A 55829-nucleotide genomic window follows, 5' to 3' on the forward strand; every position below is an offset into this window, starting at 1 on the left:
CAAAAAATAACCCCGAACTAACTTGTAGTCCGAGGTCATAAAAGCGGTCTAAGTCTGAGTTAACAATGCACTGGCATAAACAGTTTCCGTTCCCACTGTTCCCACAATAAACATTCCCACACTGGGGTCAGCAGGAGCATCAACATAATAGATTTTAGGATTGGTGACTTGTTTAAACGCTGCATACAGTTGTACATAATATTCAACTGATTCTGCTTCTGCTGCTAACGTTTCCAAACTTGCAGTTCCCGCATCCAGTAATTCGCCTTGATCGTTCAATGCCTCAATCGCATTTAAAGCCAAGGGTTTAAATACTTCGTCTAAGGTCTTTTGAACAACCGTTCTGGTTTCCAATAACTCTTTAGTGGGAGCAACCCCAGCATTTTTGGTACGCAGTGACCTATCCAAAGACAGGATTTTTTCATTATCTACAACAGCCTTAGTTGTGCTGATTTTCAAAGGAGAATCACTTTCAGATTGCCCCCAGAAATTATAGTCTTTGATAACGCCTCTGATATGAGAAGCAGCTTTACTCGCAGTTAAAAACATTGCAAATCCTCGTCATTTCAACTTTGGGTATTTTAACTAAAAATGAGAAACTTAACAGGGAATTTTAAGTTGTTAAAACTAATTTTCCTCAGACATTTTCCAGATAAATACTGGATATAAACGTTAATATTTTTATGAGAATCAATATTTAATTAGACTTAGTTCTCAATAAAAATCATAATGTTACAAATGTTAAATTTAATGTAGATATCAATAACAAATTATGTTATTTTGATCCTGTGAATAACAAATTATGCTATAGTTAAACAGTGGGAGTTACCCCACCATAATGCTATTTACTTTGCCAGTCGTCGAGTGCTTGATTCAATTTCTTAGCCAAAGATTCCGCTTTTCTCTTAGGCAAACAAAATCTGATGGTAATATAAACAAATGAATTATGATAAATCACATCATAACTTTTACCTGAACAACCAAGAACCGCCGAAAATCTGTCTTTAGAACATTCACTAATTCGTTGATGGTGTCCATTATCAAGAAATGCTAATTGCACCGCAACTAAACCCGGATTTCTCACCAAAATCCTCAAACCCTTATAAAATCTGGATTCTAGGTTTTCACACTGCATCAAGAATTAACCCGGTGAAAATGCCCGAAACCGTTTCTCTATAAGGATTAGATAGATTGCGATCGCATTGTTTGTGAGAAATGCGGGTAAAGCCATTTCTTTCATCAATATTCCCCAGGTAACATCAACACACCCTGAACAAGAAAAAGTTTGATTTCGGGTAAGGGAAAATCAGTAAACTCAATATCCTGTCTGATATATGGCGTAATTTCTGGATCTGGTGTATCTCCCCAACAAGTTACAACCGCTTGATGATGAGGTTTGGGTTTGATAAATTCATGACTGTCACCAACAACCAATAACTGTTGTGGCTCGCAATTATAAATGCTCCGGCTTGCAACAAGACATTTTCCGGCTCACATTATTTGCAACTGAAATGTTGGTTCGGCTCAAATTATCTGCAATTAGGCTCAGATTATTTGCAACCAGTTTGCAATCATTACTCTCCGGCTCACATTAATTGCAAATAAGCTAGAAGTTATTAGCTGCAATAATTAGGGACAATGCGCTCCAGCAGGTGCATTTTGTCAATCCAAAATTTCTGTTGCGAGTTTTAGTTGATCATTTGATAGGACTGGGGAGGTGAAATGCCCATTTTACCCTCAATTCTCTTTTAAGACTCGCAACGGAAAGAATATTCTGTGGCCAGTTTTCTGTTACGAGTTCAGTTGCAGTTAATGTGAGTCGAGATTTATGATTGCAAGCCCATTTGCATTTAATTTGAGTCTAGTTGCAATTAATATGAGCCGGAACACAATCTTAATTGCAATTAATCTGAGCCAGAAAATTTCTTGTTTGCGAGCCGGAGGGTTTATGATTGCAAGCCGCAACAAATAACCATAACTGAAAATCCTTGAGCATTTGATCAGCTAATAGTTTCTTGGTTTGATGACTGGCAATCACATCAATTAACCAATAACACTGGGCTTCCTGTGCTAAGTATTGAATACCGTCGGTGTGGCGAATACTTAACAAATGTCGGTAATAATTATCAGTGCTGGTAAAATGCTTGAGAGATTGCTGTAATTCTTCTGGGGAAATCATAGTAAAGATTCAAAACAACAACCCCTCAAAGCGATAGCATTAATTATTAGGAAAAGCCCCCATTTATTATCTAATTGCTACAGCAACTTTGCCATTTGTTGAACTATGTTGTGATTGTAAATTACTGATAGTAGTATTAGCTTCTTCTAAGTGAGTTTGCAATTGTGCTAACTTTTTACCAAGTTCATTATTTTTCACAATCAAATCATTACGTTCTTGATACAAACTCTCCAACTTAGTACGAACCTCTTCACTATCAGCTAATTGTTGTTTATTAAGATTTATATATGCTTCTTTAAGCTCGTTGCGCTGCCGTTCACATTCAGCCTTATGAAAATTAAGCTCAAGTTGTAAACTGGGAAAATCTATAAGTTGTTGTTTTAACAATTCATTCTCGGTAACTAGATATCTGAGTTTGTCACCGGAAATAGAGGAATCGGCGTTTTGGTAAGCGAGTTTATAAACAGCGATCGCCCATTGGTTCATAGCAGTCAAATAATCCCCTGGAATATCGGACACATCAAGTACCCCGTCATCAACAAATTCAAGAAGTCCCGAAATCAGTCCTTTTTCGTTTCTTTTAAGATCCATGTTCTCAGTCCGCCACTGACGTAATAAATCGCAAACCGTGTCAGAACTACCACCAATACCGTAAATATATTTTAAAGCTGATTGTACGCTACGGATAACAATACCGACCTGATTCTTTTTCAACACGGCACAAGCGATATCAACCATTGATTTAGTAATACTATTGTACTGCTTAATTTCAATATCAAATCCGGTGAGGTCGAGTTCCTGAAATGTTGTTGGTAGTTTCATAGCGCACCTGCTTACATCTATATAAAGTATGTAAGGGTAACCTTACATTGTCAAGATTAAGAATCATCCTCATGAGGAAAAGCAAGTGCAAGTTCAGTCAATGTGCATTCCAGGATTTCGATAACTGCTAAAACCTCTGCTGGGGAGAATTTGGGGACTGCATGACCATTTACCCAGGCACTCACAGCCTGTCGTGAAAGTTTACGCCCGGAAATGTTACTCCAGGCATTTTCTACCAGTTCCACAAACTTTTCTTGAGTTAAACTTCGTCGCTCTAAAAGTTTTATAAACTTGGTTCTTTTTGCCATGCTATTGCAGTAAAGCCAGCCTTGAAAGTAAAGTTGACTTTACGTAATTATATTCATATACTTACAATATCAAAAAATCTATAGTTAAAATATAAAATATCTATACAGGAAAACTAAGACTCAGTATTTTTACTAAGAAATATAGTCAATAAATTATTGAATATGGCACAAAACAGGATGGTAACACACTGGTATTGGTAAAGACTATAGTTAGAAACTATAGGTAAAAACTAAGACTTTCTGATGATATCGGCAATGGCTAAGACAATATCTGATAACTGTTCTGTAGAAGCAGACTGAATGTTATAGAAATTGGTAACGTTTACGTGGGATTGTCCAAATGTTACTTGTAATCCACCATCAGCCAACAACCGCTTTACTAAAGTTGCTTTGACCTCTGGACTCACATCAGAAGCAAGCTGCTCTAAGAGAGTAGATTTTTCCTGATACTCCAGTTTATCAACTAAATTTTTGATGATATTGCTAATGGCTGTGTCATCTAATTGATGGCATTGATTAAGTATTTGCTTCAAAATATCTTCAGTCACCCTGACACTCTCTACTTTTCTGTTGTTGACCTGCATAAATTTGTTGACACTTGAATATTCTAGCCTTTTCTTCTAGGAATATCCTATCAACACTATCGCTTAATCAATGTTTACAGTTTTAAATTAGCAAATATTGGTACTATTATGCACTTTAGTCATCATAGAAATTTTCGAGTTAATCCTTAGACTTAACATTATTGATAGTATTTGCACTTAGTTCTTGACAAGTCTTAGCAGATGTGAAATTTACGGTTTCTAAAGATTAAGGTTCTAGTATTTTGATGCGGAAATAATACAAGAATACTACAAATTACTGAATGTTAGCACTATCTACGACAAAGGACTGGATAATTGTGTTTATATTCGGTTTTAAGCGCAAACCTTTTGGTCAGATGAGCGTAGTGATAATGCCAAAGCTTGCATGATATCTGCTCTGTCCTCTTTGTCTAAAAACGGAATCAATTGCGCTATTTGCCGTCCGTTCAGATATTTCACCATTTCTTCGGGGTGAACTTCGGTTTTTATCCCCAGTTTAGTCAGTGCTTCTTTGCGAATATCCTCATCTAAACAATCCAAAATGCTGAAATAGTAACCGGCATATAAATCTTCCTGAAGTCCATTCATTAAGCGACTTAAAGAACTGCTGCTAAAACCAGACATTTTAGATATGTTGATTGCCGTTTCTCCTCTGGTGATCGCTTTGTTTAATGCGTCAATTAAAATTTCTCTGTGATTCATATTGCGTTATAGGTATTTTAAGATTATATTTAGTTTATAGCAAATTAGATAGTTACTGCCAATAGTACCACAACAGTATCAAACTCTTTTCGCTCTAGCGTCTAACTTAGGAATTTCCATAAGTTACACACCAATAATTTTAATCTAATTACCTTTAGTTTGCAATGGGGGGTAGTCAATTTCTAAACAAATGGATCAGGTTTCTTAGTTTACGCCACTGCTTTAGCTTTTTCTTTGTTTTGCGCTGTTAAAGAATGGGCGATCGCTTCCAACACTCTAGCTTTTTCCTCTGGAGGCGAGCTTGCCGCAATTGCTGCTAAGTCAAAGCTCACCACTCCTAACTTACCCAAAGTGGCTGATTTGATGTGTTCAGGTAGTGAATGAACCAGCTTAAAGAAATCTCCAGACCTTATATCTTCTCTTTCTCTACTTAACAACCGTGAAATCATACTATTGTTCACACCGGATGCACGAGAGAGTTTGGCATTAGTCATTCCTTCACTCATTGCCTGTTCGATAGCTTGAATTAATATTTCTTTAGGTTCTATCATTGTTATTTATCAGGATGATAGTATACTCTTGTTATATAGCAAATGGTAATTTTTTTGCAAGGGGGGTAAACAGAAGTTCAAATGTAAAAAAAGACCTTAACCACGGAAATGGCTAAGGCAAACTTTAAAAAAATAAAATTTCTTAACCTAATTATGACTCATAATCAGAAATTTTTCCACTGTCTCCAGTCCAAACTAGGAGATTGTTGGACTTTAGCATCAATAAAACCGGATTTACTAGATTTTTTCACCAATGTTTTTCTACAGTCCACCGCATTGAAAGTATTATTAACAGTGCTTTTCAAGCGTTTAGAGTCTGACTGTAGTGATAGCTTACGTGGCATAGCCATACTCACCAAAATTTTTCAACCAGAAGCAATAACCAGTTATTTACTCTCAATTACTTTGGGGGTGCATTAGCCATGAAAACTAAAACTCGCACTGTTCGTTATCCACAACCTATCGAGGAATCAAGAATGCAAGGTTATTTCATGATTTCTAAGCGTGACGCTGCTTTGGTCATTACCAACAAGTTAACTGGTAATCAATGCCGTCTTTGGCTTTATTTGATGCTTATTGACCCGTTTGCTGATTATACGACCGATGGTGAAATCAAATATCATGATCTCCCTTCTATTCCAGAAATCGCTGTGGCTATAGGTAGTTCAGTAGAAGCCGTTGAAAAGGATTTCAGAAAACTTCGTAGTCTAGGGCTTTATGAATACCGCACCGTAGTCATTCAGGGTCATAACACCACCGCTGCTAATGCTAGATCTGAGGCCGATAGGTTAAAATCTCCCTCTAAATCTAAGCCGAAACCTAGTCAGGATAATCGTTCGGCTTATTTAAGCCCCGAAGAAGATTATTTAAGCCCCGAAAAAGATTATTTAAGCCCCGAAGGAGCTAATTTAAGCCCCGAAAAAGATTATTTAAACCCCGAAGGAGCTAATTTAAGCCCCAATCAAGAGTTAGAACCCTTGCCAAATCAGGATTCCACCGCTCCTCAGACTAATCAAACTAATCAAACTTACCAAAACTTTCTCTCAGACTTATCAGATAGCGAGAGAGAGGATTTTGAAAAGTTTGGTTTAGATAAAGCCAATAGATTACCTAACGTTCCAACATTGCCCCAAAGATGGATTGAAGTGCATTTTGAGGAATTGCGATCGCAATGGGAGAAGTCCCAAGGTAAAGTTTCCACCACGCAGGCCACGAAATGGGAGAACCACCCACAACGAGAAGAGTGGCTAAACAAAATTCGCACTATGGGGTATGTAGCTTTCTACTTTGAAGACAAAGCAGAAGAAAAAGAACGTCGCAGCTTTTATAAGTGGGCTGACTCTAATAATTTGATTTGGATAAATGAGTTATGAATCTTAGTGATTTACCGCAATTTGAACGGATGCCTTTACAAGCACCTCAGTCACAGGATGAAAAAGAAATTTTTTACCCTCAATGGACTTGTTTTTGTTGCCAAGACTACGGAGTAATAAATCGCAACTTAGCTCGAAAAATAATACCTAACTACAACAGTTCAGAAGATAAATGGCCAGTCTGCCAAAACCCAAACTGCCATGCTTTTGAGCAAAAATTTGGAGCTAATATAGGCAGTGAAAATTTTGATATGCGATTTTCTTCACTGGTTTGTCAAAAGTTGGATTTAATCGAGCGTCAGAACTGGCATAACACAGTACAACGTCAAGTTGATATCCGCGCCTTAACTAAAACAATGGCAATGCCCGGAGTCCCTGACCGCACAGACAATGACAACCGGGAAGCACAGCAGCGCAAAAAAGAAGCTGAAAACTTTGATTGGGAAGCAGCTTCAACAGCGTATTTAGGGAGTGAGTAAAATGACAACTCATGTACTAACTACCCCCTGGGATTACCGTCAGTCCTGGGAAAACGGTTCATGCTCTTACGACGGTCATATAATCCACTGGGAACACCGCACCATTTCCGTCACGGACTACATCAAACAAAGATATCTCAGTCCCCTCTGGTATCTAAACCAACTTATTAAACATTGGGAATTGTTGGGAGCAATAGCATTATTCCTAAGCGATGGTACAGCAGCTTCCACAACAGAACTAAGTCAAGCTCTCAAGACTGAAATATCAGTTATCAATCAAGCAGTGGAATTAGGCTTTTCAATGGGGTGGTTTGATGTCGGTGACAAAATTAGTTTGATTTTCTTAGAGGAAAAATGCGACAACTTGATTTATGCTCCGGCGTTGGTGCAGGTTTTGGGATTGCTGGACTCCGCGCAAGTTGGCAACTCATGGGAGTCTGTGAAATTGACGACTACTGTGCAAACATTCTTGCCAAAAGATTCCCCGGTGTCCACAATTACGGAGATGTGCGGAATTTACCAGTTCAAGACATCAGAGGAATTGACGTTATTACAGCTTCAGCACCCTGTCAGCCCTTCTCCATCAACGGTAAACGACTGGGAGCAAGGGATGAACGAGACTGTTTCCCCGCAGTGCTGGAAACTATTGCCAGAATCCAGCCCAAATTCTTCTGTATCGAAAACGTTACCGGACTACTTACCTGCCCCAACTACCCAGGACAACCATCAGGGTCATATTTTAGAGGTGCGATCGCAACCATTAACAGCTACGGGTACGATGCGGAATGGATTTGTGTATGTTCAGGACACTTTGCCGCCCCCTTCCTTAGAGAACGATTACTTTTGGTTGGAGTCTCCCGGTGCATTAAGCTCAACTGGACAATCACGACCCCCTGGCCAAACCAAGTTAGAAGCACAGTTGAAAAAGCTGGGGTTATTGCCCAAAGGCGAAGTGCTAAACCCGGTTATCCTCAGCGAATGGTACGATATCCCGCCGAGTTGGCTAGACCCCTGGGAGTCCCGTCCGGCAACGGCACTATTAGAAAGCAAAGACAGGCAGCAGGAAATCTTCTTGATCCCAGAGTTGCCGCCATCGGAGTTAATAGAGTTCAATACCTTGCAACTATCGCCGGGGTCAATAACTACTGAGAAATTCTTAGAGGAAAACGTAGATACGGAGGAATTAGGTAAGGAAACTCTAACTACTGAGAAATTCTTAGAGAAAAACTTAGATACGGAGGAATTAAGTAAGGAAACCCTGACTACTGAGAAATTCTTAGAGAAAAACTTAGATACGGAGGAATTAGGTAAGGAAACTCTAACTACTGAGAAATTCTTAGAGAAAAACTTAAATACTGAAATAACCCATGCCTGTGGTTGTTTGTACCAGTATCTTGAAAATAAGAAATTAAAGAATGGTTCAATAGTTAGTTACCCTCGTGTAGAAGGTGAACGCGATAAGCACAATTATCTACATTGGCGTTGGGGATACAATTGGAAGGAGAAAATTGATGGTCAATGGAAAAACCGCTCTTTGGGAGTTGCCACAAAAATAGTTACCGCAGTTGCAAATATGATCCACAACGGTAACAATGTACAAAATATCAGGGAGTTTATAACACTCAGTAAAAACTCTAAGAAAACTCATAAATAATAAATTTTCTCTAAGAATTTTCTTGGGTAATTCTACAACAAGAACCTAGTAAATTTAGTAACTAGGATTTCTTAATTTTCTGATGCGTATTAAATAATATAAAATGATTAAAGCAAATAATTTTTAGATGTGGGATTAATTATCCTCAACTAAACTACTGAGAAATTCTTAGAGAAAAACTTAAATACTGAGAAAATCCCTGTCTATTGTTGTTGCCCATAAAAAAAACTTCCAAGCAAATACCTGGAAGTTCTGAATCTTAAACATTTACTGTTTGCTTTACTGGCATCTGTCGTTCTGACATTGGTTGAAGTGCTGCATTAATAGGTACATACTTACAATAACAAATCACAATCATATCAAATCCCATACCGGAAATATCAGGAGTATAGGTTTCAACACTGGTTACTTCCCAATCACTTAAACGATGATGGGTTTTGGCTTCTGGATATTCGGCATCAACAAACGAATATTTAGCTAGAGAAGCCCAAGCCGCTTCTAAATGGGTTTTGGCTTCTGGATATTCGGCATCAACAAACTGCTCAACTTTAATAAATTCTGGGGGACGATAACCAACTTCGGGTAGTGGTGTATCTGAACAATCATAGTGTTCACCTAGAGTTTTGGTTAAAGAACCCGTGTGAGCATATTTTCTGTCTTGCCAACCTGGTTGACGTTTATCAGCGCGAAACACAATCCATCTACGCATCATCACAACATTCCTCATCGGCTGCGGCATGACGTGATTTATTTTGCTCCTGGGGTTTTGGCATATTCTCTTTTATTCAACTTTCTTGTTAGGATTATTTTTGATTGTTTCAGCGATCGCCTCCCATATATCTTTGATTTCATCTTTACTATTGAGATTAAATTGATAGACAGTGTTGGCGTGGACTTGAGAATTTCCCATTGTTACAGAGCAACCATTATCGTCTTTGATAGGAAATAATTTCTTTACCAACTTAGCTTTTTCATCTATCGTCAAATGTTCAGTAGCAATTTCCAAAAATTCTAACTTTTCTTCAGCGCTTAACTTATCGTAATGATTTCTGTCCATTGGAATTCCCTGGTAATAACTGCTATAATTATCCTATATTTTATTTAAAATATCAATAAATTTAAAAGTAGTTATGTAAAGGAGTGGATTTAATTGATAGAAATTATTTATGGTCGTACTACACCATAACAAATAGAGCAAATTTTACAGGAATTAAAGTTTTATAGAAGTTTTGGGATGACTAACTTAATTACTTTACAAACAATATTTATTAAAGATGATGTTTCTATCAGGTTAAATAAGTTAGACAATCACTTAAAACAAATTCAGTGTTTATTACTGGATTCTAATAATAATGATGTTGTCAAAAGTTTAATTAGAGAAACTATGTATTTTATTGAATGGATAGCCCCTGATATAGAATTTAACTATGCTTTTGAGTTAGCTAATTTAGCACGATTCCTAACACGCTGGTTGTTTAGTTTAGAAGTTTGGAATAACATAGAAGCACGAAATAAAATTATTGATTAACTTGGTACTTGGAATGACCGGGTTTTGCAAATGTCACAATTACTTGTTGTATAACATTATGACTCAACCATATTTTTTTAGGCTCGGTGCAAGGAAAACCAAATTTATTGATCCTACAAAATCTTCTGCAACTATGCCCCGTGCTTTTTACTGTTAAAATTTTTGTTGTAAGTATTTTGAGAGTTTCAACTTTCCCTACACAAGCAGCATCAATCCAATGAGTTTTAGGCAATCCTAAACGAGTTCTATTAAACTTAGTTAAACCTCCTGAACCTGTTGTTATAGGTAATCCAGTTTCTTTTAACTTATTAAATTAAAGCCCATCTCGTTGAATTTACAGCAGACGCATCTTTTAGTGGACGCTTGGCTTGGGATAAAATTTGCTTCAACAACTCAGGCTTTTTTACTAAAAACTTCTCAATATCTTGAGTACCTTTTTTGATATTGCATTTCTCACAAGCTAGACACAAATTAGAAATTCTATTAGTTCCTCCTGCAATTTGGGACATGATGTAAAGTTTTGTAAATTTAATTTTAAAAACTCTTGATTTACCGTTGTTTCAGCCTCCATCTGAACTTGACACTTCAAATAAAAACATTCCCTAAAAGGGTCATTTATGGGCAAGTTTGGGAGACTAAATAGCCTGAAGAGTTGATTTTAGTGTCCAAAAAAGGAATATCCTTTCACCATTTTTGGGCAAGTTAGTAAATCACTAAATCAGTTTTTGCAATATTTCTTTACATCATGTCCCATTGAGAGGGTATCCCGACTGTACCCCAAGAATACTGGGAAAAACACCACCAGAAATATGGAAAGAGCTACTGGGAGAAAAACTCTTGGAAGTATAAAATCGCTCAAAACCAAAGTTGGAAATGTCCTATCTGTGGTGAACCTTTATTCAATGGAGAGGAATTAAACACCCATCACATAGTTCCCGTTGCTCAAGGTGGACAAGACGGCATTGAAAACCTACAGCACTTGCATCATGCTTGTCACAAACAGGAACATTCTAAAACCAAGTCAACTTGCTTGAAGTAAGGCTTGAGCCGTGTAAGTGCGAAAGTCTTATGCACGGTTTTTAGGGGAGGGAAGAGCGGTGACGCTCGAACCTTACCCGACTACTCCCCCTCGACCTAACTTTACCCCTATTTGGCACGCTTATAGCCATTGCTAAGATTAGGGAACTCCTATCCTGGAAAGGCTTTGTTGATTTTGGTATAGCCTAATTTATGGCATTTGACCCAGTAGTGCAGCGTATTGACCAAAAAACGTAAATACCAAGTACCTACCAGATTGGGAAGTCTGCCAAATTATAGCCTAGAAAAATCTCGAAATCGGGGCCAATAAGTCAATTTTAGTTTCATCTCCTTGATAACTAACTTACTGTTAGTTATTATTAAATTAATAATTAACAGTAAGTTAGCAATAGAGATAAAGATAGCTATGTCTGTACAGCCTGTAATCTTTGATACTCCATTTACATATCAAACATCTCCTTACTGGTATTGCTATTACCCCTTTGATATCGTGGCACGCGCCGAGCGTATCAGGTGCAGCCACTTTATCCAATCCACAGGAGTAAATCTCCACATAGATGTGTACGAACGTTCGGAACCAAATGCCCCAGTATTCATTTTTAACCACGGTGGTGGTGGCTATTCTGGTTTGTTTGTGAGCCTAGCCCTAGCTTTCTACGACTTAGGTTACACCGTGTTGCTTCCTGACCAAAAGGGACAAGGGCGTACTAGCATCGAAAAAGTCAAAGGTGACTTTACTTTAGACGAGGCAGCCCAAAATATTGCAGATGTAGCGCAATGGGCAAGGCATCGTTATGCTGGTCCTATTTTTATGGGCGGTGGCAGTCTAGGAAGTGGTATTACCTATCATGCCATTACCAAAGGAGCCCCTGTAGAAGCTATAGCAACTCTGCAACTTTACGATTTTGGTGACCCCAAAACAGCTTTATACCTTTCAAGATTTAATGTATTAGCAGGTATTCCAGGTGTACCTTGGATCATTCAGTTTTTCATTGGGTTGTTGGAGAAACTATTTCCAAAACTGCGAATTCCTTACCGTCCAATTGCTCGCTGGCATAATATGCTTGATGAGCGAGATCTTAGTACTGGCTTCTTCAAAAAGTGGTCTAATGACCCGTATACTTTAAAAAGTCTCACTGTCCATGCTTTGGCTAGCCTCTTCAACTCTCCTGCAAAACAGTCAATGGAATACAATCAGATTCCTTTTTTGGTTATCAATACTATGCGGGATAAAATGATTTCGCCCGAAGTCACAATTCAAAGTTATGAGCGTTTGGCCGGACCCAAAAAGTATGTGGAACTAGACTGGGGACATTTTTCACTTTGTCCAGAATTTTTGCAAGATTTTGTGACTCTTGCGGATAGCTGGTTCCGCCAGTACATGCCAGCCAATTACCACACATAGCTTGAAGGAAGCCTTACTCATGGGGCGTAAAACTAATAGCCGAGAACAAATTCTTGCCGCTGCCCGAACTGTCTTAGCTGAGAAGGGGTACGAAGCCACATCTATTTCTGAAATTGTTGCGCGAGCCGGAGTTACTCAAGCAGCTTTTTACTTGTATTTTCCGTCTAAGTCTTCCTTGATTACTACTCTTACAGAAGAAATGTTTGGGAAAGTACAAGCTTCTCTTACTCAAGTTACTCAAGGATTAACCGAACTAGACGCTATTTTAGAAGCGAGTGTAATAGCTATTTTTCCAATCATTGAGCAATACAGCGATATTATGCCTTTAATTCACAGTGGTGCTGCGTTGATTGAAACGGTAGATAGAAGAGAAAATTTATTTGCTCCTTTTAAAAATTGGATGTACAACTTGCTCAATCAAGCGATCGCTAATGGGCAAGTTTCTCCTGGTTTAAATTCTATGCTTGCTGCTAATTACGTAGTGCATCTATTAGAGCGGGCAGGAGAGGATGCCTTCATTTATCAAAAGGATATTCCTTTAGAAATCCACATTTCTTCAGTTCTTTGCTTCATTCAACAAGCATTAGGAACACCTAAGGGTAGAATTAATATTTAAAAGAACAGTTCACAAAGAAACTTCCCGCCATAATTTTGCTAAATAAGGAGGCTTAACGGGTGACAAGGTGGTTAAACAGCTTGTTTCATAGTTCTCAATTTAGTTGCTTTGGTATTAACGATTGTCTAATCCAATATTTTATCAACGGAAACCATAATAATTTTATGCAGAGTTTACCTATTCCTAAAAATTTTTGTAGATTACGTTTTCTGCTTTCATATTTAATTGGTTGGGGAAGCAAGCTGGCCAATTTTGACAGTTTTACTTGGCGACGAGCTTGTATCAATAACAACAATATCTTTGGTGTCAAATACTGCTGTTCACTCAAATGCTTTCGGAAAATTGTTTGGTATGATAGTGGTAACATTTTTTTGTTTTGAGGGCTTCCTTGCGCCTATTTTTTTACCCCCGTATTTTCTCAAATTATTGCCACATCTCATCTTCAACCGCCTTGTCACCCGTTAAGATGAGGAGGTGGATTACACAAGCTAAAGCGCATACTAAATTTTTTGCTTCTAAAAAAGGCAAAGCTATGCCATATTAAAATCGTATCGAAGACCTAAACATAGTTTTTGTTTATATTAATGCTACTAACTCTTCAGATAAGTGACCATCTTCCATTTTAATAATGCGGTCAGCAATATCAAGAATACGATTATCATGCGTAACAATAAGAATAGAGCAACCTTGGTGTTTGGCTAGTTTTTGCATGAGTTCGACAACAGCACGACCGCTATATTTATCTAAAGATGCTGTAGGCTCATCAGCTAAAACTAACTTAGGTTGTGAAGCTAAGGCACGTGCAATAGCAACTCTTTGTTTTTGTCCTCCTGAAAGATTTTCAGGATAAGAATCAATTCGCTCACCTAAACCAACATCTGTTAGCATTTTCACAGAACGTTCACGAATTTCCTTACGGCTTAGGTTATCGTGTAGTTCTAGTGACATTTCCACATTTTGTTTTGCTGTAAGAAATCTCAGCAAGTTATGAGATTGAAAAATATAGCCAATATAGCGACGTGTTTGCATCAATTTTTGTTCGCTAGATCCCAAAAGCTCTTGACCAAGAACTTTCAAACTTCCAGTTTGGACAGATCTTAGACCACCAATTAATGTCAATAATGTTGTTTTTCCAGAGCCAGATGGGCCTTCCATAATAGTTATTTCACCAGGATAAACTTTAAAATTAATATTAAATAAAATCTGTTTATTCAGATCACCTTGTCCAAAAAAATGCTCTAAGTTTTCTATCTCAATAATTGGCTTGTTATTCATAATGATTTTGCTAAATTTTAAAAATTAAAATACATCTGCTGGATCTGCATCTTTTAGCTTACGCACTGCAATAACGCCAGAAATAAAGCACATTAACACTGTCAATATTAATATGTTTACTCCTCTATTTACTGTCATAAATATCGGTAAAAATGATTCTGCTCTAGTTAAGTCGTATAGCAATAAACTAATAATATATCCAGGGAGATAACCAAAGAATGCCAAAATTAAAGCTTCTTGAAAAACAAGACTCAATAAATATTTATGCGAATAACCCATTGCTTTTAATGTTGCATATTCGCTGAGATGCTCGGCAACATCTGCATATAAAATTTGATAAACAATAACCGCACCAACAGTAAACCCCATAATAACACCCAAACCAAAAATTACCCCAATTGGGCTGCTTTCAGCCCAATATTTAGTCTCTAAGTCTACAAATTCTTGTTTGGTCATAACTTTCACATCTTTTTGAGGTAAATTTTTTCTTAAAACTTCAAGAAGTTTTTGGATATTATAACCGAGTTTAACATTAATTAATCCTACGTCTATTTGTTGAGGAGAGCGATTTTTAACAATCCGAAGAAAATTTAAATCACTAGTAATTAAATTAGCATCAGCTGCAAAAGACGGGCCCATAGTAAATAAGCCAGCTAAATTAATTCTGCGATCATTAACTTCAGTATATACAGATTCACCTTTTTCTAGCTTCTTTTTCATAAAATTAGTACCCCATTCAGGACGTGAGGTAATATCAAATAAAACTGTATCTGGTTGTTTTAAGTGATCTAAATGTTCTTCAACTCCTTGTAAATGTAAAATAGGTTTATTTGGGTCAAAAGCATAAGTTAATATGGGATAAGACTGAGCAGTATTAGGGTTCTTCCATGCTAAAACATCAACATACGTCGAATTAACTGATTCAACTCCCTCATAGTTCAAAGTATCGTACAATAACGGTCTAGGAAAACTTTCCATATAGTAAATACCAATTGTTTGAGAACTCAGCATCACAATATCGGCTTCCAGATTTCTATGAAAAATTGTATTGCAATCATACAAGCCATCTTGAAATCCCAACTGCATAAACATGAGAATATCTGCAAAAGCAATGCCAATTAAAGCAACAATGAAGCGAGTTTTAACTCTAGTGAGTTGTAACCAAGCCAAAGGCGTATTCCGTCGAAACATATTCAAAATCTATTTATGGTGAATAAATTTTTCTAAAAAATATTATACCCCATCCATCTTGAAAACTTGAGTTTTCGCCATAGAAAAAACTATCGGTTTCAACATAGACGGGGTGACGGGGTTTAGCTTTGAATAAATCTTCATTTTTGTCAAGATTTTCTTCAGATATGAATTGATACTTTTACCTGTAAATTAGTCAAATCTGTAACTTTTTGACTATCTTCCGGGTTAATTTTAATCTTAACTTCCATGACTCTGACATCTACATTAGCTGCAGGATCAGTATCAAGAATATTTCTTTTACCAATTTTTAAGCCAACATTTTCTACTGCTCCTTGTAATTCTCCTGTGAAACCCCCGTATTCGCTACTGATAGTTGCTTTTTGTCCTATGCGAACTTTGCCTATATTAGTTTCGTATACTTCAGCCACCGCATACATCTGATTAGTTTGTCCTAATTCAACAACCCCATCAGAATCAACTGCTTCACCAGGATAAGTATGTAATTTTAGAATTTTACCTTCTTTAAAAGTCCGGACGTAGGCTAAATCAAGTTCTTGTTGTGCTTTTTTTGCTGCTGCTATTGCGCTTTCAACCTCAGTTTGAGCGACTTTAACATCTTCTGGACGCACTTTTTGAATGCGTTTTAAGGTAGCTTTAGCTTCTAAAATTTGCTGCACTAAGCTTTCTAGGCTTTTACTTCTACTTGCTTGTGTCTCGTTGATTTGCTCCTGTAAAGTTTCTATAACCTGATTTTTAGCCGCTTCCGCTTCTTTAAAACGCTCGTTTGATGTTTTACTGGCTAAACATTTAGTATCAAGAGTCGATGCTGGTACTGCACCTTGTTGAAACAATGTTTCATAACGTTGGCACTCTATTACGGCATTATTTAATTCTGCTTTTAAGCTCAAAAGTTTAGCTTGTTGAACATCTTGCTCTCTGAGCAATTTAGTTCTTAAACCAGCCATCTTAGCTTTTTGAACTTTGCCTTCTTGAAACAACTCTATTTCTAAACGAGCAACAATTGCTTTTTGAGATGTAATTTCTCCTTCCTCAGATCCAGATTTCACTAGATCTAAACGAGCCTGAGCAACTGCAACTTCTTTTTGAGACTGTTTGAATTGAGCATCTAAGCGATCGCGACGATCTAAAATAGCAATAATTTGTCCAGCTTTTACCCAGTCTCCTTCTTTGATTAAAAGTTGTTTAACTCTAGCTCCTTCTAATGTATTAGGAGCAGATATATTAATTACTTCTCCCTCAGGCTCTAGTCTTCCTAATGCTGTAATAGCTTTTGGTTCGGCAGATGTAACTAAAGGCTTTTCTTTAACAGTTTTAGTATTTAAGAAATAGTATATGGGAATCGTAATTGCTATACTTGATCCCACAACTATCAGGGTAATAAACTTCCACTTGGGAAGTTTAGATAAAATACTGACTTGCGTTTGGAGTTTTTGCATTTTAATTTACTACTATAAAATTTTCTAAAATTTTAACTAAATTTATTATTTTTCTTCATGAGGTGGAAGAGTTTTTAAATAAATATCAACTGGATCTTGACGACGTAATTGTAATACAAAATCGGGGAAACCTACTCCTTTGTAATCTATGTCTAAATTATTCGCTGATTCTAAGCAATTCTTTACTTTTGGTAGTTGATACCAAGGTGCCGCTGGAAATAAATGATGTTCTATATGTAAATTAAAGTTGTAACAAAACAAAACTGCAAGAATAGGATTTATCTCACTGGTTCGGCTGATAGAATCTTGTTTGTGCAGTGGAATTGGTTTAGGATGATGGATAGATAAGTATGGAAAAAGTCCAACATGCTGAGAAAAATTCATATTCTCAAACCAAACGGCATAAATCAACAACATTGGAGTAAATATGATTAGATATTTAACTACTCCCAAATAGCCAATCACAAGAATATGGGGAAGTATAATTGCAATCAATGAGACAAATCCAGCCTTAGCATTGGTATAGCTCTTTTCCTTATACTCGTTCAAAGGATATAACCAAAAAACTTGAAAAATTAATTTAAAAAATGAAATTGGAAACCAGGTTTTCCAAATAATACGAAATAAGTTATGGGTCAATTTGGAATTTTCTCTCAATTTAAGAAGAATAGCCTGTGTTGGATCTTTATCTACTACACCAACCCACTTATGATGTTGATAATGTATATTTCTCCAGCAAATATAAGGAATAATGCATAAAGGACTAATTAATGTACCTGCAATAGTATTCATGAATTTATAAGAAAATAAAGCTTTATGTCCACATTCATGAAGAATTACAAAAAAACGAAAAAGTGATAGTCCTAAAAACATTTCTAAAATCCAGTATGAAAAGGAAAAGTAAGAAGTTTTTAACAAAAGAGCCAAGCCAATTGCAAAACAAGCTATTTCTGCTAATATTGTAAGAGTTCCGTAAAAGTTATTTACCCTCAAAGAACCACTTTTAGCTAATTTTTTAGCGATTAATACATAGTCTTCTTTTAACATAATTACCTCCAATCTCAATCTTTTTACTTGCTTTGTTTGATTTAAAACCTGAAAATATGAAACTTTGCAATTTTTAATATTTGCATAAGCATTTTTTTAAATTTTTATGCCGTTTATTAAATATTGAGACTATGATCATTTTTCCAACAGTTTTATCTATTAAATTACCAAATCCTAAACTAAACTCTATTTGATCTGTATAAATAGTTTGGTTTCCAACAGGTTCAAAAAAATGATAATGATTAAAGTATTTATATGGAAATCCTACTTTCATAATATCAGCAAATAACTCATTTTCTTCGTAAGCTGTTATCTCAGTTTTCCAATACATCCAGGTAAAGAAAAACCGAAATTTAAATTCAATAATTGAACCTATATTCCATTCCTCATGTTTATTAATCCAACGAACTTGATGTGGAAAATGTTTTTCAAAGCCGTAAGGTGATGCACAAAAGCCAAAGACTTTTTCCACAGGTGCATCAATGTTAGTTGTTTTTTTGTACTCCATTTTAATTGTATCTTATTGGGTAAATATTATATTTGAATTTGATAAGCTAAAACTAATTTAGATAGAACCTAAGTTTGTCAGCTAAATTATGGATGTGGGATTCGCTCAATATTGAGTAATGGTTGCCTGTAAGGCTATGAACCTCTATAGCAGAAAACTGCTGCCATCCTAATAATTTATCTTGTTTAAACTCTGAAAACCTTTTTAACAAAAAATCTTGGGTTGGAGACATAGATTCGCTTGCTCGTAGAAGAACAATTCGATTTGGATAAACTTTGGGAGCATACTTGAAGAAGGCTTGAATGTTTGCTTGATAAACTTGCAAAATTTGTTTAATTTGCTCCAAATTGGTATCTGGGGAGATAATTGCGGCTTGTTTTGCTTCTTCTAAGATGTAATTAATTTGTGTTTCAGGTTCTAGCTGTTGTAATTTTGCCTCACAGATGGGTATTGTTTTACCGAAGTTCCCGCCTAAATCTTTTGCAAGTAACACAGCAATCATTACATCATCTATTTCTGACTGCAGCAATTGAACTATAGGTGCTTGAGTATCTATTAAAGCGAGTAAGGCTACTTGTTCGCCCCACGAGTGCAATTTTTGTGCCATCTCAAATGCTACTATGCCACCAAAAGACCAACCGCCCAGGTAGTAAGGTCCCTCAGGTTGGACGCTACGGATAGCTTCTAAATAATCTGCTGCCATCTCTTCGATGGTCATACGAGGTTTTTGTTTCCCTATAAGACCTCGTGCTTGCAATCCGTAGAAAGGTTGTTCGTTACCTAGATAGTGTGCCAGGCTAGCGTAACATAAAACGTTACCACCAATTGGATGAACGCAGAAAAAAGGTGGCTTTGAACCTTTAGTTTGTATTTTGACTAAGGGAGACCACTGTTGAGTTTCTTCTTGTTGACGGAGAATACTTGCTAATCCCTCAATAGTTGCTCCTTGAAAAAGTATGGAAAGAGGTAGGTTCTTACCAAATTTATCTTGAACATGAGCCATCAACCGTACAGCTAGCAGAGAATGACCGCCAATTTCAAAGAAATTATCTTGCACACCCACAGGATGAACCTGTAAAATTTCCTCCCAAATTTGTACTAGTTGCATTTCTAAAAAATCGCGGGGTGGAACAAAATTCTTACCCTTGTTAAAAGTGGACATATCTGGAACAGGAAGAGCATTGTGATCTACTTTGCCATTAGAAGTGATTGGCATTTTGTCCAAGATCACAAACGCCGATGGCATCATAAAGTATGGTAATACTTCTGTTAGGTGATTCCGTAGTTCTGTAACGCTAATGCCAGAAGTTGTAGGTACGATATAGGCTAAAATTTCTAAATCATCTGTCGAACGTAGTTTTTTGGCAACAACAGCGGCTTCACTAACACTAGCAAGCTTGAGCAAGTGATTTTGGATCTCACCTAATTCCACCCTAAAACCACGTATTTTAACTTGATGATCCATCCTACCTAAATGTATCATCTCGCCATTTGGTAAGAGTTTTGCTAAGTCTCCCGAACGATAAATGAGTTCTTGGGGTTTATAAGGGTTTTGAACAAACCTTGTTGCTGTTAGTTCATCTCTGTTGAGATATCCGCGACTAACTCCATCTCCACCAACACATATTTCTCCTGGTACACCCACAGGAAGCAAGCGTAACTGAGAATCCATAATATATGTTGTAGTGGTAGGGATAGGAATACCAATGTTACAAACGTTTTCCTCTATTTCTCGTTCAGTAATTTCTTTAAAGGTGACATGTACTGTAGTTTCTGTAATTCCGTACATGTTAATCAGTTTGATATTGGGATAGGCTTGTTTCCAAGCTTTAAGTTGAATAGGATGGAGTGCTTCACCACCAAAGATGATGTATCGTAATGCAATATCTACTTGTGGTTGTTTGAGGATTTCTTGCATCAAGTTATAAAAGAAAGTTGGTGTTTGATTTAAAACAGTCACTTTTTCACGGATAATTAGTTCTAAAAAACCAGCAGGATCTCTAGTTAGTTCTTGAGGAACAACAATTAATTTACCACCATACAGCAATGCACCATACATTTCCCAAACGGAGAAGTCAAAGCCATAATAATGGAACATTGTCCAAACATCGCCGTCAGCGAAAGTAAATTGCAACTCATCATTTACCAAAAGTCGAACCACATTTCGATGTTCTAACAAAGCTCCTTTTGGTTTACCAGTAGAACCGGAAGTGTAGATACAGTAAGCTAAATTGCTGGGGGTAGCTTTGCTAATAGGGGGATGAGATGGTTGTGCAGCAATGCTTTCATTATCAGTATCTAAGCATATCGAAGATGTAATTTGCGTTGGTAAGCGTTTAATTGAAGCTTGAGTGGCGATCGCATGGGTGACTTGAGAATCTTCAACCATGAAAGAAAGCCGCTCTTGAGGATAATTAGGATCTATTGGAAGGTAAGCACCACCCGCTTTGAGAACACCTAATATCGCCACAACAGTATCTAATGACCTGTTGAGGCAAAGAGCAACCAAAGTATCTGTTTCTACCCCTTGTTTTTGAAGGTAATGTGCCAGTTGGTTAGCGCGAGTTTCCAGTTCCTGATAAGTTAGATATTGATTTTCATAAACTACTGCTATATTATTTGGAGTTTTGCTTGCTTGTTCCTCAAATAATTGATGAATAGTTTTATCTTCAGGATAAGAAGCTTGTGTCAAGTTCCAACTAATTAGTTGCTGATATACTTCTGCTTCACTTAAAACAGTTATATCATGAATTTTTTGTTGAGGATTAGCAACTATTTGTTTGAGAAGTATCTCAAAGTGACGAAACATTTGTTCAATAGTCCCAACATCGAACAAGTCACTGTTGTATTCCCAGTATCCTTGTAATCCTGACTCTGTTTCTTCCATAGACAGAGTTAAGTCAAACATTGCTGCATCCCTATCCAAATTCAAGGAAGATATACTCAAGCCTGGTAGATTTAACTTACCTATTGGGGTGTTTTGCAAAACAAAACAAACCTGAAACAGAGGATTATAACTTTGGTTTCTTTCAGGGCAGAGTTTTTCAACTAACTTTCCAAATGGTAGGTCTTTGTGAGCAAAAGCATCTAAAGCAACCTTTTTGACCCGTTCCAGCATCTCTTGGATTGTAGGATTGTCCAATAAATTCCCACGCATTACCAAAGTGTTGACAAAAAAACCAATTAGTAAATTTAGATCGCTGATATTACGGTTAGCAATTGGTGAACCAACTAGAATATCTTTTTGACCGCTACAGTAAGAGAGCAAAATCATAAAAGCAGTCAACAAGGTCATGTACAATGTAGCTGCTGTTTGTTGACTTAGCTGTTTTAACTCCTGAGTTAATTTTTTATCAAGTTGAAAGTATAGGAGAGAACCGTGAAAAGTATGTGCTGAAGGGCGGGGTCTATCTGTAGGCAAAATCAGCAAATTTGGCGCACCTGCTAACTGTTTCTGCCAATAGTTATATTGTTCTTCTAATAATTCATTAGTTAACCACTGACGTTGCCAGTAAGCGTAATCAGCATATTGCAGTGCTAGTTTTGGCAATGGAGAGGGTTGCCCAGCTATAAAAGCTTTGTAGAGAGTGGCTAGCTCTTGAATAATAATTCCCATTGACCAAACATCTGAAATGATGTGGTGTATTGTTAGTAATAAAATATAAGACTCAGAACCTAATTTTAGTAATTTAAACCTTACTAAAGGTGCAGTTGTCAGGTCAAATGATTGTTGTGCTTCTTGATTGGCCAAGTATTGCACTTTTAATAACTGTTCTTTTTCAGGTAATACTTGCAAGTCTATCACTGACAAAAGTACGGTTACGTCGGTGTTAATTACCTGTATAGCAGAACCATTTATCATTCTAAAGCTAGTACGGAGAATTTCGTGACGCTTTACAATTTCAGCTATACATTTTTCTAAAACAACTAAATTAAGATTTCCGACAATTTTACGAGCGGCTGAGATGTTGTAAGTTGAACTTTTAGCTGCTAGTTGATCTAAAAACCATAGTCCTTCTTGATTAAAAGTTAGAGGGATTTCTTTATCCCTTGGAACAGTGGGAATAGAAATTGAAGAAGCAAGTTTGATTTGATTGTGTTGATTTAATGATGCGAGCAGAACTGCTTTATGTTCATTGATGGATTCACGAATTTCTGGTGTTAGTGCTTCTTTAGCAGCGCGAAGATGAAGTTTTTCACCTTCAGCCCACAACTTAATACCACGTTCTGATAATTCAAATAAAAGTTCATTTAGGTTCATAAAACAATTTCCTCTATATCTTCAGCAAAGCTATCAGTTGCAGAGATTGATGCGTTAATAGTCGTGAAAGTAAATTGTATGAGCAATAAATCTGCTAGTTGCTCAATAGTAATTCCCTCAATGAATCTTTCGATTGCTACATCTACTTCTAATTCCTTAACAAAGCGATTTTTTAATTCCATAGCAGTTAAGGAATCCAGTCCTAGTTCATTTAAAGCCTGTGTAGGCTTTAAATGATGTAATGAGTCAAAACCAAGAACTTTGCTTAAATGCTTTTCTATATAATCTATTAACACTGTATAACGCTCTTTAAGAGGAGTAATTTCTAACCTTTGTCTAATACTGAGATTATGGGGTTGTTTCTCCAGCAATACATTTACTGTTTTGTCATTCACAGACTTGCCACTAGTATGATGCTGATATTTTTCTACTAAAGTTTGTAACAACTGTGGCACTAACTCTATCTGTTCTGGTAAAAACTTACCCGTATCTTCTAAAATTTGTACTATTTGCTGAGTATCAACTTGATGGATGTAGTTAGCGATCGCGTTTAGTTGTTTTCCGTTTCCATTGTTCTCATTAGTATGGCAGCCATTTTTAGTTTCCCCAATCCAATAGCGTTGACGCTGGAAAGGATAAGTGGGTAAAGCCAACTTTTGGCGGCGATAATCTCGGTCAAGTTCTAACCAGTTTACCAGCACTCCTTGGGCATATAACTGTCCCAAACTAATCAACATTTGTTGCCAATCTTGGCTGCGAGGATTTAAACTCGGCAACCATATTCCAGTATCTTCTGGTAAACATTGACGACCCATTCCTAGCAAAATAGGTTTAGCCCCTATTTCCACAAATACTTTATAGCCTTGTTGATAAAGCGTATTCATACCAGAGGCAAATTTAACTGGTTGTCGTGCATGACGAACCCAGTATTGAGGAGTGGTGATATCATTACTAGCCACTTCTCCAGTCACATTAGAAATTATGGGAATACAAGGTTTGTTATATTTGATTTCTGACGCAATACTTTCAAACTCCCCTAACATCGGTTCCATTAAAGGTGAGTGGAAAGCATGAGATACTTGCAATGGTTTAGTCTTCACTCCTTGGGCTTGAAGGATTTTGCAAACAGCAGCAATAGCTTGAGAATCACCAGAAATTACGATACTTTGAGGACCATTAATAGCAGCAATAGCGACTGCTTCACCAGAGGACTCAATTACTTTTTGGACGTGGTTCTCGGATGCTAAGACAGCCATCATTTTACCGTTGCTTGGTAAAGCCTGCATTAATCGTCCTCTGGTGGCAATTAACATCAAAGCATTTTCCAAGCTAAAGACTCCTGCAACAGTAGCAGCAACATACTCGCCGATACTGTGACCCATGACGGCATCTGGTTCAATGCCCCAAGATTTCCATAATTGAGCTAGGGCATATTCAATTGCAAAGATGGCGGGTTGAGTGTAAGCCGTTTCATCAATTAATGAAATTTCTCCTGGTTCTGGATACAAGATATTCAGTAAGGAGTTGTTTAGATAAAGACTTAAAATTGCATCGCATTGCTCAAGAGCTTTGCGAAAGGTAGGCTGGGTTTCGTAGAGTTCTCGACCCATATTACCCACATTCCGCACCCTAAACTTTCACAGATCAAAAAAGCCAGCCAAGTAGTACATAATAACTAAAGACAACTCAAAGATTAAGATACTTAATGAGAAGAAGTAGCATTAGAAAGGGCATGGTGTGAGAAAGTGAAACTTGGTAACAAAAGAAAAAAATGAATTGATAACCAAATAAGAAATAATTGATGACAACAGAAATATTAGAGGCAACTGTTGTGAAATTAAAACCGCAAGAAATAGAAATTCAGAACATAGACCATCTAGGGATAGTAGCAGGAATAATAGATTCAATAGGAATAGTAGAAATAATAAATGAATTAATAGGAATCGAAAAAGACGAAAAAGTAAATGCAGGTCAAGTAGTAAAAGCCATGATCATAAACGGGTTAGGATTTGTATCCAAACCGTTATATATGTTTCCCAAATATTTTGAAACAATCGCCTGTGAACATCTAATAGGAGCAGGAGTAAAACCAGAATATCTCAACGACGATAAACTGGGGAGAGTCATGGATAAACTATTTATAAAAGGATTGGATACAATATTTTTTATCATCGCAGTAAAAGCAGCCAAAAAATTTGGAGTATCACTATCAACATCACACCTAGACTCATCATCAATGCACGTGCATGGGCAGTATAACACTAGCTTACCAGAAGTAATATTTGAGAATCAAAAAGTAGGAGATAACCAAGAATTAGAGGAATTAGCAGTAAAATCACCAAAAGAAATTACAATTACCTACGGTTATTCCCGTGACCACAGACCAGACTTAAAACAGTTCATTATAGAAATGATATGTTCAGGGGATGGAGACATCCCAATATTTTTAAAACTAGCATCAGGAAACCAAACAGATTCATCATGCTTTGGTCAAATAGCAGTAGAATATCAAAAACAATTAGAAGTTAATAGTCTCATTGTTGCTGACTCAGCATTATATACAGAATCAAACCTAAAAATGATGTCAGATTTACAGTGGTTATGTCGAGTACCATTAACCATAAAAGCAGCAAAATCATTAATATCAACAATACCAGAATCAGAATTTATTGATAGTACAATACCAGGATATAAATTAGCATCAAAAACCGAAAATTATGCCGAAATAGAACAAAGATGGCTAGTGGTACAAAGTCAAGAGAGAAGAGAATCAGACCTGCGTAAACTCACCCAAAAAATTATCAAAGCAGAATCAAAAGCTGTGCAAGATTTGAAAAAATTATCACAAGAAGAATTTGCTTGTGAAGCAGATGCTATCAAAGCATTATCAAAATTATCAAAACAATTCAAATATCACCAAATTAACGTAAGTATTGTTACTCAAATCAAATCTAAGACAAAAGATTCTCCACAAGAAATATGTTACCAAATATCAGCTACAGTCTCCCAGGATGAAAGTAAAATTAATACAGAATTGCTGAGTGCGGGACGTTTTATTATTGCGACGAATGTTTTAGATTCAAAAGAACTTAGCGATGATTCCATGCTCAGTGAATATAAAGCCCAGCAGTCATGTGAAAGAGGGTTTGGTTTTCTTAAAGACCCATTATTTTTTGCAGACAGTATTTTCCTCAAAAGTCCTGAAAGAATAGAGTCTTTGGGAATGATTATGGGTTTATGTCTATTGGTTTATACTTTGGCTCAACGACAAATTAGAAATGCTCTGAAAGAGTCTAAATCAACAATTAAAAATCAATTAGGTAAAGCAACTAACCGCCCTACTTTACGCTGGATTTTTCAATGCTTTCAATGTATTCATTTGGTGACAATCAATCAGGAAGAATATATTTCTAATTGGAATCAGGACAGAGATTTTATCTTGCGTCTTTTACCAGATGATTGTTTACGTTACTATCAATTAGTCACCTAATTATTATCTCTATCAATTTAATTTTTCTGAGTGAAGATGAGCTAATCTCTTTGATTTATAGCTCCATTTTACTATGTCTATAATTTCATTTTTATCCTGTAAATATTAGTCTATTTTATGATTTTTCCCTTGAATATCTTCTTTTATTTATATGTTGACCTCTCCAGGTGGTGTTCATTCTTATTGCTCCTTATTGAGAATGGGTTTTGATGCCATTTTTGGTGATTTACTGTTTCTCAAATGCCTTTTTTCACTGTATATGTCTGTTTTTATGCTAACTTTGATTTTTCATCTCCGTAATTTCCCTCTGGAACAGTTTGGGGTGCGGAATGTGGGATATTAGCATACTGTGAACCTTGCCCTGTAAACAAAAATGCGATTTTTGGGCGTTTTTTGCTAGTCAGTTGACCTTTCACTAATCCTAAAGTATTTTGTTTCGCGGCAAAAGCTTGCAATTGCATTAGTAACTGTTCAGTTGATTTAGCTACTAATGCAAGGCGGTAATCAAAATGCGAGCGCCCTGTATTAGCTGTAAAGCAGATATCTGCAATTGCTGCTGTAGAATTACTTTCAATAAACTTCTCATAACTTTGTGCTAAATCTTGTAATCCTTGCTCTGTTGTTGCTGATAATGACAAAATATGCAGTGGACGCTCATTGGAATCCCAACTTTTAACCTGCGTGGCTTGTTTGGGTGCTTCCTCTAAAATTAAATGCACATTTGTTCCACTCATCCCGAAGGAACTAACTCCAGCTAAACGCTTGCCTGTTTTTGAATCCCAAGGAGTTAATTCTGTAGGGACTACAATTGGGAGCTTTGCCCACGGAATATAAGGATTGGGATTTTTAAAATGGAGATGAGGCGGTATTTGCTGATGCTGTAGAGAAAGAACCACTTTGATCAAACTAGCTATCCCTGCTGCTGGCTCCAGATGTCCAAAATTGGTCTTAACCGAACCAATCTTAAGAGGTTCATCCTCTGAGCGACCTTGAGCTAACACCTTATTTAAAGCTAATACCTCAATTGGATCTCCTAATGGGGTTCCTGTTCCGTGGGCTTCTACATATTGAATTTGACTTGGCTCCACTTTGGCATTTTCTAAAGCTTGGCGAATTAAAGATTCTTGAGCAGAACCATTGGGGGCTGTCAGTCCATTACTTTTACCATCATGGTTGACTGCGGAGCCTTTAATTAAAGCCAATATCTGATCTCCATCGGCTACAGCATCAGATAGGCGTTTTAGAACAACAATTCCACAACCTTCTCCCCTGGTATAACCATCAGCAGCAGCATCAAAAGTTTTGCAACGACCATCTGTCGATAAGGCTTTCAACTTACAGAAAGCAATAGTTGGTTCGGGGGACAATATTAGGCTAACTCCACCAGCTAATGCAAGATCGCTTTCTCCTGAACGTAGGCTTTGACATGCAAGATGAACTCCTAAACTAGAAGAAGAACAACTGGTATCCAAAAATAAATTTAGGCCTTGTAGCCCTAACACATAAGACAAACGCCCAGATGCAATACTTCTAGTATTTCCTAAACTGTTGTAAGCATTAATCCATGTCGAATCTCCAGAATTGAGATGAAACAGGGAATAGTCCTCAAAACCAATTCCCATAAACACCCCTGTTTTAGAGCCTTGTAATCGTTCTGGTGCAATTCCTGCATTTTCTAGGGCTTCCCAACTTACTTCTAAAAGCAGTCTTTGCTGTGGGTCCATGTTTACTGCTTCTCTTGGGGAAATCCCAAAGAATTGGCAGTCGAAACTATCTACTTCATCTAAGAAGCCTCCATAACGGGTGTACATTTTTCCTGGAGTATTGGGATCTGGATGATAGTAATGCTCCACATTCCATCTTTGTGGAGGAATTTTATCAATTGCATCTACTCCATTTTGCAGTAAATGCCAAAATGTTTGGGTATCGTTTACTCCTCCAGGAAAACGACAACCTATACCGATAATGGCGATTGGTTCTCTCTTTTTTTGTTCTGCTGCTTCTATTTGGGTACGTGCTTGCTTTAAAGCTTGAAGTATTCTGTTTGATGAATAAATTTCTTCTGGATTTTGTTTAGAAACCTGATACATTTTTTTTAGCCTCTCAACAAGTTTTCTAGTACTTCTAATTCCTGAGCAATTGATTTCTCAATTTCATTTTCTAACGAATCAAATAATGGTGATGAAGTATTTTGTTCTAATTTTATTTGCAATTCTGTGGCTTTTGGAGTCTCTGCTGTTTTTACCCTAACTTCCTTAGCTAAGTATTGAGCTAAAGATGCAATTGTAGGGTAATTCCAAAGGATTGTTGGTTCTAAAGAATGTTGTAGCCATTCTGATAAATCTTGTGCTGCCTCCACTGCCATTACTGAGTCCATGCCATAATCTGAAAAAGAATTAGTAGGAATAATTGACATAACATTTATTTTTAATTTTTGAGCCAGCCAATTTTCAATCCAACTTTGTATATACTCAGTATTATAATTGTCATTGTCTTCTATAGAGTGAGCTTGGTTATCTTCTACTAATTTTAGTAAATCTTGATTTTCAGCAAATTCTAAACTAACCCTAGACTCACTTTCAGATTTATTTTTGGATATATTACGTCGCAGTAATTCATCAAGTTCATTATCTTCCCCTGCTAGAGTTTGTTCCATATCACCTATGCTTGTCACATAATTAGATATCTGAGTAGTTAAAGCATTAGTATCAGATACAGCTAGTTCGTCTGCACGAGCTTTGCTTTTATCTTTTATGTTGACTGAATTACGACTTGAGTTTTTGATAGATGTTGTTGAAGGGTGGATGTGTTTAGATTCTGTTGGCTGCATTTTTGTTTGCGATTTTACAGACTCTATTACTTCAGATTTCCATAGACCTACAGTATTTAAAGAATCTTCTAAAAACCCACTGCGACAGGCGTGACGCTGAATCTTTCCACTAGATGTTTTAGGTATACTGCTAGGTTTAAGGAACGCTACTGCATAAACTTGCAGTTCATGTTGTTCTGATACCGCCTTACGGATACTGCTGGCGATTCCATCTACATCCAAATTCCGCAGATAAGCCCGTTCTACCTCTACTGCTATAACTAGTTGCTCTTGATCTTTAACCTCTATTGAAAAAGCTGCACAACTACTACTGTGTAAAGCTGGATGAGAATTCTCTACAGTCAGTTCAATATCTTGAGGATAGTAGTTACGTCCTCGAATAATAATTACATCTTTAATGCGTCCAGTAACGTACAATTCCCCATCTTGCAAAAATCCTAAGTCACCAGTGCGAAGAAATGGTCCTTCACCTGTATCCATCAAATAGGCATGAAAAGTCTGTTGAGTTTGTTCTGGTTTTCTCCAATACCCCAGAGCAACACTTTCTCCAGATACCCAGATTTCTCCAACTTCTCCGTCTGCACAGGTAGTCTTTGTTTCGGGGTGAGCAATTACTATTTTTTGATCTAACCAATTACAGCCACAACTTGTAATTGCTTGGGCATTTGCTGAGTCCTCAACAGCATCCGCAACTCGGTTTTGTGACAATTCCCTTCCATCAACCAAGCGAACAATAGGGCTTTCACTCGTTAGACCACCACTGACAAATAAAGTTGTTTCAGCCATGCCGTAACAAGGATAGAATGCCTCCATGCGGAAACCACAATCAGCAAAAGTCTTAGCAAAACGTTCCAGTGTTTTAACACGAATGGGTTCTGCACCAGTAAACGCAACTTTCCAACTGTTCAAGTCAAGTCCTGCTATTTGTTCGGGTTTAATCTTTTGTACACACAGTTCATAAGCAAAATTTGGACCGCCACTGGTGGTTGCTTTAAAGTCAGAAATTGCTTGCAACCAACGTATAGGCTTCTGAAGAAAAGCCACTGGTGGCATAAGTGTGACTGGAAAACCTCCATAGATTGGCTGTAGAACTCCACCTATTAATCCCATATCGTGATAAGGTGGTAACCAAATCACACCTTTACTTTTGGGTTCATGCTCAAAAGATTGATGTATTAAGCCTAAATTATGCAATAAATTGCCATGAGAAACCATCACTCCTTTTGGCATTCCTGTAGACCCAGAAGTGTACTGGAGAAATGCTAAAGTATCTCTGTTTAATTGTGGCGACTGCCAATCATTAGCCAGGCTAATATTAATATCATCAGTAGTTATATAATTTAATTTTGTACCAGGCAGTTCTTCTTTTAAAGTCTTTTCTATATTGCTGATAACTGATTTCGTTGTCAGGATAATAGTTGCTTGGGCATCAGCCACAATTGCTTGTAATCTATGGTTATGATGGTTACGTCTGGGAGGATATGCTGGAACTGCTATTACTCCTGCATATAAACATCCAAAAAAAGCAGTAATAAATTCTAGCCCTGGTTGATAAAGTAAAAGTGATCTTTTACCGATTGCTCCCTGGCTTTGCAGCATCATTGCAATGGATCGCGCTTTTATATCTAACTCTTGATAGGTAAGGTCGACTTGTCCTGTTTCTCCATTCGAGAGAAAGGTAAAGGCAATTTCATTTGCTTGATTCTCTTGTCTATAACAAAGTAAATCTACTATGTTAGCAATGTAATTTAGATTATTTTTACTAGAAACTAACATTTTTAACAATACACTCCTTAGAGGCTACAGTAATTTTAGTATAACTACGACTTACGCATTGACAAAAAAACTAATCCATGTTGATTAAGCAGCAGAAGCATTAGTAAGATTCTCCACAATGTAGTCACGCACAACTAAAATGAATAAGTTTCTTTCCACTTTATACCCAAATAGAAAACCCAATTTCTGGTTTTTTAAAAATTTTAAGTTTTCTACTCCTGATAGCGTGGCGTTAGCCATGTACCAACTGTCCCCTTTTCCCCCCATTCCCCAAGTTTCTGCTCAATCTTGTCCATAGCCATAGGTGAGGGCTTAGATCGCCCATTCTCCCAACGGTTAATAGTGCCATAGGTCACACCTAGATAAGCCCCAAACTGTTCTTGAGTAAGTCCAGTCAACAGGCGAAACTCCCGAATTAGCCCCCCAATTTCGGGTTGTTTGACCAGTAATGGTCTTTTTAACATCTGGTTCATGCCTGATGTAACGAGTAATATATCTTTTGACATAATAAGCACATTTAAAAATAAAAGCAATAGCAAAAACCGCTAAATTCAGGAAATTTTTCTGATTTTTTGTTTTTCCTCATTTTTGACTTGTATAAAGTCGAAATATGCACTAAGTAAATCCAGTGTCATCTACCAAAAGATAGATATTAAATAAATGCCTACAGCGATTTCTAGGGAGCGATAGCTACGCTGATCAAAGGTATCGCTTACTTGCCTTCCATCCCTTCAGAATCAACTATCCTGAAAAATCCATTCCCGCCCCGCTTTTTCTGGGGTGTAGTAAAGCTTGCGTTCACCAAACACTTCACCACCAGCAGTAATTAATCGAAACTGCCAACAATGGGCTTCTGTGTAGAATACCAACAAGGTAACATTATTAATAATGGTAACTGAATCAATTTTCGTAAACATTGCCGTTTTAGTATCTAAATCAATCAAAACTTCTCGGTATTTTAAAATAGGTTTTTACTTTAGTTGAAACATAGAGTATTTATGAAAAAGTAACTATTTAAAGTTAAAATATTAGATAGACACAAACAAATTAAATTAGAGAAACCGAGCTTGTAATAACAATTTCTAGTATAGCATTTTATGAACAAAAATGAAATCACTGCTAATTACGATGAATCTTGGAAAGAAGCCTTAAACGAATATTTTGATAGTTTCTTATCCTTCTTCTTTCCTGTGGCTTATAAAGCAATTGATTGGACAAAACCACCGGAATCACTTGATAAAGAACTACAGCAAATTACAGCTTCATCAAAAAGTGAAAAACGCATAGCAGATAAACTGTACAAAGTTTGGTTATTGGATAAAACACAAGTATGGATTTTAATTCATATTGAGATTCAAAGCCAATATGATGTTGACTTTGAAGAACGAATGTACATTTATAATTACCGAGCCTTTGACCTTTATCATAAATTTGTGGTGGGTTTGGCAATTTTAGGTGATACAAGTTCCACTTGGCGACCTAACAGTTATCATCAAGCCATGTTAGATTGTGAATTAAGTCTGAAGTTCCCCATTGCCAAACTCCTGGACTACGAATCACGGTGGAATGAACTAGAATCAAGTGATAATCCCTTTGCTATCATAGTAATGGCGCACTTGAAAACCAAAGCCACTACGGGGAATTTATCAGAACGGGAACAATGGAAATGGACATTAATTAAGGGACTTTACGAGCGAGGCTTAACAAAAGAAAAAATTGTTACCCTTTTTAAGATAATTGATAAAATGATGACATTACCCAAAGAATTGCAACGAGGATTAGTAGCTAAAATCAAACATTTAGAGGAGGAAAATCAAATGCCTTTTATTAGTCCAACAGAAGAATTAGCAATGGAACGCGGTGAACAACAACTAATTATTCGGCAACTAAATCGGCGAATTGGTGAAATTAAATCATCATTCATTGACACAATTCGGACATTAACAATTGACCAATTAGAATTACTCGGTGAAGCGCTCTTGGATTTCTCCTCTATCACTGATTTAGAACAATGGTTACAAAATAAACCAGAGTCTTAGATTAAGTAAAAACCCCACTTTTCATTGACTACTGTGGGGTCAAACAACTTCCCTGAAACTGAGATTATTGGGAGAAATTAAATATTGAACTAGCGATAACGCCTATACTGCTATAATTTTCTAATATATCGTCAGTTATGGAGATGCTTCCATGAACACTCTCAAAACTCAATCAGATGATTACTTTAAGAAAAATTGGGAAACATATCAAAAAGCCTTAGCTAATAATTACATGGAACACCGAGAAATTTATGGTGTTTTGCATAAATTGCTAACTGATTACTTGCCAACACCGTTTTCCTTGCTTGAACTTGGATGCGGTGATGCTAGTTTAACAGTTCAAGCTTTATTAAATACTACTGTTGCCTCCTATACCGGAATTGACTTATCTGCGACTGAAGAAGGAAATTGCCCAAGGTAACATGGCACAAATTAACTGTGAACAAACTTTTATTGAAGACGACATATCGAAAGTTGTTGAGGAACTAGCTAAAAACCGAAACCAAAGCTTTGATGTAGTTATGACTTCCTTTGTTTTACATCATCTAAGTTTGGCACAAAAAGATAAAGTCATTGAGCAAGTATCTCATCTTCTGAAAACCAACGGTATATTTGTTTTGATTGACATAGTTTGCAAAGAAGAGGAAGACAAAGAACACTTTGTTAATCGCTACTTAGAAAATATGCGTCAAAACTGGACTGCACTCTCGTCTCAAGATATGTCAATCATGGAAAATCATATATCTACTTATGATTTTCCCGAAACTCAAACTACTTTGTACCAACTTGCACAAAAGCACAATTTTGTTCGTTTTGAATGCTTATACAAAGATACTCCTGAAGCTGCACAATTTTTATGTTTGACGTTTCAATAAAGAATTTAGCAATGATGATGAAGCTCGAAAACTTGTTTTTTGTAAACGACTAATAACATCAGGTAAGTCAATTAAATTTTGAGATGCTGCTTGCTCTAAAACGCCCAGCAAACCAGTCACTTTTAAACCGCGATTGCTGGCAATTTTTCTTCCTAGTCCATCATCAATAATAATTAAATTGGCATTTTCTTTTTTCGCTAAAAGAATAGCTGCTGTTTCTCCTGGATCTAAAACTTCTAAATCTGGACTCCCAGAAATATCAATATTTTTAATAATTAACCAACGAGGAGGATCATTAATCCAATTCTGAACTAAATTTGGTGATTTTTTATGCGACAATTCTTCCTGAACTATCTGCGGAATTAGCACTTGATGATAAAGTTGAGCAAGTATGTCAATTTCACCAATTAACACTAGATAACAAATTGGAGAAGTATCAGATATAACTAACATTTTTCTACAAAATACCTGATTCTTGTAATTGTTGATGTGTTTGGTGATCTTGCTCTAAATCCATTTCATTATAAGCTAGATAAATGCCTTGAGATTGCAAAAAAGTATCTACCTCTAAACGGGTTTTCATACCTAATAATTCTCTTAATTTACCTACACTAATTAAACCTTGACGATAAGCCTCAACTGCAATCATTTCCATGATTCTAGTATCTAAATCACCCCATTGTTCTGTCAGATAATGAGCTATAGCATCGGGTAAAACAATAGAAATTTGCATATTTTTTCTTTGTCATAAGACTTCCACCGATTATATTTTAGCATATTTTTTAACTGCCCAGGTGGCGAACTACTTCTCTTGGTGTCCATCTCTGCCTGCCGCAAATATCGTGTCGGTTACACAAGCATATTTTCAATTAAGTAGGTTGGCGTTAAAAATTGTCGTTATGACAAGGGAACAGGTTTTGGACAACGTTACATATACCTTTAAATTTTTCTGTTCACTTACTTAGTCCGCAACAAAATTTCACATCGACAATATCGCTCCCTAAAATTCTTAGAGGAAACTTCAGACTATAATTGATATCAAAACTGATATCGCCATGAATAACAAGACCCCACCCAGTGAAATGATCCGCGTGCCTAATGTACTAATTCCGGTAGTACGGCAACTAGCCAAAATCCACCGTGACGGTCATACAACACCCTTAATGCAAGGATTACAGGAATTGATAGCGCAGTTCGATAGCAGTGTAAAACTAGAAATAACTAACGAATTACAGCAGGTGGAGGAGAAGCTGGGGGAACTGGAAACGCACCTTTGTGAACAAGATCAACAGGTGGCCACTAAACTGGAAGTCCTTGGTAAACAGTTAGAAAAGATTGAAAAAGCAATCGCTTCTGGCAGATATAGCGGTGGCAACTCTAGACAAAGGTATTCAGGATATCCATATCAGTATCAACAACAAGCAGTAGAAATAAAATCTTTTGCTCCTGAGAACTTAGCGCAACGGTTGGGGGTAACACAGCACAGTTTAATTACAGAATGGGAAACCAAGAGTGAGAAAGAATTTATCAGTTGGTCCAGGAATCGAGATCCTAGTAGTTTAGGGTGGAAATTTCAGGTTAGTGATGGGTTGTATTATCCGGTGAGACAGTAGGGGATAATATCTTCATTTAAGAGTTGTCTGTAACTATGAATAATGATTCAACTAACTCATCAATGAGTTTACCGTCACTGGAACGTTTAAGTTGTTTAATATCTACGCGCACTTGTGAACCAGCTTCTACCTTTTCCAGTAGAAAGTCAGAATATTTTTCAATTGACTGTTTAGCTTGCTCCTTTTTCTTCCAGACTTGAGCCTCATGAAGCATACTTGTTACCCCAATAAATTCCTCTCCAGTTTTTTCATGAAAGTCATTATAATTGAATCTCACAGCATAAGCTTTGACTTCTGGCATTAACTGTAAGATGTATCCTAATTGTTTTTCTGGCTTTACACCAAACCCTTTAGCCATTTTTTTTACTTCTAAAAACTAACTACTAATAAAATATTATCACTTCCGTCTAGGAACACTAATAAATTGTACCGCTTGTCGTTTGGTTTCTTCACCCCGACGGTCATATCTAGCAGTTTGGTCAGTGGTGGCATGACCTACTAATTTCTGTACAGTCACAATATCAACACCAGAATCTAATAAATCAGAAATAAAAGTTCTGCGGAAATCATGGGGTGAAAATTCACTAACCCCAGCTTCTTTACCTCTTTTCTCCAAAATCAATAATACTGCCTGAGAAGAAAGTTGTCGTAGAGTAACCACACCTGCCTTATTAATATGACAAAATAATGCCCCCGCTTCTGGTCCCCTCACTTTTAACCAATCTTTCACCACCGTCACCGCCCCATCTGGTAAATAAACAGTGCGGTCTTTACTACCCTTACCACTGAGGATTTTGAGACTACCAGCCTTAAAATCACTCAAGTTTAAATTCACAACTTCCCCCCGACGTAAACCTGCACCTCTAAGAATTGCTATTAATGCCGCATCTCTATAACCAATGGGAGTTGGATCAGCAAAACATACTTGCATTAGGGCATCAATTTCACCCTCTGATAGACACCGACCCTTGAGTTCCCTCCCAGATTTAATACAGGGAATATCAACAGCCCTAGCGAAATCGTTGGCATCCATCAGTTCCAAACGCACAGTTTCTTTGAGTACCCGACGTAAAGCACTAAGCATTTTGTTGGCAGTTGCCGGGGCATATTTTTCCATCAAAATCACCCTCACAGCAGCGGTGTGTTTGTAGCGGAGTTTAGACCAGTCCAGAGTCAGCGCATCGCAAATATTACCCGTGAGGATTTTGGCGATCGCATTCAGGGCTTGTTCCATAGTCCGCCGAGAACCCGCACCCAAAGAAGCAAGGTAAACAGCGGCGGGGTGTTCAGTTAGGGGTACAGGAGCAGTCAAGGATAAAGAGACAGAATTTATTTCACCGATATCGGTAGAGTCAGCCATTACTTATGGGAAGATATGTTCTTACTACCTATATTCTCACAACTAATTTAACAATTTTGTCAGGTTTTTCCTAGCCTACAGGTTTCTTCTTGTGAAGTTTATTTTCATGTCACTACTGCTTATAACATTCTTAGACATTGTGGTGTAGAACTAGGTAAGCGCGATTTCCTTGGTAATCCTTAACTATCAGTAGGTTTAAAAATAAGTAGAGTTGGGATGCTTGTAAATGCAACAATACTCAATGCTGCAAGCAAACCACTCAAAATTTCCCCCAAGAAAATTTAATGATTCTCAAACCCCGACAAATCAAACAACGACAATTGGCCAATAGAAACATTACCCTTACCACCGCGATGATAACTAAGATGACATTTTGGTTATATAGACAACAACAACCACCTCCACAACATAGAAAAAACAACAACAACAGACCTAATTTTTGCGTTAGGGTAGAAACAAATTAATTTCCACAACGGAGAAAATGGTCAAAGTAGAATGGGCGATATCCCCTGACACAGAAGAAAGATTTAGCTGTGTCTTCGACCAAAAAACCTGCTTACCGATAGAGGCAATCCAAAGGTTTTTGAACTACTGTAGAAAACGACAATTAGCACCTAACACAATAAGTACATACGCCTATCGACTAGTAGACTTTTGGCGCTGGCTAGAATCCAAATCTCTCAATTGGTCTGAAATTGGGTTAAATGAATTAGCCGATTTTGTGAATTGGTACTTGCTAGGTAGTCAAGTAGAAGCCATCTCAGAAAAAGTCAGAGAAATAGTTGCCAAAAGAAGTCCTCGCACCGTCAATCAAGCAGTCACCGCCATCCAAGAATTCTATACCTATCACACAATTGAAGGCAGAATAGAAGAAAAACACTTCACAAAACTAGCACATCATTGGGGAAGAAGAGGAGGCTTTCTCAAAGGCATTGCCAAAAACAATCCACAAAAAAGCAAACGCATCAAAATAAAAGAACCGAAACAATTTAGTGGATGTCTACTAGACGAAGAAATTGCCACCTTAGCCAACGCCTGTACAACTTATCGAGACAGATTAATTATCATGCTGTTGCGTTCAACAGGAGTAAGAAGAGGAGAACTATTAGGATTACACCTAGAAGACGTAAAAGATTTAGATATCACTGGACGCATTCGCATTGTCCGCAGAGAAGACAACCCTAATAGTGCAATGGCAAAAGGAAGAGAAAGAGAAATCCCCATTCTACACCAACGGTCAGCCATTCAAGAGACCTTTCATGCCTACCTATTAGAAGAATATCCACATAGAGCCGAAACCTTGGGACATGGAATGTTATTCGTCAATTTATCAGGGAAATGGGAAGGACAAGCAATGTCTTTAGTTCGCCTAAATAAATTATTTGACCAACTCCACAAACGAACAGGAATTAAAGCACATCCCCACCTATTTCGCCATACCTTCGCTACCAGAATGTTGCAAGATAATTATCTTGACCAATATGTACAACAGCTTTTAGGACATCGTTCAATCGCCACAACCAAAGACATTTACAGTCATGTTCTTGATGAAATGACCCTAAACCAATACCTAAGAGAAGAAGAAGAAAACTAATGGCACCAGCATTTGCTCCAAAGACATTACAAGAGCGAATTAAAAACTCCGAACTAGGAAAAGAGTGGATGAATGACCCACTCATGAATCAAGATATTTGGTCACTAATAGAATTGGGTTATAGTCAAGAAGAATGCCGAATTAATGGACATTATCATCTCTACTTCCACAAAATTTCACTGCCTTGGTTAAAACAACTGACTCAACTAACAATTAGAGCCAGCATTCGAGAGAGATATTCCCTGGGTCGTATTATTCAACGACTAGGTTGTTTAAACCACTTAGCGCATTTTTTATATAACAATGGATATACCCAGCCCCAATTTTTAACAGAATCAATCCTCCATCAATTTATCAGCGAAATTAACAGTAATAATCGTCAGAATACAATTAACTATGCTCTCAATCTGTGGCGAGAAGAAAAGTGGCTAGAAATCGCCTTCACCCCCATCAGAATTTCCCAAAAAACACCCACAATCGAGACAATACCAGAAGAAGTTCTTTACCAAATCTACGAAAAACTTGACTTATTCCCCCCGACAATTGAAAGACTTTTTCGGTTACAATTAGCATTAGGTTGCCGCATTGGAGAAATTCTCACCATGCCACGCCATAGCCTCAAACAAGAAAGCGAAAAATGGTTTTTACTACGTTGGTTTGAAAAACTCAAACACTGGCGGTTTGTTCAGATTCATCCTCAAGTAGCTGAATTAGTTCAAGAACAGCAGAGATTTCTGGATACCCAATTTGGTAGAGATAGTGAATTCGATAAACTATTTTGTAACGTTTATAGTCCCCAAAAAAGTATTCCTTGGGCTGATAGAGAATCTGAAACAACACTGTGCTATCAACCCCAAACAATTACCAGATTAAAAATTAGTAACTGGCTAACTAAATTTCGAGAAGTAGCAAACTTAAAAGATAAATATGGCAACAGATTTAAACTCACTAGCCATATGTTTCGCCGCACCAAAGCCAGCATTATGGCTCATTGTGAAGTAGAAGATGAATATATCGCCGCCGTACTAGGTCACGGTTCCTTAGATATGCTACCTCATTATCGCCAGCGTTCACTAACCAGATTAGAAAAAGAAGCTAATCTCAAAGGTTATGTAGATATGTATGGTCAAATTACAGCTTTTAAACCCAGAAAAACCAGGTATGAAAAATTAGCAAATCTCCTCAAAGTTAGTACCCCTCTAGGAGAATGTCATCGTCCCACCATGTTAGGAGATTGTCAACATCGCTATGCCTGTCTTAGTTGTTCTCATCATCGCGTAACCCTCGAAGATAAATCCCAATTAGAGGCTGACTTAAACCGCTTACAGCAAGACCTGATTCAAGCTGAAAACAACGGACAAGCAAGACGAGTAACAGAGATTAATAACTTATTAGTTTTCATCAAAAATCGTTTTCAGGGCTTGTCAGAATTACAACATATTCAACACCAGAAAAATCATGGGTAAACGCAAGCATTTACCAATTTCAATCCACCAAACCCTTCACAGAAATTTATTAGTCAATTGGCAGACAGATTATGTTGGCGAATTTAATTGTCCCCATTGTCATCGCGGACAGTTAAGCCATTTCTTTTCCGACAAAAAAACACTTTGTCAAATTCAATTAGGCTGTGAACTCTGCCACACATCCACTCCCCTTTCCTGTCAAATTAGACAGTCTCCACCCATATCAATTCATCAAACTCTTCACGGAACTTTACAAGTCAATTGGCAGACAGATTATGCTGGCGAATTTATTTGTCCTCAATGTAATCAAGAAAAAATCACCAGCTTTTATAACAATCAAAAAGCCATTTCTAAACTGAGAGTCAAATGTCAATCATGCGCTAAAATAACCCAACTAACTTGTCAACTTCCTCAACATCCAAATATCTCAATACACCAAACCCTTAACGGAACTTTATCAGTTAATTGGCAGACAGATTATGCTGGAGAATTTATCTGTCCTCAATGTAATCAAGGTCAAATCACCAACTTTTATTACTCGAAAGGGGCTGTTTGCAAACTAAAATTGTCATGTGATTTTTGTCATCAGACAACTTACCTAACTGGTACAGTTAAACACTTACCCATTTCCACTCATCTAACTCTTCAAGGAACTCTATCAGTAAATTGGGCAGAAAAGTATGCTGGAGAATTTATCTGTCCTCAGTGTAATCAAGGTCAAATCAGCAAATTTAATTATACTAATGGACATAGTTGTCAACTCAGGCTAGGATGTAATCATTGTTCCCAAAAGACCCTCCTTTGTTGTCAAGTTCTACCTCAGATTCATAGTTATCGTTCCCATTTAGTTTGTCCTAATCCCCTCTGCCAGCAAATAGGACCAAATGGACAGAAAGGGTGGATTTATGAAAGCTTTCAAGCCAACAGCAGACAGAGTAATTGTCGCTGTTACTTCTGCCACATTAACTTTAATCCTCACGCCACAAGTTATAATAGTTGGGTTGGGTGTCAACAACAAGAAACCTTATTGAACTTCTGTTTTGATGATGATGTTTGGGATTTTCGTCATTTTGTCAAAAACTCACCCTTGAAAATCCTCAACTTTAAGTCAATTAAACCAGAATGGTTTCGTGTCAAAGTCAAGGAATATCTATATTCCTTACTCAAATCAGGTAAGTATTCTGCCATTGCCACACCGATAAATTCTCTAGTAGCTTTGCGTCAGTTCGGTCAAATTTTGCAGCAGAATCATATCCAAAATCTCTCTGAAATTCGCCGAGAACTAATCTTTAAGTTTCTCGACCTCAACCAAACAAATTGTAATCGGACTATTAGAGAAAAGCTATATATCCTCAAAGATTTTTGTGATTTTTTAGGATTAGAATCCCAAAACTTAGTTCGTCAGCGAGATATTCCTAAACAAACAGTTCAGGACGTGGATTGGTTGGATGAAATCACCCGTCAACAGATTAAACAGCATCTCGACCAAATTCCTGCTCCTCTTGCTCGTCATTATTTAATCCAAGAATATACAGCTGCTCGTCCCGCAGATATTTGTCAGATGACTTTTGATTGTTTAGTTGAAGAAAATGGTCAATGGTATATCAAGTTTTATCAGCATAAGGTAGAACGATGGCACAGACTCCCTGCCTCTCGTGAAATTAGACAAATCATTGAACAACAACAGCAATGGATGAGAAAAACCTTGGGCAAGGATTACCCCTATCTGTTTTGTCATTTTAGAAGTATTAAACAGAGTTCTTACCCATCTTTTCCTAGTCTTAAACCAATGCCCAAACCCCCTCATGTAACAGCAGCGCAAAACCCAATGGTTCGCCTGATTCGTCTGTTAATAGAGCGCGAAGACATTCGGGATAGCAATGGTATTAGACCCTACTTTACAGGTAAGATTACCCGTTCTAGTCGCCTCCAGGAAGTGAGGGCTAAACATGGAATGGAAGCTGCTCAACTCTATGCTGACCACCTCAATAGTGAAACCACATTTCAACACTATGCGCCTCCTACTAAGGAGCAAGTAGCGGCAGTAGATTTACCTTTTCAGAAACTACTACTCAATTCCCAAAACCGCTTTCTCCCTTGGCAAAGTTTACCTGAAAGCCTTCTTAAAAACCCTCAAGCCCACGAACTTGACCTGGAAATTTCACCGCGTCTGACGGTCTATGGTTATTGCACCCTTGACCCTAAAACCAACTGTATCTACAACCTCTATCCCAAATGTTACGGCTGTAGTAGTTTCCGCCCCAGTACCAGCAAATTACCTCTTTATGAACGGCAATATGCTGGAGAACACAAACGCATGGAGTCAGCTAAACAAGCCGGGGCTGCCCTAGCCTATGAAGAATCTCAGGCTACCCTAGAAGCAATGGATAAATGGCTATCAGATTTGAGGAAAGTTGCTAATGACGAAGCAACCATTACGTGAAAAACAGACTGCTATCCTGCGGGCAGCCCAACAACAGCGAAAAGAACTCAAACGTGAACAAGTATTTCGTGCTATTGAAGAGATTCAAAAAAGTGGTAAACCTTTGACTTTTCCTAACATTGCTCAAGTTGCTGGCTGTTCCATTTCTTACCTCTACAAATGGACAGAATTAACGGAATACATTCATGATTTACAGTCGCAAAAAACACAGCAACTCAACTCATTGGCGGAAAAACAACCTGGACCTCATAGTCTAAAAACCCTTTCTGAAGTATTCAAGCAACGAATTCGAGAATTGGAGGCTGAAAATAGAGAATTAAAGCGACAGAATCAGAATTTGAGAGGTCATGTTGCTGAAATTTTTGAGTTGAAGTCGGAATGTGAACGCTTACGAACACAAATTAAGCAGTTGACTATACCTGAATCATCCCCAAAAGTTGTTTCTTTCAACTCGGTTGCCCAAAAGTCAGATCATGGTGAACTCCAGAATCCATCTTTAGAGATTACTCATTTAATTACCGAAATGGGCATTAAAATCGGCGTTAGATTAAAACAGGAAATAGCTAAACATGAGCCAGAGAAAGTGAAATTGGCAATATCCGCTTTCAAACAGTATAGAAGCCATAATCACATTGAGAGTCCTGGTGCTTGCTTGTTGGCAATGATTCGTGATGAAGCTGAACCTAATGTTTCTCAAACAGCGATGACTCCTGAAGAAGATGAGTTTGAATGTTGGTATCGTCAGGCTATTGAGAGTGGTTTCTGTCAAGATGTTCCGAAAAAATATTTACCCATACAACAAGGAGAAATTATGGTTCGAGTCTGCAATGATAAATGTTTATCAGGCTATGAATTACAAAAGTGGCGAATAGCTAAATCGAAAATGGAAGATAATGAGGATTCATCAATTTCTTGAATCAGAGTCAACTATTTTATATCCGCGCTTTTCTCTTCGTTCTTGCAGCTTGTAATAAGTTATTAAAGCGGCTTGATAATTAGGGCAATCTAAATCTTTTGATTTGCCAAATCCTCGATGGACAGCACTGCCCCAAGTTTTGGTGATCATCCATTCTCCAAATATGTTTTGGCAAAGGGTTAAGGTGTAGAATCGTGTACCTCTTTGCCACTTCGATTGTAGCCATTTGTCAAGTTGATAGGCAATTTTTACTGTCATCTCAACCACGTTTTTGCTGTGATTATGCAAGACTCTTCAATACAGTGATGTTAACAACCTTGCTCTGTTTATACGGTACTGAATCAAAAATACAAGTTAAATTTTGTCAAGTTTTCTGTTTTGTTAAAAGGGAGTTATCATGGGTTACGTTGTAGAAGATTTTCATCAATATCAGTCACATCAAGGTTTCTACGACGTGGATTCTACATAATTTTGGACATAAAGCTATTAGATTTTCGAGTCTATTGTCTGATGGGTTTCTATTCCAATGATGAACTTGTAGGTGGGTACGACGTTGGGGGTTTTTATCAGGGGGTAGAGAGCGATCGCATTTTTGACAACGCCAACCTGATTTTTCCTTGATGGATTTAGCTAATTGTTTCCAATGTTTTGGATATACCATGATAGCTATTGAATCTTAATATCAGTGTTTCACTATTATTATATAATAACATTTTTGTTGATAAATGTACCAATAAATTACTATCCTTTCCTATTATTAGGATTTTATTAATGTTTTTGATAAATAGATATATGGGGTATAATTGCAATATTGCTTTAATTGACACTTATGACAAATAATTATTATTTATCAAAGCGAAGCCTGACTCCTTCTTCAATTTTCTTCCTATTCCCTGATTCAAAATACTAAACTCCAGTATACCCCCAATGTTAATTAAACCTCAAATTCAAACTCCAGAAAAATTACTGTTTTTAGAAAAATTATGTTGGCAAAGAGAAGATATAGAAAATCTTACTCCTTTAGAAATGCTGAGAATATATGAACGAGGGTGGCATTACCGGGGAGTTTTAGGCGACTTGAGCCATACAGAAGCCTTATTTGTGCAACAATTAGCTCAATATTATCATTCATGGTTAGGAGCAAAAATGTTTGAAAGGGAATTTCATCAAAAAATTTTAATTGTTCTTAATCAATTAAATGCTAATTTTTTATTAGAGTGTGGCGCGTATTTTGGCGGTGGGACTCTGGTTAGTTTAAATCATGGGGAATATAGATTAAGCAAGGATATAGATTTTCTCTGTTCCACTGGTACTGGCTACCGATTACTGCGCCAAAAAATAGCTGAAAATCAATATCATGCCCTTTTCAACACTCAAAATAATCTCAACCTCCCCGGAGAAATTAAAGCTGACCAGTATGGAGTAAGATTTGCCATTGTAGTTGATGAAACTCTGATTAAATTTGAGATAATTATGGAAGGACGGATTGAATTGGGAGAGGCAGATTATCCCAGTTGGTCGCCTGTCCCATGCTTAAATCAAATTGACAGTTTTGCGGAAAAACTTTTAGCTAATTCTGACAGATGGAATGATTCCTCGGTAGAGTCGAGAGATTTAATTGATTTGGCGATGCAAAGGCTCAATTCTCCCATTCCTCAAGCAGCTATTGAGAAGGCAGAATCAGCTTATCCTGTAATTGAACCTTTAAAAAAAGCGATAAGCTGTTACGCATTTGCTTTTTTTGCCTAAAAGCCTTACTACAAGGACTCTAGGCTGCAAAATATTAAATTTAGCTGCGTAACAGCTTATCCTTTTTCCAAAATCACCCCAATTATCGAGACAAATGTTTTACGGCTTTGAGAATTGCCGAACCTAGTAAAATTATTGATGGTATTGATTTAATGGCGGCTGATTTTAATTTAAACAAGACACCTAGAACATTTAACGAATCTCAACAAGACTGGGAATGACGAAACTATTTGCAATTAGGCTTAAACCCAATGAAGATTTAAAGCAAAGTCTCAAGGACTTTAGCATACAGCAAAATATTCAAGCTGGGTTTATATTGACTGCCATCGGCAGCTTAAAACAAGCAACAATTCGCTTTGCTAATCAAGATCATAGTACAGTTTTGAGCGATAAGTTTGAGATTCTTTCTCTCAATGGGACAATAGCAAATAACGGCTTACATCTCCATATCGCCATTGCCGATTCACTCTTGTCAAACTATTGGTGGTCATCTTGATAATGGATGTATTATCTACACAACTGCGGAAATAGTCATTGGCGCTACTGAGGAGTTTCGCTTTCTGAGAACTTTTGATAGCGAAGCGCTGCTGCAAGCAGTTGAGGAAACAGGCTATCAAGAATTAGAGATTGAATTATTGAATTTTAAAATCATTAACTGCATTACTTAAGTTGATTCAGGTGGATTCATGTCGTTAAATATAAGCATATATTTTATTCAGACATTACAAGGATTTGAAGGAATGCAAGAGGTTTACATCAACTTGGCTATAGTGGTATAGTAACTATAAGTAACGGCAAATGTCAACATTATAGGAGCAAGTCACCGCAAAAGGTTATAACTAACGTTAGAGGACGCTGGTTATAGCAGAATGATTGTGGCTACTAAAAAACCTAAAGTGAGCATTTATTTACCACCGGAACTAAAAACACAGTTAGAAGATTGGGCTGAGGAAGAAAACAGGAGCGTTAGCAATCTTGTAGAAACCGTCCTCAAGGACGCAATCTCTAACAGACAACAGCAAAAACAAAAGGCAAGTTAGAGCGATAGCTCCGCTCGCCGAAGGCATCGCCAATGACCAATGATGAAAACATCTCAAAACACGCAGTAACCCACCCTAAAAAATGCCGTGAAATAGCAGATAAGTATGGATGGAATCTACTGCGAGTAGAAACGACAAAATCTAAAGTCCTTAAATTCGACTGTGTTTTTGAGGGTGATACTCAGTTTCCTAATTATCAAGAGGGTAACAAAGATGAGTAAGTACATTATTTTCAAAGCTGAGGACGCAAGCGCCCAACAGTGGGAGCAAATGCTATTAGCTCACACAGGTGCTTGTACAGATATTCTTGCAGAACACTATGACAGTTCTAAAAAAACAATTCCCCAGCCTGGGTACAGATTGAGAGATTTTCACACAGTTGAAAAATTTATTGACCCTCAATTTCCAGGTGCAAGTACCCATAGCAGGGTAGGGGATTGGGAAGTAACAAGGGTTGAAGAATATATCCCCAATTTACCTGCTGGTGGGTTTGAGTTAGTAGTTATCTGTTACTGTCACTACTCCCCCGTGATTACTCCATTAGAACCATTGTCAAGACTTCAGTTTGTACAGGAACTACAGCAAGTTTAGTGATTCCTGCGGAGCGCTTCGCTATCGCACCTTCTACTCTCGCTAGATTTTCCCGCCGCCGGGAAAACAACATTATTTATTTTTATCGGTGGTGATGAAAATAAATTTTTCCTCTATTGCCTCTATCATTGGCAATAGAGGAATTTACAACTTATTAATTCTCTATATTTTGGCAATTCGGCAATGACGTGAAACGCGAGAATGGAACAAAAATACCAAATAGTATATAGAATACAGGAGGTTTAACCCTGGCAATTATTCAGGATTTTCCAACAAAGTTGAAGCCACAGAAATATCATATCTTTGTCCTGTTTCTGTAATTTGGAAGTCCAGAATAAAATACTTATTATCAGAGAAATGCTGATGTTTCCTAGTAATTAGTTCATCAATCATTTGTCTAACCTGATGCTGAGTTTCTGCATCTTCTGTGGGCAAATGTTTTTCTAAGAAAGCCTCAAGTATTGGTTGTTTTTCTGATTCAGTCGCCAACGCAGTGTTCCATGCTATTGCAGCCAAACTGAATAATGATTTACGCCTTCTCAATGTGCTTACATTATCTAAATACGGAGCAACGAACTGTTGGAGAATTTCTGACATTTTTGGAGCGCCCTTGGGTTCTATCGGTATATTTGCAGCCAATTCCCCAAATCCCCCTCTACCATCTTCTTTCTCAGTGCTTCCAGGTTTTTCTGCTTATCTTGGGAACTCTGTTTTTGTTTCATCAAATCTTTAAAATCCTGAGACTTTCTCGCCATAGTGCATCTCCTGTTTTGATTATTTCTGGGTTTCTATTCCAACAATTGTTCTAAATCACTCAACAATTTCTCTAGCTTTTTGGTTTTTTTCACATCTTCCCACACCTGAGCATTCTTCAACCGTTTACCAATCTCGGAATATTTAGCATTCAATGTTTCTTTGGCTGTGATTTTCCCTGGGGTTAATTCCTTTACTAACTGCTTAATCTCACTTAAAGATAGATTTTCATTAATAACTTTATCCAGTAGTTCCCTACGTTCACCGTCATCTTTGAGTTTAGCGATCGCCCTAGCTTTGGTGTATTCTATTTTCCCCTGCCGCAATATTTCCAATACATCATCGGGTAAATTCAATAATGGTAAACGACTGGTCCGAAAACTTTCAGCACTGAATCTACCAACACCCGACAACACTGATTCAATAATTTCCAGTTGACGGGAAACGTTTTCCGTCAGGTCTAATCCCCGTTTTTTGGCGTTGGCTGCTTGGTTAAGAATTGATACAACTTCACCTGAATTTACATCAAGTTCCATACAGAGTAGTTCTAAAATCCCCTCGGTTTCTTCAATGGGGTTTAAATCTTCCCGTTGCAGGTTTTCCAGTAAAGCGATTTGCAGGGTTTGATGGTCAGATAATTCTTTGGTGATAATCGGTACTTCCGTTAACCCCGCTTCTTTGGCCGCCCGGAGTCGGCGTTCACCAGCGACTAACTCATATTCACCATTAACAGCACGCACTAATAAAGGTTGTAAAATCCCGTGTTCTTTAACTGACTGCACCAATTGACTGAGTTTTTCCGGGTCAAAATACCGTCGGGGTTGTTGAGCAGGTAAACGAATTTTATCAATATTAACGGTGGCAGTTGGTGATTCTGATTCCACATCCATACTCAACAAATCTTCCACACCACGCATTTTTGGGAGTTCTAAAGGTTTCTTGACCATTACAGTTTCTCCATCCCCAATGCTATCTTTTTCAGAACTGCGATCGCTGGATGTTTGGGGTCATATACAGCTAAGGGTTGACTATTCATCACTGCATCCGCAAAAGCTGTGGCACGGGGTATCTTCGGATAAACTTTAGCTAGTGGTGATAACTGCTGTTCCAAAGCCTCCAAAATCACTTTGTCTTGGTTGGCGTTTACGTACAAGGTTGGCACAAATCCGGCGATCGCTAATTTCGGATTGATATGTTTCTTCACCTGTTTGATGCTATCCAATAATAACTCCGTTCCCTTGAATGCTTTGTAATGAGTCTGAACTGGCACTAAAACATGAGTAGCAGCACAGAGTCCGAGAATACTGAGGATACCTAAAGAGGGAGGACAATCAATCAAAATGAAATCGTAGTTATTTAAAATGGGTTCTAAAGCTTGTTTGAGTCGTAGTTCCCTGGCCATAACCGCAGAGAGTTGTAATTCTACCGCACTGAGGGTAATATTAGCCGGGGCTAAATCCATACCGTGTAAATTGTGGTGAATTGGTAATTTAGTCTCTGGTGTGAGTAGTGAGTCAGCAACGATTTCTTCAAGTTCATGGGGTTCAAGTCCCATAAAAGTTGTCAGGGATGCCTGGGGGTCAGTATCTACCAGTAAAACTTTATGCTTTTGTGCCAGATGGTATCCCAGGTTCATCGTCAGACTGGTTTTCATCACTCCACCAGCTTGATTGAAAATAGCAATAATTTTAGTCACAATTTTCTTTAAATTCTTGGTTCTACAGTTTATGGTAATACTTGAGAGTAGCCCTTTCAAGGTGGTGAAATTTTGAACGAAGATTGGTTGTTTCAACCTTCAAAAAACCCAAAATATGAGCGGAAGATTCAAGATGATAGTAATGAAATGACGTATTTCCGTTAGTCACCTTGAAAGGACTATATTTGAGAGTCAGGGAAAATCAGGGGTAATTTATTAACAAAATCCTGACTTTATTATTGCATTTTTTTGTCATAAAAACTCTACCTTTAGTTATTGTTTAAGGATAAAATTATGAATAACTTAACACTCTCTGGCAACATTGTTGATGTTCTCCACCGCACCATTTTTCCCGGTACTATTCACATCACAGATGGACGGATTCAAACCATAGTTCGGGACCAGGGGCAATACTCAGAATATATCCTTCCCGGTTTTATTGATGCTCATGTTCATATCGAAAGCTCCATGCTTGTGCCTAGTGAATTTGCTAGATTAGCGACGGTGCATGGTACAGTGGCAACTGTCTCTGACCCTCACGAAATCGCCAATGTATTGGGTTTGGCAGGTGTGGAATTTATGGTAGACAATGCCGCCCAGACTCCCTTGAAAATAGCCTTTGGTTTTCCTGCTTGTGTCCCCGCTACCGAGTTTGAAACTGCCGGGGCAAAACTGACGGTAAACGATTTCCGTCAACTGGTTAAACATGGGATTTCTTATCTGAGTGAGGTGATGAATGTACCGGGGGTTTTGGCAGATAGTCCAGAAATGATGGACAAAATTCACCTAGCGCAAGGTTTGGGACTACCCATTGATGGTCACGCACCGGGGTTATCTGGGACAGGATTACGTAAATACATGGATGCTAAAATCACTACAGACCATGAATGTTCCACACTGAACGAAGCTGTAGAGAAATTAACATTGGGAATGAAGATACAGATTAGGGAGGGTTCAGCAGCTAAAAACTTTGATGCCCTACACAGTTTGATTGATTCTTACCCTGAACAATGTATGTTTTGTAGTGATGATAAACACCCTGATGATTTAGTTAATGGTCATATAAATCTACTGGTAAAACGGGCTGTGGCATTAGGTCACGATGTGATGAATGTCCTGCAAATTGCCTGTGTGAACCCTGTCAAACATTACAATTTGGATGTGGGATTACTACAAGTTGGGGACAGTGCAGATTTGATTGTTGTTGATAATTTACAAGATTTCACGGTGTTGGCTACTTATTGTCAAGGTGTTTTAACAGCAAAAACCGGGTCAACTTTATTACCATCAGTTCCTGTCAAACCTATCAATAAATTTATCACTACTCCAAAAACACCGGGGGACTTTGCAATTCCCGCTAGGGGTTCAACAGTCAGAGTGATCACCGTTACCGATGGACAATTAATCACAGGGGAAAAGTGTGTACCAGCACATATTGAAAACGGTGAGGTTATAGCTGACTTAGAGCAAGATATCCTGAAAATTACGGTTGTTAATCGGTATCAAGACACACAGCCGACGGTGGCATTAGTGCAGAATTTTGGATTGAAACGGGGGGCGATCGCATCGAGTGTGGCGCATGATTCCCATAATATTGTGGCAGTGGGGACAAGCAACACGGAAATCTGTGCAGCGGTAAATGCGGTAATCTCACATCAAGGTGGTATTGCAGTAGCAGAAGACAATGTAGTTCATGTATTACCTTTACCTGTGGCTGGGTTGATGAGTGATAGCGATGGTTATGAGGTAGCAAAACAGTATGCAGAACTTGATAATTGGGCAAAACAATTAGGGTCAAAACTGACTGCACCATTCATGACACTTTCATTTATGGCATTGCTGGTGATCCCAGACTTAAAACTCAGTGACCGGGGGTTATTTAGTGGTAAAGAATTCCGGTTTGTGTCGTTGTGGATTGATTAGATTTTAACTTGCAAAAATCAATATTTTCATAGGGTATAATCGCTGGTTTTAATAACATATTCAAAATCAAATTTATGCCCAAATTTATGCCAATTTAAAATATTAGGAATAAAATAGAAATTAAGTTTTTAAATTAAAATTATGAATCCAGAACAAGAGGCATATCAAATTGAATTTATAGAAGCCATGCCGGGGTTTATTTCAATTGTTGACTTAAATCTGACGTATCTTACGGTTAATAACAAACTATCTGCTTTGTTTAACCTAGAGAAAGAGAATATCAAGGGAATGCTGGCGGGTGGAAGTTGCAAAAAGCAAAGTGTGCAAATGCAGCAATTACTTGACTCCCCAGTGGGAACTGAAATAACTTGGGAGTATTATTTTGAAGGTACTTGTTTAGCTGTTTCGTCTAAACGACACGAGTTTTTTATTGTCAATCAAGCTGTTGATATTACTGAAAGAAAACACCTAGAGGAAAAACTTAAAGCATCTAATGAGAGAAATGGAATATTACTCAGGGCTATTCCTGAAGCTATTAAGTCAGGGGCGGGAAGACATTCTACTGATGAGTTAGAATTTCTTGTTAAATCTTTAACTGAAAATCCCATTGTTGACCGACAATCAATTGAAACATTAATTAGATTAGAAGTTCAAGTTAGGGAAAATTCTGCCAAACTGCAACAAGTCGAAAAAATGCTTTTATGGGAAGATTCTTCATTGATGAGCAGAGTCAAAGCATTAGAAGTTTATCAACAAAACGATGATGAGAACTGGGAACAACTTGCAGAAAGCAGAAATAAAATCAATGATTTATCTAAAATTGTGGGGATTATTACTAGCATCCCTGGTGGGTTAAAATCTTGGCTAATAGTGTTTATTATCCTCCAAATGACAGGAATCTTTGTTATAGATTTGGGTGTGAGATTATTGAACTTAGAACACTTCATACCCATTGAAAGAAAACAGTAATTATAGTTTTAAGCTTTTGATTTCGTGGGGTAACATGAATTTATCCTCTTTCCAAAACCCAGACTTTAATTTATAAGCTTTTGCACAGTTTTTAATGATTCCTGTGTACAAACTTAATTCTCTTGTCGTCGGAAAACTGTAATATTGAAATGGTAAATAATAAGCACACATTCCCGCCAAACACATTTGTAATTGAATATTAGTTGATGCTGAAACTGTGCCAACATACCAATCACATAACCACCGATTATATTGATCAAGTTCGTAGGGAATAATTATCAAGGGTTTTCTAGTGATTAAACTTCCAAGAAACTCTTTAGATTTTATTGCCCATTCCCAATGTTTTAATATTTGGGGGTTATCACTATATTGTCCGGGTTTCTGCATTTCTGGGGCATCAATCCACCTGGCACGACCATGAAAATCTTGTCCTTCATAATTGAGTTTGAGGGTATCCCCATCAGCAATAAATTTCAGGGTGGGTTTGATTCTTTGATTTGGTACAATCATCATCTTTTTCTAACATTATAACATAAATAAAATTATTTGGGGACTAAGTTTATTTGGGTTATTGAGTATTGTATCTTGTCAGGAAATTCCATCAAATAGCGCAATTTATACGGTAACAGATGTGGACAATAATTTAATTTTAACTATTAATAATCATCAAGAACTCAAGGTACAATTATGTGGTGTCTTGACTCAAATAACGGCTACCCTTCGACACCGCTCAGGGCAAGTCGCTCAGGGTGGTCTGGTCAGTATAGCTTGCTTGATTATTCTTACAAGCTCAGTGGCTTTAGCCCTCAGTTACTGACTATTAATTCCTCACCTCTAATTATGTTGTTTAAAAATCAACAAGCCAAACTATTACCACAGTTATCTACAGAAATCTTAGTACCAGAAGGTTAGTTAACCTCCATCCAAGACTTTAAATACTGTGTAATTTCATCCACAAAATTCTGCGCTCTCTCAAATAAAGCCATTGCTGACTCCATATCTGGTTCTAACATTTCTCCATAATCACTTGCTTGTCGTTCATCAAATGCCCGATGAAAACTCCGCGATAACTCCTTAGAAAAAATTCCTGTCTTCACAAACTCACGATCAAAAAAACTAACTATTCCACTATGTTTAGAACTGCCTAAACCTTTAGTTGCTAAAAGACCCAGTGCCGCATAAAACATTGCATAATAAGAGCGATTGATAGTACCACGAAAAGCTGATTGATTGAGTAAAATCTTTGCTTCTCTTAAAGTTTCTTCACTTTCAGATAAACGGTACTCAATTAATAACTTTAGTTGCTGATTTATCATATAGCAATACCCTCTTGTAACACCTTAGACAGTAAGGGACTAGCCCCCATAGCTCCCCTTTCTACCTGTGCTTCTGTGACGACAAAGGTGGAAATAACTAGATCATATTTAAAACCTACTTCCCACGCCAAATCACTAATTTTTTCTCGGCATGATCTATCTAATTCAGTAATTTTAATAAACACATCTAAATCTGATTCTTCTGTAGCATCACCCCGCGCTCTTGAACCAAATACCCGTAAATCCAAAATGGGAATTATCGCTTCTAGTCGAGAGCGAAACTCTGAAACAATTTTTCGATCACTATCCTGTATCATTTCTATTCCTCTAAAGAAAAACCAATCTTTGCTAAATGTTCCTTAATCTTTCTATTTAAATAATAAAGCAATTCCTGTTTGTTTAGAACCGGGATTTAATTTAAGTTCTAAATCTTGAACAAATCCCTATAATTTCATAACTCCATCTCCCAATCCTCATATTGTAACTCTTCTATTCGGCTAAACTCTCCCACATTATGAGTCACCAAAACTAAATTATTAGCAATAGCGATTGCAGCAATTTGTAAATCATAAACTCCTATTGGTGTTCCCTTTTTCTTCAAATCAGAACGAATATAAGCACAAACTTTTGCTGCATCTTTATCAAAACTAAGAATTCTAAACTGACTCAGAAAACGCTCTGATTTCTTGATATTACTCTCTATTTTTTGGCTACAAAAAGCTCCATAAAAAAGTTCAAATGCAACTACTGTAGACAAATTAATATTCTCAGGGCTTTGTTCTGACAATTTTTGAACAACTAACTGATTGCTATTATTAAGCAACTTGATGCAAACATTAGTATCAAGTAAATATGTCATAACAAAAAATCTCTCTCCTGCGCTTCTGCTTGATGCTCCCTAACCAGTGGTTCTCCTTCCCATCCACCAATAACTTCCTCAAAAAAACCAGGAAACCAGCCCCTATTTTCAGGCGTAATTATAGGTGTATTTTCCGTGACATCTTCAAGAATAGATGTGATTTCTTCTTCTAAAGTCCGTTGATGACTTTGAGCAAGATATTTGAGTTTTTCAAGAACGATAGGATTAAGCTTTTGCAAAATAACTGGAGTCATAAAACCTATAAAGTAAAACCAACATTAGCTAACTATATTTTAATCTCCTCATCCAATAATTGCATCTCTCGCACTCACCTAATATCATTGCACTCATTCTGTCCTCAAAGCTCTCCTCCAATGACCAGCAACCATCTTTAATAACGTAGTAATTGATACAATCATTATAGTTAAATGGAAAAAGCCGGGATAAACCCAGCCTATTTATTATTTAATTGCCATAGATATCACCTTCTGGAATGAATTCATCATCAACAGGGGAATTACCATTAACAGTGAAAGTCTCTACTGGTTTGGATTTATCAAGCAATTTTCTGTATTCTTCTCTGACAGCTTCCCGACATTTATCTTGGAGAAGTTGAGTACACATATCCTCGTTTTCTCCTTCTGATATTGAAGCCCAGAGTGAACAGCCTAATGTGGCACTATTAAAGTCACCCAAATTAAACTTTCTTTCGTAGCTGACTGCGATAGTTTTGACAAACATTTTAACCCCTATTTTTTATTCAAAAGTAACCAAATTCATTAAGCGATAGCATTAATCACTTTTTCCAGTTGTCGGGGTTTTCAGGGGATGCCAGGGTTTCTTCATATTCCGAATTAATGAATGCTAAATTAAACTGTTCTTTAGCTATTAATAATCCCAAGTTTTCAAACTTTGCATAGGCTTCTTCATCCCATATTGGTGCAGTTGCAATTGCTTCCAACAACCTTGAATTATAATCTGTCAATACCCCATGATTATCCAATAATTCAATCACCTCTAATAACCGTTGCTTTGGTGGTTTTGGACGATCAGGTAATAATGCTTTCGGGGTAAATCCTGTTAACAGTTTCATTTGGTAAACTCCTAAAGAATTATATTCTAAACATGACAACATTAATAGGCTGGGAAACCCCAACCCGATTAATTACTGATAAACTTCTAAAAAGACCCAGAAATAAACCTGAATCAAATAACTAGATAAAAGATGTTTTCTTATTAGCAAGTTCAATTAATTCATCTACAAATTTACATAAAGTTTCCATATCATCATTTGGAGCTTTACGAACTTGTATAAACGTTTCATCTAAATCTGGTTTATCACCATCTCCCATCAGTCCGGGGTCAAACAAGATATGAACCAATGCTACCTTAGTGTTCTTAGCCCATCTGGTAACTTGAATTTCATAATGTCCATATAATCCATCATCATAGCGAGGGTCTTTACATATAAACATGGAACTTTCTAAAAAGTCTATAAACTTCCCATCCGGTGAAATCCAGGTTCTTTTTTCCATTTTATTAATATCAAA

Annotated in this window: 65 protein-coding genes and 4 pseudogenes (1 of these 69 running past the window's edge); 27 read left to right on the forward strand and 42 right to left on the reverse strand. The window is 37.3% G+C overall.

Going from position 1 to position 55829, the window contains the following annotated elements; all coding sequences use genetic code 11:
- Positions 1–48: 48 nt before the first annotated feature.
- From AA650_RS25370 to AA650_RS25410, 9 genes are all read right to left on the reverse strand, one after another.
- Positions 49–549 (reverse strand): hypothetical protein, encoded by a 501-nt coding sequence (locus tag AA650_RS25370; protein ID WP_053541415.1) that lies wholly within the window; start codon positions 547–549, stop codon positions 49–51.
- 292 nt (positions 550–841) lie between these two features.
- Complete coding sequence (locus AA650_RS25375) at positions 842–1087, reverse strand: hypothetical protein (protein WP_190383078.1); 246 nt, start codon at positions 1085–1087, stop codon at positions 842–844.
- 152 nt (positions 1088–1239) lie between these two features.
- A complete protein-coding gene (locus AA650_RS25380; protein WP_053541417.1) occupies positions 1240–1434 on the reverse strand; it encodes a DUF6876 family protein in 195 nt (64 codons plus the stop codon).
- A 460-nt stretch (positions 1435–1894) separates the two neighbouring features.
- Positions 1895–2179, reverse strand: a complete 285-nt coding sequence (locus AA650_RS25385) for a DUF6876 family protein (RefSeq protein ID WP_053541418.1) — start codon at positions 2177–2179, stop codon at positions 1895–1897.
- A gap of 66 nt (positions 2180–2245) precedes the next feature.
- On the reverse strand, positions 2246–3001 hold the full coding sequence (locus AA650_RS28480; RefSeq protein ID WP_053541419.1) for a hypothetical protein: 756 nt from the start codon (positions 2999–3001) through the stop codon (positions 2246–2248).
- A 56-nt stretch (positions 3002–3057) separates the two neighbouring features.
- Positions 3058–3309 (reverse strand): transcriptional regulator, encoded by a 252-nt coding sequence (locus tag AA650_RS25395; RefSeq protein WP_053541420.1) that lies wholly within the window; start codon positions 3307–3309, stop codon positions 3058–3060.
- A gap of 230 nt (positions 3310–3539) precedes the next feature.
- Positions 3540–3893 (reverse strand): hypothetical protein, encoded by a 354-nt coding sequence (locus AA650_RS25400; RefSeq protein WP_053541421.1) that lies wholly within the window; start codon positions 3891–3893, stop codon positions 3540–3542.
- 333 nt (positions 3894–4226) lie between these two features.
- Complete coding sequence (locus AA650_RS25405) at positions 4227–4595, reverse strand: hypothetical protein (protein WP_053541422.1); 369 nt, start codon at positions 4593–4595, stop codon at positions 4227–4229.
- A gap of 209 nt (positions 4596–4804) precedes the next feature.
- Positions 4805–5146 carry a hypothetical protein gene (locus AA650_RS25410; RefSeq protein ID WP_053541423.1) on the reverse strand — a complete coding sequence of 114 codons (342 nt, stop codon included), beginning with the start codon at positions 5144–5146 and terminating at the stop codon, positions 4805–4807.
- Between the two features lie 153 nt (positions 5147–5299).
- Between AA650_RS25410 and AA650_RS25415 the strand changes: the two genes are divergently transcribed.
- From AA650_RS25415 to AA650_RS29540, 5 genes are all read left to right on the forward strand, one after another.
- Positions 5300–5566, forward strand: coding sequence for a hypothetical protein (locus tag AA650_RS25415; protein ID WP_081424410.1), 267 nt, complete (start codon positions 5300–5302; stop codon positions 5564–5566).
- A gap of 2 nt (positions 5567–5568) precedes the next feature.
- Positions 5569–6519, forward strand: coding sequence for a hypothetical protein (locus AA650_RS28485; protein ID WP_053541425.1), 951 nt, complete (start codon positions 5569–5571; stop codon positions 6517–6519).
- Positions 6516–6998, forward strand: a complete 483-nt coding sequence (locus AA650_RS25425; protein WP_053541426.1) for a hypothetical protein — start codon at positions 6516–6518, stop codon at positions 6996–6998. The genes AA650_RS28485 and AA650_RS25425 overlap by 4 nt, the downstream gene beginning before the upstream one ends.
- Positions 6999–7352: 354 nt before the next feature.
- Positions 7353–8147 (forward strand): DNA (cytosine-5-)-methyltransferase, encoded by a 795-nt coding sequence (locus AA650_RS29535; RefSeq protein WP_081424401.1) that lies wholly within the window; start codon positions 7353–7355, stop codon positions 8145–8147.
- Positions 8116–8652, forward strand: coding sequence for a hypothetical protein (locus tag AA650_RS29540; protein WP_199924475.1), 537 nt, complete (start codon positions 8116–8118; stop codon positions 8650–8652). The genes AA650_RS29535 and AA650_RS29540 overlap by 32 nt, the downstream gene beginning before the upstream one ends.
- Positions 8653–8911: 259 nt before the next feature.
- Here the strand turns inward: AA650_RS29540 and AA650_RS25435 are convergent, their stop codons facing one another.
- Together AA650_RS25435 and AA650_RS25440 are read right to left on the reverse strand one after the other, a co-directional pair.
- On the reverse strand, positions 8912–9361 hold the full coding sequence (locus tag AA650_RS25435; protein ID WP_053541490.1) for a hypothetical protein: 450 nt from the start codon (positions 9359–9361) through the stop codon (positions 8912–8914).
- A gap of 72 nt (positions 9362–9433) precedes the next feature.
- Positions 9434–9709: a hypothetical protein gene (locus tag AA650_RS25440; protein WP_053541428.1), complete on the reverse strand. Its 276-nt coding sequence runs from the start codon at positions 9707–9709 to the stop codon at positions 9434–9436.
- 177 nt (positions 9710–9886) lie between these two features.
- Here AA650_RS25440 and AA650_RS25445 point away from each other — a divergent pair, with 177 nt between their 5' ends.
- Positions 9887–10180, forward strand: coding sequence for a hypothetical protein (locus AA650_RS25445; RefSeq protein WP_053541429.1), 294 nt, complete (start codon positions 9887–9889; stop codon positions 10178–10180).
- A 67-nt stretch (positions 10181–10247) separates the two neighbouring features.
- Here AA650_RS25445 and AA650_RS25450 read toward each other — a convergent pair.
- Positions 10248–10677 (reverse strand): annotated as a pseudogene (locus AA650_RS25450) (RNA-guided endonuclease IscB); the annotation flags it as partial.
- A gap of 383 nt (positions 10678–11060) precedes the next feature.
- On the opposite strand from AA650_RS25450, the gene AA650_RS28965 reads away from it, so the two are divergent.
- From AA650_RS28965 to AA650_RS25460, 3 genes are all read left to right on the forward strand, one after another.
- Positions 11061–11219 carry an HNH endonuclease gene (locus tag AA650_RS28965; RefSeq protein ID WP_442853970.1) on the forward strand — a complete coding sequence of 53 codons (159 nt, stop codon included), beginning with the start codon at positions 11061–11063 and terminating at the stop codon, positions 11217–11219.
- A gap of 405 nt (positions 11220–11624) precedes the next feature.
- Positions 11625–12623, forward strand: coding sequence for an alpha/beta fold hydrolase (locus AA650_RS25455; protein WP_081424402.1), 999 nt, complete (start codon positions 11625–11627; stop codon positions 12621–12623).
- A 19-nt stretch (positions 12624–12642) separates the two neighbouring features.
- On the forward strand, positions 12643–13239 hold the full coding sequence (locus AA650_RS25460) for a TetR/AcrR family transcriptional regulator (protein WP_053541431.1): 597 nt from the start codon (positions 12643–12645) through the stop codon (positions 13237–13239).
- 97 nt (positions 13240–13336) lie between these two features.
- Here the strand turns inward: AA650_RS25460 and AA650_RS27385 are convergent.
- The 8 genes and pseudogenes from AA650_RS27385 to AA650_RS25495 all read right to left on the reverse strand — a co-directional run.
- A pseudogene (locus AA650_RS27385) lies at positions 13337–13606 on the reverse strand (IS4 family transposase); the annotation flags it as partial.
- A 209-nt stretch (positions 13607–13815) separates the two neighbouring features.
- Positions 13816–14514 carry a DevA family ABC transporter ATP-binding protein gene (locus AA650_RS25465; RefSeq protein WP_053541432.1) on the reverse strand — a complete coding sequence of 233 codons (699 nt, stop codon included), beginning with the start codon at positions 14512–14514 and terminating at the stop codon, positions 13816–13818.
- Positions 14515–14538: 24 nt separating this feature from the next.
- Positions 14539–15705 carry an ABC transporter permease DevC gene (gene devC, locus AA650_RS25470; RefSeq protein ID WP_053541433.1) on the reverse strand — a complete coding sequence of 389 codons (1167 nt, stop codon included), beginning with the start codon at positions 15703–15705 and terminating at the stop codon, positions 14539–14541.
- A 161-nt stretch (positions 15706–15866) separates the two neighbouring features.
- Positions 15867–17165, reverse strand: a complete 1299-nt coding sequence (locus AA650_RS25475; protein ID WP_053541434.1) for an ABC exporter membrane fusion protein — start codon at positions 17163–17165, stop codon at positions 15867–15869.
- Between the two features lie 45 nt (positions 17166–17210).
- On the reverse strand, positions 17211–18212 hold the full coding sequence (locus AA650_RS25480; protein ID WP_053541435.1) for a fatty acid desaturase family protein: 1002 nt from the start codon (positions 18210–18212) through the stop codon (positions 17211–17213).
- 73 nt (positions 18213–18285) lie between these two features.
- A complete protein-coding gene (locus AA650_RS25485) occupies positions 18286–18720 on the reverse strand; it encodes an SRPBCC family protein (protein ID WP_053541436.1) in 435 nt (144 codons plus the stop codon).
- Between the two features lie 52 nt (positions 18721–18772).
- Positions 18773–22981, reverse strand: a complete 4209-nt coding sequence (locus AA650_RS25490) for a non-ribosomal peptide synthetase (RefSeq protein ID WP_053541437.1) — start codon at positions 22979–22981, stop codon at positions 18773–18775.
- Positions 22978–24591, reverse strand: coding sequence for an acyltransferase domain-containing protein (locus AA650_RS25495; RefSeq protein WP_053541438.1), 1614 nt, complete (start codon positions 24589–24591; stop codon positions 22978–22980). The genes AA650_RS25490 and AA650_RS25495 overlap by 4 nt, the downstream gene beginning before the upstream one ends.
- A gap of 191 nt (positions 24592–24782) precedes the next feature.
- On the opposite strand from AA650_RS25495, the gene AA650_RS25500 reads away from it, so the two are divergent.
- A complete protein-coding gene (locus tag AA650_RS25500) occupies positions 24783–26471 on the forward strand; it encodes an IS1634 family transposase (RefSeq protein ID WP_081424154.1) in 1689 nt (562 codons plus the stop codon).
- Between the two features lie 151 nt (positions 26472–26622).
- A complete protein-coding gene (locus tag AA650_RS28970; RefSeq protein ID WP_081424403.1) occupies positions 26623–26814 on the forward strand; it encodes a C4-dicarboxylate ABC transporter in 192 nt (63 codons plus the stop codon).
- Here the strand turns inward: AA650_RS28970 and AA650_RS25505 are convergent.
- The 4 genes from AA650_RS25505 to AA650_RS25520 all read right to left on the reverse strand — a co-directional run bounded on the left by AA650_RS25505 (position 26741) and on the right by AA650_RS25520 (position 31994).
- Complete coding sequence (locus AA650_RS25505; protein ID WP_053541439.1) at positions 26741–28561, reverse strand: type I polyketide synthase; 1821 nt, start codon at positions 28559–28561, stop codon at positions 26741–26743. The genes AA650_RS28970 and AA650_RS25505 overlap by 74 nt on opposite strands.
- 5 nt (positions 28562–28566) lie before the next feature.
- Positions 28567–31077, reverse strand: a complete 2511-nt coding sequence (locus tag AA650_RS25510) for an AMP-binding protein (RefSeq protein WP_081424404.1) — start codon at positions 31075–31077, stop codon at positions 28567–28569.
- Positions 31078–31289: 212 nt separating this feature from the next.
- Positions 31290–31541, reverse strand: coding sequence for a helix-turn-helix domain-containing protein (locus tag AA650_RS29545; RefSeq protein WP_053541491.1), 252 nt, complete (start codon positions 31539–31541; stop codon positions 31290–31292).
- A gap of 273 nt (positions 31542–31814) precedes the next feature.
- Complete coding sequence (locus AA650_RS25520) at positions 31815–31994, reverse strand: hypothetical protein (RefSeq protein ID WP_053541440.1); 180 nt, start codon at positions 31992–31994, stop codon at positions 31815–31817.
- 180 nt (positions 31995–32174) lie between these two features.
- On the opposite strand from AA650_RS25520, the gene AA650_RS25525 reads away from it, so the two are divergent.
- From AA650_RS25525 to AA650_RS25535, 3 genes are all read left to right on the forward strand, one after another.
- Positions 32175–33116 carry a DUF4351 domain-containing protein gene (locus tag AA650_RS25525; RefSeq protein WP_053541441.1) on the forward strand — a complete coding sequence of 314 codons (942 nt, stop codon included), beginning with the start codon at positions 32175–32177 and terminating at the stop codon, positions 33114–33116.
- A gap of 151 nt (positions 33117–33267) precedes the next feature.
- Entirely contained in the window at positions 33268–33537 is a 270-nt protein-coding gene (locus AA650_RS25530; protein WP_053541442.1) for a class I SAM-dependent methyltransferase, read from the forward strand.
- Position 33538: 1 nt separating this feature from the next.
- Positions 33539–33991 (forward strand): class I SAM-dependent methyltransferase, encoded by a 453-nt coding sequence (locus tag AA650_RS25535; RefSeq protein ID WP_053541443.1) that lies wholly within the window; start codon positions 33539–33541, stop codon positions 33989–33991.
- On the opposite strand, the gene AA650_RS25540 is transcribed toward AA650_RS25535, so the two are convergent.
- Together AA650_RS25540 and AA650_RS25545 are read right to left on the reverse strand one after the other, a co-directional pair.
- Complete coding sequence (locus AA650_RS25540; protein WP_053541444.1) at positions 33971–34444, reverse strand: DUF3368 domain-containing protein; 474 nt, start codon at positions 34442–34444, stop codon at positions 33971–33973. The genes AA650_RS25535 and AA650_RS25540 overlap by 21 nt on opposite strands.
- Positions 34445–34448: 4 nt before the next feature.
- On the reverse strand, positions 34449–34724 hold the full coding sequence (locus tag AA650_RS25545; protein WP_053541445.1) for a UPF0175 family protein: 276 nt from the start codon (positions 34722–34724) through the stop codon (positions 34449–34451).
- Between the two features lie 322 nt (positions 34725–35046).
- On the opposite strand from AA650_RS25545, the gene AA650_RS25550 reads away from it, so the two are divergent.
- Positions 35047–35604: a hypothetical protein gene (locus tag AA650_RS25550; RefSeq protein WP_053541446.1), complete on the forward strand. Its 558-nt coding sequence runs from the start codon at positions 35047–35049 to the stop codon at positions 35602–35604.
- Between the two features lie 16 nt (positions 35605–35620).
- On the opposite strand, the gene AA650_RS25555 is transcribed toward AA650_RS25550, so the two are convergent.
- On the reverse strand, positions 35621–35962 hold the full coding sequence (locus AA650_RS25555; RefSeq protein WP_053541447.1) for a hypothetical protein: 342 nt from the start codon (positions 35960–35962) through the stop codon (positions 35621–35623).
- Positions 35963–36001: 39 nt separating this feature from the next.
- Positions 36002–36964: a tyrosine-type recombinase/integrase gene (locus AA650_RS25560; protein WP_053541448.1), complete on the reverse strand. Its 963-nt coding sequence runs from the start codon at positions 36962–36964 to the stop codon at positions 36002–36004.
- A gap of 93 nt (positions 36965–37057) precedes the next feature.
- Here AA650_RS25560 and AA650_RS27395 point away from each other — a divergent pair.
- From AA650_RS27395 to AA650_RS25580, 5 genes and pseudogenes are all read left to right on the forward strand, one after another.
- A pseudogene (locus AA650_RS27395) lies at positions 37058–37147 on the forward strand (DUF1993 family protein); the annotation flags it as partial.
- 298 nt (positions 37148–37445) lie between these two features.
- A complete protein-coding gene (locus AA650_RS25565; RefSeq protein ID WP_053541449.1) occupies positions 37446–38558 on the forward strand; it encodes a tyrosine-type recombinase/integrase in 1113 nt (370 codons plus the stop codon).
- Entirely contained in the window at positions 38558–40024 is a 1467-nt protein-coding gene (locus AA650_RS25570) for a tyrosine-type recombinase/integrase (protein ID WP_053541450.1), read from the forward strand. Before AA650_RS25565 ends, AA650_RS25570 begins: the two co-directional genes overlap by 1 nt.
- The gene (locus AA650_RS25575) at positions 40017–42467 is read left to right on the forward strand and encodes an integrase (RefSeq protein WP_053541451.1); all 2451 of its coding nucleotides are present in this window, start codon (positions 40017–40019) and stop codon (positions 42465–42467) included. Before AA650_RS25570 ends, AA650_RS25575 begins: the two co-directional genes overlap by 8 nt.
- Positions 42445–43383, forward strand: a complete 939-nt coding sequence (locus AA650_RS25580) for a DUF6262 family protein (protein WP_053541452.1) — start codon at positions 42445–42447, stop codon at positions 43381–43383. The genes AA650_RS25575 and AA650_RS25580 overlap by 23 nt, the downstream gene beginning before the upstream one ends.
- Here AA650_RS25580 and AA650_RS25585 read toward each other — a convergent pair.
- Positions 43372–43641 carry a WGR domain-containing protein gene (locus AA650_RS25585; protein WP_053541453.1) on the reverse strand — a complete coding sequence of 90 codons (270 nt, stop codon included), beginning with the start codon at positions 43639–43641 and terminating at the stop codon, positions 43372–43374. The two genes, AA650_RS25580 and AA650_RS25585, sit on opposite strands and share 12 nt — an antisense overlap.
- Before the next feature lie 175 nt (positions 43642–43816).
- A complete protein-coding gene (locus tag AA650_RS25590) occupies positions 43817–44044 on the reverse strand; it encodes an HNH endonuclease (protein WP_053541454.1) in 228 nt (75 codons plus the stop codon).
- A 266-nt stretch (positions 44045–44310) separates the two neighbouring features.
- Between AA650_RS25590 and AA650_RS25595 the strand changes: the two genes are divergently transcribed.
- The 5 genes and pseudogenes from AA650_RS25595 to AA650_RS25610 all read left to right on the forward strand — a co-directional run bounded on the left by AA650_RS25595 (position 44311) and on the right by AA650_RS25610 (position 46763).
- A complete protein-coding gene (locus AA650_RS25595) occupies positions 44311–45132 on the forward strand; it encodes a nucleotidyl transferase AbiEii/AbiGii toxin family protein (RefSeq protein ID WP_242032301.1) in 822 nt (273 codons plus the stop codon).
- Positions 45133–45349: 217 nt separating this feature from the next.
- Positions 45350–45800, forward strand: a pseudogene (locus AA650_RS25600) (PPC domain-containing DNA-binding protein).
- A gap of 207 nt (positions 45801–46007) precedes the next feature.
- Positions 46008–46172 carry a ribbon-helix-helix domain-containing protein gene (locus tag AA650_RS27405; RefSeq protein ID WP_371723627.1) on the forward strand — a complete coding sequence of 55 codons (165 nt, stop codon included), beginning with the start codon at positions 46008–46010 and terminating at the stop codon, positions 46170–46172.
- Positions 46173–46204: 32 nt separating this feature from the next.
- Entirely contained in the window at positions 46205–46393 is a 189-nt protein-coding gene (locus tag AA650_RS25605; protein WP_053541455.1) for a hypothetical protein, read from the forward strand.
- Positions 46386–46763 carry a hypothetical protein gene (locus AA650_RS25610; protein WP_053541456.1) on the forward strand — a complete coding sequence of 126 codons (378 nt, stop codon included), beginning with the start codon at positions 46386–46388 and terminating at the stop codon, positions 46761–46763. The genes AA650_RS25605 and AA650_RS25610 overlap by 8 nt, the downstream gene beginning before the upstream one ends.
- Before the next feature lie 255 nt (positions 46764–47018).
- Here AA650_RS25610 and AA650_RS25615 read toward each other — a convergent pair whose 3' ends face one another.
- From AA650_RS25615 to AA650_RS25625, 4 genes are read right to left on the reverse strand one after another with little or no spacing between them, the layout of a single operon-like run.
- Positions 47019–47360 (reverse strand): hypothetical protein, encoded by a 342-nt coding sequence (locus tag AA650_RS25615; protein ID WP_053541457.1) that lies wholly within the window; start codon positions 47358–47360, stop codon positions 47019–47021.
- A gap of 20 nt (positions 47361–47380) precedes the next feature.
- Positions 47381–47518: a hypothetical protein gene (locus AA650_RS28490; RefSeq protein ID WP_199924473.1), complete on the reverse strand. Its 138-nt coding sequence runs from the start codon at positions 47516–47518 to the stop codon at positions 47381–47383.
- A gap of 33 nt (positions 47519–47551) precedes the next feature.
- Complete coding sequence (locus tag AA650_RS25620) at positions 47552–48463, reverse strand: ParB/RepB/Spo0J family partition protein (protein ID WP_053541458.1); 912 nt, start codon at positions 48461–48463, stop codon at positions 47552–47554.
- Positions 48463–49212 carry a ParA family protein gene (locus AA650_RS25625; protein WP_081424406.1) on the reverse strand — a complete coding sequence of 250 codons (750 nt, stop codon included), beginning with the start codon at positions 49210–49212 and terminating at the stop codon, positions 48463–48465. The genes AA650_RS25620 and AA650_RS25625 overlap by 1 nt, the downstream gene beginning before the upstream one ends.
- Positions 49213–49506: 294 nt before the next feature.
- Between AA650_RS25625 and ade the strand changes: the two genes are divergently transcribed.
- Positions 49507–51135: an adenine deaminase gene (ade, locus tag AA650_RS25630; RefSeq protein ID WP_053541459.1), complete on the forward strand. Its 1629-nt coding sequence runs from the start codon at positions 49507–49509 to the stop codon at positions 51133–51135.
- Positions 51136–51276: 141 nt separating this feature from the next.
- Positions 51277–52104, forward strand: coding sequence for a hypothetical protein (locus AA650_RS25635; protein ID WP_053541460.1), 828 nt, complete (start codon positions 51277–51279; stop codon positions 52102–52104).
- Here AA650_RS25635 and AA650_RS25640 read toward each other — a convergent pair whose 3' ends face one another.
- The 8 genes from AA650_RS25640 to AA650_RS25680 form a co-directional block, all read right to left on the reverse strand.
- Positions 52105–52617: a thermonuclease family protein gene (locus AA650_RS25640; protein ID WP_148279159.1), complete on the reverse strand. Its 513-nt coding sequence runs from the start codon at positions 52615–52617 to the stop codon at positions 52105–52107. It abuts the gene before it with no gap.
- 395 nt (positions 52618–53012) lie between these two features.
- Entirely contained in the window at positions 53013–53420 is a 408-nt protein-coding gene (locus tag AA650_RS25650; protein WP_053541462.1) for a HEPN domain-containing protein, read from the reverse strand.
- The gene (locus AA650_RS25655) at positions 53417–53737 is read right to left on the reverse strand and encodes a nucleotidyltransferase family protein (protein ID WP_053539817.1); all 321 of its coding nucleotides are present in this window, start codon (positions 53735–53737) and stop codon (positions 53417–53419) included. The genes AA650_RS25650 and AA650_RS25655 overlap by 4 nt, the downstream gene beginning before the upstream one ends.
- Before the next feature lie 134 nt (positions 53738–53871).
- Positions 53872–54279, reverse strand: coding sequence for a type II toxin-antitoxin system tRNA(fMet)-specific endonuclease VapC (gene vapC, locus AA650_RS25660; protein WP_053541463.1), 408 nt, complete (start codon positions 54277–54279; stop codon positions 53872–53874).
- Positions 54276–54533, reverse strand: coding sequence for a hypothetical protein (locus AA650_RS25665; RefSeq protein WP_148764544.1), 258 nt, complete (start codon positions 54531–54533; stop codon positions 54276–54278). The genes vapC and AA650_RS25665 overlap by 4 nt, the downstream gene beginning before the upstream one ends.
- Before the next feature lie 211 nt (positions 54534–54744).
- Complete coding sequence (locus AA650_RS25670; RefSeq protein ID WP_053541464.1) at positions 54745–55020, reverse strand: hypothetical protein; 276 nt, start codon at positions 55018–55020, stop codon at positions 54745–54747.
- A gap of 55 nt (positions 55021–55075) precedes the next feature.
- Positions 55076–55372 carry a hypothetical protein gene (locus AA650_RS25675; protein ID WP_081424412.1) on the reverse strand — a complete coding sequence of 99 codons (297 nt, stop codon included), beginning with the start codon at positions 55370–55372 and terminating at the stop codon, positions 55076–55078.
- A gap of 121 nt (positions 55373–55493) precedes the next feature.
- Positions 55494–55829: the 3' portion of a hypothetical protein gene (locus AA650_RS25680; RefSeq protein WP_234413494.1), read on the reverse strand. It continues 15 nt past the right edge of the window; 336 of the gene's 351 nt are visible here — the last part of the coding sequence; its start codon lies beyond the right edge, outside the window; the stop codon is at positions 55494–55496.

The sequence above is a fragment of the Anabaena sp. WA102 genome (assembly GCF_001277295.1).
GTDB lineage: Bacteria > Cyanobacteriota > Cyanobacteriia > Cyanobacteriales > Nostocaceae > Dolichospermum > Dolichospermum heterosporum.

Excerpts from the sequence above, each read along its gene's own strand:
- AA650_RS25370 (WP_053541415.1), bottom strand. The coding sequence starts at position 549 with ATGTTTTTAACTGCGAGTAAAGCTGCTTCTCATATCAGAGGCGTTATC.
- AA650_RS25385 (WP_053541418.1), bottom strand. The coding sequence starts at position 2,179 with ATGATTTCCCCAGAAGAATTACAGCAATCTCTCAAGCATTTTACCAGC.
- AA650_RS28480 (WP_053541419.1), bottom strand. The coding sequence starts at position 3,001 with ATGAAACTACCAACAACATTTCAGGAACTCGACCTCACCGGATTTGAT.
- AA650_RS25395 (WP_053541420.1), bottom strand. The coding sequence starts at position 3,309 with ATGGCAAAAAGAACCAAGTTTATAAAACTTTTAGAGCGACGAAGTTTA.
- AA650_RS25400 (WP_053541421.1), bottom strand. The coding sequence starts at position 3,893 with ATGCAGGTCAACAACAGAAAAGTAGAGAGTGTCAGGGTGACTGAAGAT.
- AA650_RS25405 (WP_053541422.1), bottom strand. The coding sequence starts at position 4,595 with ATGAATCACAGAGAAATTTTAATTGACGCATTAAACAAAGCGATCACC.
- AA650_RS25410 (WP_053541423.1), bottom strand. The coding sequence starts at position 5,146 with ATGATAGAACCTAAAGAAATATTAATTCAAGCTATCGAACAGGCAATG.
- AA650_RS25415 (WP_081424410.1), top strand. The coding sequence starts at position 5,300 with ATGACTCATAATCAGAAATTTTTCCACTGTCTCCAGTCCAAACTAGGA.
- AA650_RS28485 (WP_053541425.1), top strand. The coding sequence starts at position 5,569 with ATGAAAACTAAAACTCGCACTGTTCGTTATCCACAACCTATCGAGGAA.
- AA650_RS25425 (WP_053541426.1), top strand. The coding sequence starts at position 6,516 with ATGAATCTTAGTGATTTACCGCAATTTGAACGGATGCCTTTACAAGCA.
- AA650_RS29535 (WP_081424401.1), top strand. The coding sequence starts at position 7,353 with ATGCGACAACTTGATTTATGCTCCGGCGTTGGTGCAGGTTTTGGGATT.
- AA650_RS25435 (WP_053541490.1), bottom strand. The coding sequence starts at position 9,361 with ATGCGTAGATGGATTGTGTTTCGCGCTGATAAACGTCAACCAGGTTGG.
- AA650_RS25440 (WP_053541428.1), bottom strand. The coding sequence starts at position 9,709 with ATGGACAGAAATCATTACGATAAGTTAAGCGCTGAAGAAAAGTTAGAA.
- AA650_RS25445 (WP_053541429.1), top strand. The coding sequence starts at position 9,887 with ATGACTAACTTAATTACTTTACAAACAATATTTATTAAAGATGATGTT.
- AA650_RS25455 (WP_081424402.1), top strand. The coding sequence starts at position 11,625 with ATGTCTGTACAGCCTGTAATCTTTGATACTCCATTTACATATCAAACA.
- AA650_RS25460 (WP_053541431.1), top strand. The coding sequence starts at position 12,643 with ATGGGGCGTAAAACTAATAGCCGAGAACAAATTCTTGCCGCTGCCCGA.
- AA650_RS25465 (WP_053541432.1), bottom strand. The coding sequence starts at position 14,514 with ATGAATAACAAGCCAATTATTGAGATAGAAAACTTAGAGCATTTTTTT.
- devC (WP_053541433.1), bottom strand. The coding sequence starts at position 15,705 with ATGTTTCGACGGAATACGCCTTTGGCTTGGTTACAACTCACTAGAGTT.
- AA650_RS25475 (WP_053541434.1), bottom strand. The coding sequence starts at position 17,165 with ATGCAAAAACTCCAAACGCAAGTCAGTATTTTATCTAAACTTCCCAAG.
- AA650_RS25480 (WP_053541435.1), bottom strand. The coding sequence starts at position 18,212 with ATGTTAAAAGAAGACTATGTATTAATCGCTAAAAAATTAGCTAAAAGT.
- AA650_RS25485 (WP_053541436.1), bottom strand. The coding sequence starts at position 18,720 with ATGGAGTACAAAAAAACAACTAACATTGATGCACCTGTGGAAAAAGTC.
- AA650_RS25490 (WP_053541437.1), bottom strand. The coding sequence starts at position 22,981 with ATGAACCTAAATGAACTTTTATTTGAATTATCAGAACGTGGTATTAAG.
- AA650_RS25495 (WP_053541438.1), bottom strand. The coding sequence starts at position 24,591 with ATGGGTCGAGAACTCTACGAAACCCAGCCTACCTTTCGCAAAGCTCTT.
- AA650_RS25500 (WP_081424154.1), top strand. The coding sequence starts at position 24,783 with ATGACAACAGAAATATTAGAGGCAACTGTTGTGAAATTAAAACCGCAA.
- AA650_RS28970 (WP_081424403.1), top strand. The coding sequence starts at position 26,623 with ATGTTGACCTCTCCAGGTGGTGTTCATTCTTATTGCTCCTTATTGAGA.
- AA650_RS25505 (WP_053541439.1), bottom strand. The coding sequence starts at position 28,561 with ATGTATCAGGTTTCTAAACAAAATCCAGAAGAAATTTATTCATCAAAC.
- AA650_RS25510 (WP_081424404.1), bottom strand. The coding sequence starts at position 31,077 with ATGTTAGTTTCTAGTAAAAATAATCTAAATTACATTGCTAACATAGTA.
- AA650_RS29545 (WP_053541491.1), bottom strand. The coding sequence starts at position 31,541 with ATGTTAAAAAGACCATTACTGGTCAAACAACCCGAAATTGGGGGGCTA.
- AA650_RS25520 (WP_053541440.1), bottom strand. The coding sequence starts at position 31,994 with ATGTTTACGAAAATTGATTCAGTTACCATTATTAATAATGTTACCTTG.
- AA650_RS25525 (WP_053541441.1), top strand. The coding sequence starts at position 32,175 with ATGAACAAAAATGAAATCACTGCTAATTACGATGAATCTTGGAAAGAA.
- AA650_RS25530 (WP_053541442.1), top strand. The coding sequence starts at position 33,268 with ATGAACACTCTCAAAACTCAATCAGATGATTACTTTAAGAAAAATTGG.
- AA650_RS25535 (WP_053541443.1), top strand. The coding sequence starts at position 33,539 with ATGGCACAAATTAACTGTGAACAAACTTTTATTGAAGACGACATATCG.
- AA650_RS25540 (WP_053541444.1), bottom strand. The coding sequence starts at position 34,444 with ATGTTAGTTATATCTGATACTTCTCCAATTTGTTATCTAGTGTTAATT.
- AA650_RS25545 (WP_053541445.1), bottom strand. The coding sequence starts at position 34,724 with ATGCAAATTTCTATTGTTTTACCCGATGCTATAGCTCATTATCTGACA.
- AA650_RS25550 (WP_053541446.1), top strand. The coding sequence starts at position 35,047 with ATGAATAACAAGACCCCACCCAGTGAAATGATCCGCGTGCCTAATGTA.
- AA650_RS25555 (WP_053541447.1), bottom strand. The coding sequence starts at position 35,962 with ATGGCTAAAGGGTTTGGTGTAAAGCCAGAAAAACAATTAGGATACATC.
- AA650_RS25560 (WP_053541448.1), bottom strand. The coding sequence starts at position 36,964 with ATGGCTGACTCTACCGATATCGGTGAAATAAATTCTGTCTCTTTATCC.
- AA650_RS25565 (WP_053541449.1), top strand. The coding sequence starts at position 37,446 with ATGGTCAAAGTAGAATGGGCGATATCCCCTGACACAGAAGAAAGATTT.
- AA650_RS25570 (WP_053541450.1), top strand. The coding sequence starts at position 38,558 with ATGGCACCAGCATTTGCTCCAAAGACATTACAAGAGCGAATTAAAAAC.
- AA650_RS25575 (WP_053541451.1), top strand. The coding sequence starts at position 40,017 with ATGGGTAAACGCAAGCATTTACCAATTTCAATCCACCAAACCCTTCAC.
- AA650_RS25580 (WP_053541452.1), top strand. The coding sequence starts at position 42,445 with ATGACGAAGCAACCATTACGTGAAAAACAGACTGCTATCCTGCGGGCA.
- AA650_RS25585 (WP_053541453.1), bottom strand. The coding sequence starts at position 43,641 with ATGACAGTAAAAATTGCCTATCAACTTGACAAATGGCTACAATCGAAG.
- AA650_RS25590 (WP_053541454.1), bottom strand. The coding sequence starts at position 44,044 with ATGGTATATCCAAAACATTGGAAACAATTAGCTAAATCCATCAAGGAA.
- AA650_RS25595 (WP_242032301.1), top strand. The coding sequence starts at position 44,311 with ATGTTAATTAAACCTCAAATTCAAACTCCAGAAAAATTACTGTTTTTA.
- AA650_RS25605 (WP_053541455.1), top strand. The coding sequence starts at position 46,205 with ATGACCAATGATGAAAACATCTCAAAACACGCAGTAACCCACCCTAAA.
- AA650_RS25610 (WP_053541456.1), top strand. The coding sequence starts at position 46,386 with ATGAGTAAGTACATTATTTTCAAAGCTGAGGACGCAAGCGCCCAACAG.
- AA650_RS25615 (WP_053541457.1), bottom strand. The coding sequence starts at position 47,360 with ATGTCAGAAATTCTCCAACAGTTCGTTGCTCCGTATTTAGATAATGTA.
- AA650_RS28490 (WP_199924473.1), bottom strand. The coding sequence starts at position 47,518 with ATGGCGAGAAAGTCTCAGGATTTTAAAGATTTGATGAAACAAAAACAG.
- AA650_RS25620 (WP_053541458.1), bottom strand. The coding sequence starts at position 48,463 with ATGGTCAAGAAACCTTTAGAACTCCCAAAAATGCGTGGTGTGGAAGAT.
- ade (WP_053541459.1), top strand. The coding sequence starts at position 49,507 with ATGAATAACTTAACACTCTCTGGCAACATTGTTGATGTTCTCCACCGC.
- AA650_RS25635 (WP_053541460.1), top strand. The coding sequence starts at position 51,277 with ATGAATCCAGAACAAGAGGCATATCAAATTGAATTTATAGAAGCCATG.
- AA650_RS25640 (WP_148279159.1), bottom strand. The coding sequence starts at position 52,617 with ATGATGATTGTACCAAATCAAAGAATCAAACCCACCCTGAAATTTATT.
- AA650_RS25650 (WP_053541462.1), bottom strand. The coding sequence starts at position 53,420 with ATGATAAATCAGCAACTAAAGTTATTAATTGAGTACCGTTTATCTGAA.
- AA650_RS25655 (WP_053539817.1), bottom strand. The coding sequence starts at position 53,737 with ATGATACAGGATAGTGATCGAAAAATTGTTTCAGAGTTTCGCTCTCGA.
- vapC (WP_053541463.1), bottom strand. The coding sequence starts at position 54,279 with ATGACATATTTACTTGATACTAATGTTTGCATCAAGTTGCTTAATAAT.
- AA650_RS25665 (WP_148764544.1), bottom strand. The coding sequence starts at position 54,533 with ATGACTCCAGTTATTTTGCAAAAGCTTAATCCTATCGTTCTTGAAAAA.
- AA650_RS25670 (WP_053541464.1), bottom strand. The coding sequence starts at position 55,020 with ATGTTTGTCAAAACTATCGCAGTCAGCTACGAAAGAAAGTTTAATTTG.
- AA650_RS25675 (WP_081424412.1), bottom strand. The coding sequence starts at position 55,372 with ATGAAACTGTTAACAGGATTTACCCCGAAAGCATTATTACCTGATCGT.